Below are 57369 nucleotides of genomic sequence, written 5' to 3' on the forward strand. Positions count from 1 at the left end.
TCGGCGATCAAGGTGAACAGGCCGTTGTCGGGGCCGACGAAGTAGCGGCCTTCCTTGGTTTTTAGCACCACCGACTTGCGCGCGGTGCCGACGCCAGGATCGATCACCGAGACGAATACGCTGCCCTTGGGCCAGTAGTTGGCGGTCTGGTACAGGCGGTAGGCGCCGAGCCAGATGTCGTAGTCGGGGATGTTGTGGGTCAGGTCGGACACCTGCAGGGTCGGATCGACGCCGTAGGCGACGCCGTGCATCGCCGAGACGGCGCCGTCCGAGGTGCCGAAGTCGGTCATCAGGACCAGGGCGTTCTTGGCGTCGGCCGCGTAGGCTTGCGCGGTCAGCAAGGCGCCGAGGCAGGCGGTGGCGAGCAGTTTGGAGAGCTTCATGTTTTTCCCGGATTAATTGAGCTTAGAAAGTGTAGCGCAGGCGGCCATAGAAATAGGCGCCGTTGAGGCCGATCGGATTAATAAAATTGTACGGCAGCGCGCCGCCATAGGTGGCGTTGTTGGTCTGGCGCACGCGCTGCGGGTAGCGGTCGAGGATGTTGTCGCCGCCGATGGCCACCGTCAGCTGCCTGGTCAGCTTGTATTGCGCCTCCAGGTCCAGCGTCCAGACGGCGCCGAATCGCTGGGCGTTGACGCCGTCGATGACCTCGGCGTCCTGGTCGTACGAGAAGTCCTTGAGCGGGCCGAAACGGGTGGCCTTGGCCTGCAGGCTCCACTGCGCCGCCTGCCAGTCGGCGCTCAGCACCAGCTTGTTCTTCGGCGAGGCGTTGCGGATGCGGAACAGGCTCATGTCGGTCAACAAGGTCAGGTCCGGATCGATTTGCGACAGCGCGGCCGAGCTTTGGCGCGCCTTGTCGATGCGGGTCTTGTTGATGTTGAGCGCCGCGTTCAGGTCGAGCTTGCCGCCGGCGAACGGCAGGTCGTGGTTGACGACCGCGTCGAAGCCGGTGGTGGTGGTGTCGAGCAGGTTGGCCAGGTAGGCCACCGACTGGATGTCGCTGCGGCCGATGCCGGCCAGGTAGGCGGTGGCGGCGTCGCTTTGCAGGTCGCTGGTGCGGGTGATGCGGTCGCGGATCTTGATGCGGTAGGCGTCCAGGGTGACGCTGGTGTTGCGCTGCGGACGCCAGGCGGCGCCGACCGACAGGTTGGTCGACTTCTCGGGCTTGAGCGCCTCGGCGCCGAAGGCGCGCGCCAGCGGATCGCCGGCCGGCAGCAGCGAGGCCGTTTGCAGCGCGCTGCCGTCCTCGTTGAAGTTCAAGGTCGAGAAGCGGAAGCCGGTTTGCACCAGCGCCGGCGCGCGGAAGCTGTTCGACAGCGAGCCGCGCAGCAGGAAGCCGTCGCTCAGTTTGTAGCGCGCCGACAGCTTGCCGGTGCTGGCGGTGCCGAAGTCGCTGTAGTCCGAGTAGCGGGCGGCCGCGCCCAGCAGCAGGCGGCTGGTGACGTCGCTTTCGATGTCGGCGTAGACCGAGCGGATCGAGCGGCTGCCGTCGAAGGCGTCCTGGGGGCGCAGGCCGGGGCCGGCCTGCGCCCCCGGAGGCGCGCCGGGGACGGTGCCGGCGGCGTACGAGGCCGGGTCGCCCGGCGAGCTTCGATAGGTTTCGCGCATGTACTCGGCGCCCAGCGCCAGGTTGACCGGGGCGCCGATGCCGAGGTCCAGCTCGCGCGTGACGTCGGCGTTGACGGCGTTTTGCTTGAAGTCGAAGGTGGCCAGGTGGAAGCTGGTCGGGCTGGCGTCGCCCAGCGAGGCGTTGACCGAGTTGGACAGGTCGTACTCGAACTTGTTGCCGCCGTGGCGGGCGCTCAGGTCCCAGTTCCAGGCGCCGCTGGCCAGGCGCAGGCCGGCGACGACGCTGGTGTCGGTCATGTCGCCGTTGGTGCCGGGGCGATAGCCGTTGGGGTAGATGGCCGGCACGTTGGACGGGTCGCCCGGGTAGCGGAAGTAGGCGCTGCCGTCGGACTTGCGTTTGTTGACGGTGGCGAAGGAGTAGGCGTCGACCCCCGCGCTGGCGCTTATTGGCACCAGCGCGTTGTAGAACAGGTAGTGGTTCTTTTGCTGCGAATCGCCGGATTTGAACACCACCTGGCCGTCGAGCGCGAGGTCTTGCGGCGTGGCGTTCCACGAGGTCCAGCCGGCGTCGCTGCGGCCGGCGCGGTTGGTCGGGTTGCGGTCGCGCGTTTCGGCGCCGAAGCGCACGAAGCCGGCGTCGCCGACCGGCACGCCGTAATCGGCGCTGACGATTTTGGTCTGGCCGTCGGTCTTGGTGTCGTTGGTCGGCTTGAAGTCGGTGTGGTTGGCGCCGTAGCTGACCGAGGCCGAGCCGCCGCTGCGGGCTTTTTTGAGCACGATGTTGATGACACCGGCGACGGCGTCGCTGCCGTACTGGGCGCCGGCGCCGTCGCGCAGGATTTCGATGTGGTCGATGGCGCCCGGCGGGATGGCGTTGACGTCGACCGGGACGGTGCCGGCGAAGCTGCTTTCGGTGTCGAGCACGGCGCTGGCGTGGCGGCGTTTGCCGTTGATCAGCACCAGCACCTGGTCGGGCGCGAGGCCGCGCAGCTGGATGCCGCGCACGGAGTCGGAGGCGCCGCTCGATTCGATGCGCGGGAAGTTGATCGACGGCGACAGGTTTTGCAGGGCGGCGCCGAGGTCGCCGCTGGCGAGGGCGTTTTCCACCTCGCGCTGGCCGAAGCGGTCGATCGGGACGGCGCTGTCGAACACGGTGCGGTTGCGGGCGCGCGAGCCGACCACGGTGACCTGGTCGATGGCGGCGGTTTCGCCGGCGGCCGTTTCCTGCGCCTGGGCGGCGGGCAGCGAGGACAGCAACAGCGCGCAGGCGATGACGCTGCGGCGCAGGGGGAATTGGGGGAGGGTGTGGCGCGGCATGAGGATTCCTTGCTTGGTCTGGACCAATATCTTACGAGCAAGGAATTCCGTTTAACAACAACCGATTGCAAATATGCTTATGCGCGCTTAGTCCGGGAAGCGCTCGTTGATGGCGACCGCTTTGTCGATGTTTTGCACCAGCAGGTCGACATACACCGGGTCGAGGTGCTGGCCGGCCACCTCGCGCAGGTGCTCGACCACCTTGTCGATCGGCCAGGCGTCCTTGTAGCAGCGCTTGTGCATCAGCGCGTCGAAGACGTCGGCGACGGCGACGATGCGCGCGTACAGGTGGATGTCGTGGCCCTTCAACCCCTGCGGATAGCCGCTGCCGTCGAATTTCTCGTGGTGCTGGTGGGCGATGACGGCCGCCGCCTTGAGAATCGGCCGCTGCGAGCCGTCCAGGATCGACAGGCCCACCGTCGGGTGCTGCTTCATGATTTCCCATTCGGCGGCGTCGAGCTTGCCCGGCTTGAGCAGCACCGCGTCCGGCGTGGCGATCTTGCCGATGTCGTGCATCGGGGCGGCGTGGCGCAGCACGGCCGTCTCTTCCTCCGGCATGCCGGCGGCGGTGGCCAGCAGGTGGCACACCTCGGCCATGCGGCGCACGTGGTTGCCCGCCTCGTTCGAGCGCGATTCGACGACGTCGCCCAGGCGCAGGATCAGCTCGGCCTGGGTGTCGGTGATCTCCTGGGTCAGCAGGATGTTGTCGAAGGCGATGGCGACGCCGGAGCAGAACACCTCGAGCAGCTTGGTGTCGATCTCGGAGATTTCCTCGACGCCCTTGAGGATCAGCAGCGAGGCCTTGCCGCTGTTGTTGGGGAAGTAGCCGATATAGGTGTCGCCCTCGACGCGCGAAATCTTGTTGCTCTTGGCGGCGTCGAGCTGGGCCAGCACCGCGTCATTGAGCAGCGTGCCCTCGTCGTCGCCGATATGGGCCAGCACCTCGTATTCCTGTTCGCCGCCGAAGGCGGTGGCGCCGCGCAGGCGCAGCAGCATGCTGTGTTCGAGGCGCAACAGCGCGACCACTTGCTGCAGCAGGCCGTTGGCGAAGTCCTTGAGGTTGCGTTGCTGGAAGATGTGGGCCGAGGCGGCGATCACCCGTTCCAGGCCTTCGCGGTAGTTGGCCTGGGCGCGGCGGGCGTCCTCGACCTTCATGATGTCGCGGTAGGCGCGCAGCGCGGCGAAGGTGGTGGTGAACAGCTTGGTGCGGTCGAGCTCGGTCTTCTCTTTGTAGTCGTTGATGTCGTAGTTGACGATCACCCTTTCCTCCGGCGCCTGGCCGGGCTGGCCGGTGCGCAGCACGATGCGGGTGAACTGGTTGTCGAGGTCCTGGCGCATCCAGCGCGCCACTTCGAGGCCGCTGTCTTCCTTTTCCATCACCACGTCGAGGAACACCAGCGCGATGTCGGTTTCGCGCGCCAGCACTTCCTTGGCTTCGGCGCCGCTGTAGGCGTGCACGAAGGTCAGGGCGCGGCCGTCGAGGCGGAAGCGGCTCAAGGTGAGCTTGGTGATGTCGTGGATGTCCGGTTCGTCATCGACCAACAGAACTTTCCACGGTGCTAACTTGGGCGAAGCAGATGACAAAAAGGACATAGGGGAACGTTCCGCTAAATGACGTATGGATTAATTTTTGATTGTAGTCGTCTCCAACGCTATTAACAACAGGCAATAAAATTTCCTGCTGCTTTGCACAACACTCTGGGGCTGGAGGGGCGTAGTGTTAGTTTTACGTAACACTACGTATGGGCTGAACAATACTTTGAATTGGGCAAGATTGCTATCCCGATGTGAAATATTTTGATGGGAGAGGGGAGTTGAACCCGTGCGCGTTTGCCGCGACGCTTGTTGCGTCCCTTAAGGGTCGTACCCCAAGGGGTACGACCCTGCGTGGCCGTGCGGGTTGGGCGACGCTCAGCCCAGGGTCGGCAGGCCCGTCAGGTATCCTACCGCCGCGCCATAGCGGTCGCGGTAATTGGCGCGGATCAGCGGGTCCAAGGTGGCCCGCACCTTGCCGTGCAGCGCCGCTTCCCAGTCCCCGGGATGCTGGAAGTTGCTCATGATGTAGGCGAAACCGTTGATGTCGTCCACCGCGTGCAACCCGGTCGACTCCGCCCCCGACGGCGCCGACAACAGGCGCGTCAAGGCCTTGGTGTCGACGTTGTACGCCCACAGGAAGTTGTTGACGTGCATGCCGCTGTCCTCGCCGATGAACAGCGTGCGCAGCTTTTCCGAGAACTTGATGTTGTCCGGGTTGGCGATCTTGTCCGGATGGGCCAGGTTGCCCAGCGCGTCGGCGGCCGGCAAATCCTCGCCCACCAGCATGGCGGCCATGTCGACCGGCACCCAGGCGCTGTCGATGGCGGCGCCGGTGTCGTCGACCTGGCCGGCCTTGAGGTTGAGCGCGTAGACGGCGCCGGCGTTCGGCCCCTTGACCGCGATGCCGCCCGAGCCGTTGGTCATCGCGGCCTGGATGTAGCTCATCGCGCTGTAGGCGACCTTGTCCTTGACGTTGACGGTGGTGCCCTCTAGCTTGGTGAAGCCCAGGCTGCCGCCCTTGTACGCGGCGTAGCGGTGGGTCTCGAGGAAGGCGGCGGCCTTGTCCATGTCCGGCGCGATCTTGATCCAGTTGGTCTCGCCGCCGTACGGGATTTTGGTGTAGCCGGCGTCGGCCGGGTCGCTGGTCTTGACGGTGAGGATGTCGGCCGCCTTGAGCCTGTCGGCCAGCGCCTTGATCTCGGCGCTGCTGGCCTGGCCCAGCTTGATCCACTTGAGGTCGGCCGAGCCGCCGTTGTCGGCGGTCTTCTGCAGCCACTTGGCGACGTACAGGGTGCCGCTCGACAGATCGCGCGCGCGGTCGGCGACAAACATGAACAGGCCGCCGTTGGTGGCGTCGTCGCCCATCAGGGCGGTGCGCTCGTCCGGCATGACCTGCACCAGCTCGTGCGAGATGCGGCCCATGCAGTAGTGCTTCTTGACGCTGCCGGTGCCGTCCGGGTTGACGGTGATCTCCGGCATGTGGCCGTAGTGGTAGGGGTTGGCCCTGGTGGCGTCGCCGTACAGGTTGGTGCTGAAGTTGGCGAACTTGGCGTTGCCGGCGATGGCGGCCGCGTCCGGTTCGTATTCCTCGCTCGACAGGTGGGTGTTCCACGGCGAGCGGCTGGCGCCGCAGGTGATCCACAGGCCGTGGACGCCGCTGGTGTCGACGTTGTGGTATTTCACCAGCGTCAGCGCGCCGGTGCTCTTGTCCTGGTCGAGGGTCAGCACGGCGATCGGCGACGGCAGCATGCCGTGCATCGCGGCGCCCTTGACGTCGCGGGTGGTGTATTCGAACTGGACGACGGCGAACACGGTGTGGCCCTTGACGCCGGCGACGGTCGGCGCGTCGAGCTTGAGCAGCGAGGTGCCGTCCGGGCAATCGGAGAAGAACTGGCGCCGCGCGGCGTCGCTCTTATCGAGGATGGGCTGGTTGTCGATGTCGTAGTAGCCGCCGGCCAGCACGGTGCCGCCGCTGCCGTCGGCGACCAGGGCGCCGGTGATGAAGAAGGGTTGGTAGGCCAGTTGGTAGGTTAGCGTCTTGCCGTCCGCGTAGGTGGCGCTGAGCGAGGAGGCGACCGTGGTGGTGGCCATTTGGGCCGGATCGGCCAGGGTGGGCGCTGCCATGCCGGTGAAGGTGACGGACATCAGCGTGGGCGCGCGCGCGGCCGTCCGGTTGCCGGCGCAGGCGGTCAGCACGGTGGCGGCCAGGCTGCCGGTGGCCAGCGGCAGCAGCGGCGCGCCGGCCAGCAGTTGCACCAGGCGGCGGCGGGACGGGTCGAGGGACTCGGTCATGATCAATCCTGTTTCTTATCGGTGGCCGTTCCATGCGCCGGCGGCGGCGCGGCGGCATGCGAGGCGGTGGCGTTGCCTCGACGGGCGGAATCTTAGCGGCCGCTTGTGACCGGGGCGTGACATGCAAGCGACCAGCTCCCGGGCCGCATGTAACCCCGGCAGCGGGCATTGGTAACAAATCGATTCAGCCCGGGCGGGGGCGCCGGAAAAGGGCTATATTATTTAGCAGGAAGCGAGTATGAAACCCGCCGTATGAAACCCGCCGTATGAAACATGTGAAGGAGTAGCACCATGCGCCTGATGACCAAACCCCTGCTGGCCGCCGCCCTGGCGCTGCTGGCCAGCGGCGCCGCGTGGGCGGACGTGAGCGTGACGTTCGTCAAGCCGGAGGAGTTCACCGACATGCCGCGCAGCCCGATCGAGCGCGAGCGCCTGCAGAAGGATTTCGCGCAGTATTTCGCCTCGCTCAACAAGCAATTGCCGGCCGGCCAGAACCTCAAGATCGAGGTGCTCGACATCGACCTGGCGGGGCAGCTGTGGCCGCGCCGCAGCGGTGGCGAGGACATCCGCATCATGAAGGGCGGCGCCGACTGGCCGCAGATGCACCTGCGCTACACGCTGGAGGAGAACGGGCAAGTCCTGCGCAGCGGCGACGAGCACCTGTCGAACATGATGTACCAGCAGCGCATGGGCCGCCATTCGGACAGCGACCCGCTGCGCTACGAGAAGCAGATGATCGACGAGTGGTTCGGCAAGACCATCGTGCCGAAGGTGGCCAGCCGCTGAGCGGCCGGGCGGCGGCCCGTCAGCCGGGCTGCGCGGCCTTGGGGAAGTGCGTCAGGAAGGCCTTCGGCATCGTCGCGACCTGGCCGCTCTGGAAGTTGAAGAACACGAAGCCGTACTTGGCCATGGCGATCAGCTTGCCGTCGGCCGGGCGCGTGACGCGGAAGATCAGGTCGCCGCCGTAGCGGTTGAAATCCATCACTCCCACCTCGAACAGCAGCAGGTCGCGCGCGTGCGCCTCGGCCCGGAAGATCGTCGCCAGGTCGGTGACGATGGTGCCCAGGCCGTCGGCGTCGATCTCCGGCGCGCCGTAGTGCGCCAGGAACAGCGCGCGCGCCTCGGACAGCATCGAGACCATCGAATCGTTGCCCAGATGGTTGGCGGCGTTGATGTCGGTGCTGCGCACCGTCATCCGGGTCTCGAAGTAATACTGGTCCTCGGGAAAGTCCAGGGTCAGGCGTGCCATGGCGCCCCTTTTACAGTTGTTCGCCGAGGAACACCAGCGTGTGGCCGTGCGCTTGGGCGGCGGCGCGCTGCTGGTAGCTGTCGCGGTGGTTGCAGTTGAAGCCGTGCTCGGCGCCCTCGTAGACGTGGATCTCGACCTGGTCGTTGCTGTCGAAGCGCTCGGCGATGCTTTTGACGGCGTCGGCCGGGATGTGGCTGTCGGCGCCGCCGAAGTGCATCAGCATCGGCGCGGTGATCTGGTCGGCGCGCTCGAGCGAATTCTGGATGCCGCCGCCGTAGTAGCACACGCCGGCGTCGACCAGGCCGTTGGCGAGGGTGTGGTAGGACAACTTGCCGCCGAAACAGAAGCCGAGCGAGGCGATTTTCTGGCCGGCGGCGGCGTCGTGCCCGCGCAGCACTTTGACGGTGGCGGCGATGTCGGCCTGGGCCTTGTCGACGTCGGTGGCGTTCATCAGCTCGACGGCGCGCTTCCAGCCGTCGCCGTCGTAGGCCAGTTCGATGTGGGCGCCCTCGCGCCAGAACAGGTCCGGCGCCAGCACCACGTAACCGTCGGCGGCGTACTGGTCGGCGACGTTGCGGATGTGCTGGTTGACGCCGAAGATTTCCTGGAGCAATACGATGCCCGGGCCCTTGCCCGAACGCGGCAGCGATAGATAGGCTTCAAACTTGCCGTCGGCGGTGTCGACGTCGATCCACTTCGAATTGGTTTCCATGGCGTTCCTTGTAGGGGCAGAAAGCGGCCATCGTACCTTGTTTCGCGCGCCTTTGCAGCGCGCGCGCCGGGTCGCGCTCAGTACACCTCGCGCCGGTAGATGACCGGGCCGGAGCGGTAGATGCCGAAGGTGAGGCGGCCCTGGCCGCTCGGCAGGTAGGGGATCAGCGTGCCCAAGGACACCTCGGCCGTGCCGATCGCGGTCGGCGCGGGGTTCGGCGGCGTCACCCGGAACGTGCCCTTGCCGTTGGCGAGGTCCAGCTGGGTGGGCGGGATGGCCACCCGCATCGAGGCGCACTGGGCGGCATTGAGGCCTTTTTCGCACTTGTTGAACGTGGCGGAGGTGGCGCCGAGCGGGGCGCTCACCTTCATCTGCGGATTGAACACATAGCCGACGCTGTCGTTCATGTAATACTCGGCGGTCGCGCCGACCGGCTGGGAGGCGTTCGGCGGCCCGTAGCTGTTGCCCAGCGCCAGGCGGCCGCTGACGACGGTGAGCTGCGTTTCCAGCGATGTCGTGCCCCGGTCGGAGGTGGCGCCCTCGCTGTCGGCCGCACGCAGGTAGACGGTGACGGGCACGACTTTGGCCGGGTAGGCCGCGCCCAGGACGAGTGTCGGCAGATTGGCCGGCACATTGCCCTGGGCGGCCGGGGTGGCCGGGATGCCCACGCCCCCGGTGAAGAGATAGAGCGGGGCGGTGGCGCCGCTCCAGACCACGGTGGGCGCCGCCGCCGCGCCGCCGGGGGCCGTCGCCGCCGACAGCGTGATCGGCCTGGCCGAGGCGCCGGTGTAGTTCATGGAGAGCGCGGCCGAAGGGCCGGGACCTTTGTAGGCCAGCACTTTGACGAAGAACGGTTGCCGGGAGTTGATGAAACTGCCCGTGGCGTCGGGGCAGGGGCGATTGCCGGGCGCCAGGTTGGCGCAGCTCATGACGCGGGCGTCGGCCCGGCTGGCCGGCAGCGCGTCGATCTCCGCCTTGGTCATCAGCACCGTGTCGAAGTGGTCGGGAATGAAGCGTTTGTTTTCCAGCTCGCCGGTGGTCTGGAAGCCGACGGTGGGGTTGTTCATGTAGTTGCCGGTCTCGCGTTCGAGCCGCGCGGCCAGCTTGACGGTGCCGGTCTCGTCGAAGGTGTAGGTGTCGGTGGCCACGCCGTTGACGATGGGCTTCACGGGATCGGACAGCTTGCCGATGCCGTTTGCCGGCTCGATCACGGTCGGCACGATCTTGATGTTCTCGGCCTTGATCTCCTTGCCGAAGTTGGTGGTGACATCGCCCTTGTCGTTGACCGCTTTGACCGTCAACGTGAACTGTTCGCCGGCCTTGGCGAACACGCCGGCGGCCAGTGCCGGCGCCGTGGCGACGCGCTCGGCGGAGAGCTTGAAGCGGGCCGGGGCGGCGGTGAAGGTGACGCTGTCGGGGCTGCTCGCGCCCAGGCCGGCGGCGCTGTACGCGGCCTTCAGGGTGACGGTGCCCACCTCGGCGTACTGCAGGTTGGCGACGGCGGCGCCGTTGGCGTCGAAGGCCAGCGGCACGCCGGCGCCGGCGCCGCCGCAGGCCACTTCGACCGTGTTGGCGGCGTTCTTGTCGCGCAGCCACAGCGGCACCTTGGCGGCGCTGGCGGCGGCCGGATTGGTGTACGTGCAACTGAAGTTGACGCTCACCGTCTGGCTGGCCACCAGCGGCACGCAGCTCTTGCCGCCGTTGGTCGATTTGAGCGCCTGCACGGACACGCTGGCGTTGGTCATGGCGACATGGTCGGGCGCCGATATGCTCAGGCCGTTGTCGCTGAACAGCATCTCGCACGAGGCCGTGCCGTTGGCGGTGTTGACGCAGGTGCTGGCGTTGGCGCCGCCGCTGGCCGACAGCATGGCCGTGCCGGCCGTGGTCTGGCGCACCGAGGCGGCGTTGTTGGTGCCGCCGCTGATGGTGAACACGCCGCCGCCGGGCTGCAAGGTGACCTGGGTGGCGCCGTTGTAATGGGGCGCGGCGCAGGCGGCGTTGGCGCAGGCGGTCAAGGTGACCGGCTCGGCCTGGCAGGTCAGGGCGCTGCCGCCGTGGCTGATCTGGATGTGGTGGGCCTGCGACGCGGGCGCCGCGCCGCAGCTCGGCTTGTAGTTGGGATCGGCCTTGGTGACGCAGCTGCAGCCGACGGCGCCGGGGCCGGTGCAGGTGATGGTCTTGCTCACCGTCGCGCCCCAGTCGAGGAAGATGGCGTTGACGGCGACGTTGCCGTTGAGGCTGTCGCCCGAGGCGTGGGTGGTGACGTTGCGCGCCGCCAGGTCGCCGTTGATGGTGGCGCCCGAGCCGATGTCGACGTCGCCCTTCATCGTGACGTTGCCGTTGACGACGACGTTGGACGAGGCGATCGTCAAGGTGGTGCCGGTGATGTTGCCGTTGACGGTGTTGCCGCTGCTGATGGTGAGCGAGGTGCTGGCGTTGATGTCGCCCTTGATGGTGACGTTGGAGGCGTTGAGCTCGACCTTGGGCGAGTCGATCTTGCCGGTGACGCTGCCGCCGCTGCCGACCACCAGCGAGGTGGTGGCGGTGATGTTGCCGGTGACGGCGGCGTTGGCGGCGCTGAGCTCGACCGTGGCGGCGTTGATGTCGCCGGCCAGCGTGCCGCCCGAGGCCAGCGTGAAGGCCGAGGCGACGATGTTGCCGGTGATGGTGGAGCCTGAGCCGGTGGTGACGGCGCCGCTGCGGCCGTTGTTGACGTTGGCGATGCCGGCGATGCCGCCCTTGATGGTGGTGTTCGAGCTCAGGCTGACGGTGCCGCTGGCGGCGATGCCGCCGTCGATCCGCAGGCTGGAGCCGGCCGTCACCGTCGCCGCCGTCAAGGTGCCGGTGATGGTGGTGCTCGAGCCGAGGTCGGCCTGGCCGCTGACGGTCACGTTGCCGTTGATGCGGGTCGACGGCCCGCCGGTGGCGATGGCCGCGGCGGCGACGTTGGCGCTGACGGTCTGGTCGTTCGAGCCGAGGCGGAAGGTGCCGCTGGCCGCCAGCGTGCCGCCGCCGACCTGCGTGTTATTGGTCTGCAGGCCGCGCAGATCGAGGTCGCCGCTGGCGCGCAGCACGGCGCTGCCGCTCATCTTGAGCACCTGGAACCAGGTGAAGGAGACCGGGCTGGAAACCGCCACCGTGTAGCCGCTGGCGATGGTGATGTCGTTCGCTTGCGACAGCGTGGGGCAGGTGTAGGTGTTGCCCGCGCGGGTGCAGCCGGCGACGTCGGCGCCGTTGAAGTTGTCCGTGGCGGCGCGCGCGGCGCCGGCCGCCAGCAACAGCAAGAGGGCCAGCAGCGGCGCCATGGCGGCGCCGGCGCCGGCGCGCCGGAGCGCGGGCGTCGTGAGTAAAACGACAAGTCTGAAGAAATTGAAAGTCATACGCCACCCGAACATGCCTGTCAGCATTATAGGGCGTTTCGGGTGTTGCTCTGTGGCATATATCAGACGCCGGCCACATTGGCCGGCGCGCCGCCGCCAGCGTGGTGGCTAGCGCTTGACCTTGCCGAAGGCGTCGCCGGCCTTCCAGGTCTGCATGGCCGGGGCGTTGGCCACCGCGTAGCCCAGGTTGAGCGTGAACTGGGCTTGTTGCACCATGCCCGATAAATCCCACTCGGGGCGGTACTCGTCGCTGACCTGGTGGTAATCCTTCTTGAAAGCGACCAGCTTGGCGCGCGACGGCTCGAGGTCCTTGACGAAGGTGAAGTGGCCGTCGCCGGAGAACACGGCCGAGCCGACGTTAAAGGCCGGCACGCCGGCCTTGGCGAAATTGAAATGGTCGGCGCGGAAGAAGGCGCCCGACAGGTCGGGGATGGCCGGCGCCAGCGTCAGGCCCATTTTTTTGGCGACCGCGCCGGCGGCCTCGTACAGGCTGCTGCGCTCGGCGCCGGCGACGCCGATGTCGCTGGTCTTGCCGACGAAGTTCATGCTGTCGAGGTTGAGGTCGGCCGTGGTCTTGTCGAGCGGCCAGGCCGGGTTTTGCACGTAGGCGGCGCTGCCCAGCAGGCCCTGTTCCTCGGCCGCCGGCCACAGGAAGATTTGCGTGCGCTTGGCCGGGTGCTTGACCGCTTCGGCGGCCATCACCAGCAGCGCGGCGGTGCCCGACGCGTTGTCGATGGCGCCGTTGTAGGTGTGGTCGGTCTTGTCGTCGCGGCGCACGCCCTCGTCGATGCCCAGGTGGTCCCAGTGGGCCGAATAGATCACCGCCTGTTCCTTCAGTTTGGCGTCGGTGCCCGGGACGATGCCGGCGACGTTGAACTGTTCGATCTGGCGCACGGCGCTGCGCACCTCGGCGTGGACCTTGATCTTCAGGTCGACCGGCGTGAAGTCGCGCCGTTCGGCCTTGGCGCGCAGCGCGTCCAGATCGAAGCCGGCGGCGGCGAACAGCGCGCGCGCCGTGTCCTCCTGCAGCCAGCCCTCGACCGGGTTGCCCTTGCCGGCCAGGTGGAAGCGCTCGTGGCCGAAGCCGTTGGCCGGCACGCTCCAAGGGTAGGAGGCCGACGGCGTGGTGTGGATCAGCAGCGCCCCGGCCGCGCCGCGCCGCACCGCCTCCTCGAACTTGTAGAGCCAGCGGCCGTAGTAGGTATAGGCCTTGCCGGCGAAGCGGTTGGGCTCCTCGGCGGTCGGTTGCGGGTCGTTGACCATCATGACGAGGATCTTGCCCTTCATGTCGACGCCCTTGTAGTCGTCCCAGTTTTCCTCCGGCGCGCTGGCGCCGTAGCCGACGAACACCAGCGGGGCGTCGACGGTGACGTCCTGTTTGCCGCTCATGGTGCCGAAGACGATCTCGGTGCCGGTCTTGGGCGTGATGGCCTTGCCGCCGGCGTCGAAGCGCACCAGGCTGCCGGGCAGCAGCTTGGTGCCCTCGATCTTGACGGACTGGCGGTAGCCGCCGCCGGCCAGCGGTTTGAGGCCGATGATGGCGGCCTGCGTCTCCAGGTAGCGCACCGTCAGGTCGCCGCCGCGCTGGCCGGTGCCGCGGCCTTCGAACAGGTCGTCGGCCAGGAAGGACAGGTGGGCGCGCAGCGGCGCCTCGGCGATGACGGGTTGCTGGACTTGAGCCAGGGCAGGCGCCTGGAAGGCGATACCGGCGGCGAGGGCTAACACTGTAAGACGCATATGGATTCCTAGGTTGTGGTTCTGATGCTGACGCGGGACATCTTACTGGATTTTCGACCGTTTGTAAGCGAGTGTAAGAGTCGGTAAGAGGTTGTAAGGGCGGTCAACTCATCCGTGTCGCGGCCCGTTTTCTGCTCATGCGACACGGGATGGTCCCGCTGCCCAAACCAGAAAAAGGAAACACATCATGACCAAAATTATCGCTTCCCTGATCGCCGGCCTGTTCGCCACCGCAGCATTCGCACAGGCGCCAGCCGCCGCTCCCGCCACGCCTGAGACCAAACCAGCCGTCGCCGCCGAAGCGAAGACCACGACCAAGACCGAAGTGAAGACCGAAGTCAAAACCGACAAGCACGGCGCCCACAAGGTCAAAACGGTCAAGGAAACCAAAGAATCCAAAGTCGCAGCCCCCGCCACCGAGACGGCTACGAAGGTTGAAACGAAAGAAGTGGCAGTGAAGAAGTAAAAAGAAGGGTCAGTTTTACTAAAATAATTTAAATAATTTATACCGTTTAAGAGGATTTATATCATGAAGAAAATTACCGCTACCCTGATCGCCACCCTGTTCGCCGGCGCCGCGTTCGCCCAGGCTCCTGCAACGCCGGCAACCCCGGCGACCCCGGCAGCGCCTGCAACGGCAACCACCGCCACGCCGGCCGCGCCAGCGGCACCGCACGAGCACACCGCTGCGAAGAAAACGCATCACAAGAAGGCCAAGGCTGAAAAAGCGGCCAAGCCGGCGCCTGCGGAACCAGCAACCCCGGCGACGCCAGCGACTCCGGCAACGCCAGCCAAGTAATCAAGCCGTAGGCACCATCAGCTAGCGCATGACGTGCCGCCCCGGACCTTAGGCCTGGGCGGCGCAAGAAAAAAGAGAGACGGGATACGCCCCGGCTCTCTTTTTTTGTGGGGTTACGTTATCATTCGCGGCTCAATTCTTCCAACAGGGCGCGGTGGAACGCGGCCGGGTCTTCCATTTGCGGCGCGTGGCCCATGCCCTTGAATTCCACCAGGTGGCCATCCGGGATCTGCTTGGCCACCTGCTTGCCCAACACCTCGTACTTGCCGATTTTGGCCTTGACGGCCGGCGGCGCGATGTCGCTGCCGATGGCGGTGGTGTCTGCGTCGCCGATGATCAGCGATGTCGGCACCTTCAGCAGCGGGAATTCGTAGACCACCGGCTGCGTGTAGATCATGTCGTAGATCAGCGCCGAGTTCCACGCCACGATCTTCTTGCCCGGTCCCGCGTTCATTCCGGCCAGCATATCGACCCAGCGCTCGTACTCCGGCTTCCAGCGGCCGACGTAGTAGGTCGATTTCTCGTAGGCGCGCACGCTGTCGGCGGTCATCTTCAATTCGCGCTCGTACCATTGGTCCACGCTGCGCGCGGGCACGCCCAGCGCCTTCCAGTCTTCCAGCCCGATCGGGTTGACCATCACCAGCCGCGACACCGCCTCCGGATACATCAGCGCATAGCGCGTGGCCAGCATGCCGCCGGTCGAGTGGCCGATGATGGCGGCCTGTTTTACGCCGATGCTCTTTAACAGCGCCCCGGTGTTGGCGGCCAGCTGCTGGAAGGTGTATTGGTAGTGTTCCGGCTTGGTCGAGGCGCAGAATCCGATCTGGTCGGGCGCCACCACGCGGTAGCCGGCCGCGCTCAGGGCGGTGATGGTCTGTTCCCAGGTGGCGCCGCAGAAGTTCTTGCCGTGCATGAGGACCGCCGTCTTGCCGTTGGCGTTGGCGGTGGGCGCGACGTCCATGTAAGCCATTTGCAGGTTTTGGCCTTGCGAAGTGAAAGCGAAATACCGCAGCTTGTGCGGATAGGCGAAGCCTTCGAGCTGGGGACCGTAGGTGGCGGCGAGGGCGGGGGCGCTGGCCGCGACGGCGGCGGCGAGGACTGCGGAGCGGATGGGCATTGTGAAAGTCTCCAGGGCATGGGGCGTCGCTGAGTTTAACCCGCACCCCATGGCGGAGCGGCGGGCGTGTCGGCAAACGCTGCGGGGTTGGGCTTAAATCAACCTTAAATACGCCGATTTCACGCAAAAAAAGGCTGAAACCGGCGAGACAGAGTAAACTACGCCCAAATTTCTTTCGCAATTAGGCGATTCGAACATACTTTGTGAGTGACGCCATGTCTGACACCCCCACCTCCTCCATCACCCTTTTCACCGATCTGAATCTGAGCGCGCCGCTGATCAAGGCCCTCAAGGACGTCGGCTACGAGTCGCCATCGCCGATCCAGGCCGCCACCATCCCGCTGCTGCTCGATAACCTCGACGTGCTGGGCCAGGCGCAGACCGGCACCGGCAAAACCGCCGCCTTCGCGCTGCCGATCCTGTCGCGCATCGACATCAAGCAAACCACGCCGCAGGCGCTGGTGCTGGCGCCGACCCGCGAGCTGGCGATCCAGGTGGCCGAGGCCTTCCAGACCTACGCCGCGCACATCCCCGGCTTCCACGTGCTGCCGATCTACGGCGGCCAAAGCTACGGCCCGCAGCTGTCGGCGCTGCGCCGCGGCGTGCACGTCGTCGTCGGCACGCCGGGCCGCGTCATCGACCACCTGGACAAGGGTTCGCTCGACCTGTCCAAGCTGAAAACGCTGGTGCTCGACGAGGCCGACGAGATGCTGCGCATGGGCTTTATCGACGACGTCGAGCGCATCCTGCAGGAGACGCCCGACAGCCGCCAGACCGCGCTGTTCTCGGCGACGATGCCGTCGGCGATCCGCCGCATCGCCAACACCTATCTGCGCAGCCCCAAGGAAATCACCGTCGCCGCCAAGACCGGCACCGCCGAGAACATCCGCCAGCGCTACTGGCTGGTGTCGGGCATGCACAAGCTCGACGCGCTGACCCGCATCCTGGAAGCCGAGAACTTCGACGGCATGATCATCTTCTCGCGCACCAAGCTCGGTACCGAGGAACTGGCCAGCAAGCTGCAGGCGCGCGGCTTCTCGGCCGCCGCCATCAACGGCGACATCCAGCAGGCGCAGCGCGAGCGCACCATCCAGCAGCTCAAGGACGGCAAGATCGACATCCTGGTGGCCACCGACGTCGCCGCGCGCGGCCTGGACGTCGAGCGCATCAGCCACGTGGTCAACTACGACGTGCCGCACGATCCGGAAAGCTATACCCACCGCATCGGCCGCACCGGCCGCGCCGGCCGCAGCGGCGAGGCGATCCTGTTCATCACGCCGCGCGAGAAGAACCTGCTCAAATCGATCGAGCGCGCCACCCGCCAGCCGATCGGCATGCTCGAGCTGCCGACCATCCAGGCGGTCAACGACGTGCGCATCGCCAAATTCAAGTCGCAGATCAGCGAGACGCTGGCCCAGGGCGAGCTGGAACAGTTCCAGTCGCTGATCGAGGACTTCGAGCGCGAACAGAACATCCCGGCGATCGAGATCGCCGCCGCGCTGGCCAAGATGGCGCGCGGCGACGTGCCGCTGCTGCTCGATAAGAAGCAGCAGACCGCCGCCGCCACCTGGGACGAGCGGCCGGGCCGCCAGGTCGGCTTCGAGCGCCATGAGCGTGGCGACCGCGCCGACCGTGGCGACCGATTCGAGCGCGGCGACCGCGCCGAGCGTCCGGACCGCGCCGACCGATTCCCGAAAAAGGAGCGCGTCGTGCGCGCCGCCGATCCGGGCATGCAGACCTTCCGCATCGAAGTCGGCTACCAGCACGGCGTCAAGCCGGGCAACATCGTCGGCGCCATCGCCAACGAGGGCGGCATCGACTCCAAACACATCGGCCGCATCGAGATCTACGACGACTACAGCGTGCTCGATATGCCCGACAACTTGACCGGCGACGTGCTCGATCACCTGGCCGGCATCAAGGTGGCCGGCCAGCAGCTGCGCATCAGCCGCGACGGCGACGGCGCGCCGGCGGCGTCGGCCCCGGCTGCGGCCCGTCCGGCGCCGGCCAAAGCCGCCGCCCCGGCCAGGGCGCCGGCCGCCGACAAGCCGGCCGACAAGCCTGCCCCTTCGCCGCTGGCGCGCGCCGCCCGCGTCGACGCCGCCGAACTGGACGACGCCGCGCCGAAGAAGAAAAAGGAAAAGCCGGGCAAGGTCACGCTGCCGATGAGCGCCTTCCGTATCGAAGTGGGCAGCAACAACGCCGCCACCCCGTCCAACATCGTCGGCGCCATCGCCAACGAGGCCGGACTGGAGGCCAAGCACATCGGCCGCATCGAGATCTTCGACACCTACAGCATGGTCGAGTTGCCTGACGGCATGCCCGACGAGCTGTTCAAGCACCTGGGCAAGGTGTGGGTCGGCGGCGCGCAGCTGAAAATCAGTCATGCCGACCGCATGCCGCCGGAGTCGGGCAAGTCGACGCCGCCTAAGAAAAAGCCTGTCGGCAAGAAGTACTAACCGGGACGCGGGTGCCACACCCGCCGCCATCGCATCGACAACGGGGCCGCAAGGCCCCGTTTTTCGTTCGAGGCGCCGCTTCTTGTTGTTGCACAGACAAGGTGCGCCCATCTGTTGCGTTGCACCAAAACAAAGCTTGATCCGCCGCAAACACCACGCCCGTTAAACCCCGCATGAATCACTCTCATAGGAGAAGCTGCTTTCCGGCAAGGCTGGCCCGCTTATTGCATATGTGATAGCACATCCCTATAAAAGGCGCGCATGCCGAGGCGCCTCAACCTGGAGACAAGTCGTTTAGATCGGAGCATTGAGATGACATCATTCAGGAAGCTGTGGAACATCTTTGTCGATTCGCTCAAGCCGCAAATGCTGCGCGAGCATAATCAGGCCGGTCCGTACGCGATCATCGTCGACACCCGGCCATTCACCGTCAAGGGGCGCTAATGCTACTGCGGAACGACCTGCTGCACTATACGCATCCGTCTCCGCGCACCGTCCGCATCTTGTGGATCGCTCCCGAGCAGAGCCACGCCTATGTCTTCGACGTGGCGGCCCGCTCGGCCGATGTAGAACTCGTCCAACTGTCGGTGCTGCACGCCGACATCCGGGCCGGCCGCGCCAGCGTGCTGCCGGCCGACCCCTATCTGATGGTCGTCAGCCAGGACCTGCTGCCGCCCAAGCACCTGCAACTGCGGGCGCGCGCCTGGGAGATCATCGAGCCGCTGGTGGCGCTCGAACCGGGCATCTACGAGGCCCGCCAGCGCGGCCAGCTGATCGCCCGCGCCACCGGCGCCCACGGCGTCTCCCACCCGACCATCTACCGCTACCTGCGCCGCTACTGGCAGCGCGGCCAGACCCCCAACGCGCTGCTGCCGGACTACTGCAACTCGGGCGGCAAGGGCAAGGTGCGCCAGGCCTCGGCCGGCGTCAAGCGCGGACGCCCGCGCAAGAACGGCGCCGACGCCGGCCCGGGCCTGAACGCCGACGAGGAGATCCGCCGCACCTTCCGCGTCGCCATCGCGCGCTACGCCGCCGGCCACGCCAAATTCTCGCGCCTGGGCGCCTACGAGCAGATGCTCGACGAGTTCTTCGTCGAGCGCCGCATCGACGAAGCGTCGGGCCGCGTGCTGACCACGCCGGCCGGCCGCAGCGCCGTGCTGCCGACCTTCGGCCAGTTCAACTACTGGCTCGACCACGACGACGACCGTCCGCCCGAGGTGGCGCGCCGCGGTGACGGCGCGGCCGCGCCGTGGCAACCGGCGCAGGCGCCGACCGGCCAGCCGGCGCCGCAGGCGCTGCCGCCGGGCCGTCCCGGCGCCGGCTTTTACCTCGACGCCGTCTGCGCCGAGGTGTTGCTGGTGTCGCGCGCCGACCGCCGCCAATCGATCGGCCGCCCGCGCATCTATCTGGTCGTCGATTCGTTCAGCCGCCTGATCACCGGCGTCTACATCGGCCTGGGAACGGCCAGCTGGCCGCAGGCGATGCTGGCGCTGGCCAATTGCGGCGCCGACAAGCAGCGCTACAGCCAGCAGTTCGGCCGCCGCATCGAGGCGGCGCAGTGGCCGTGCCGCCACCTGCCCGAAACCCTGTTCGTCAACGCCGCGCTGACGGCCGGCCGCGATGGCGGCATGGACCCGGCCTTGCTCAACAACTTCAACCTGCGCTGCGTCGCCGTCGACGACGGCCCGGGCGACTGGAAGGCGGTGCTGGAAAAGCGTTTCCGCCTGTTGGCGCCGAACGAAGAGGGCGCGCCGTGCCGGCTCGACGGCGTGCTCGATCTGGAGCAGTTCACCCGCATCGTCGTCGACTGCATCCTCTATTACAACAACCGCCACCCGCTGCGCCACGCCGGCAACGCCACCCCGCGCCAGTTGTGGGACTGGGGCGTGGCCCATCGCGGCGGCAGCCTGAAAACCTATCCCGAACACCTGATCCGCTGCAGCCTGATGCCGGTGGCGTCGGCGCAGGTCGGCGCCGACGGCATCCGCCTGTTCGAAAGTACTTACACCTGCGCGCGCGCCATCAACGAACGCTGGTTCGACCGCGCGCGCCTGCGTGGACACTGGAGCGTCAAGGTCGCCTACGACCCGTCCAACCTGGACATGATCTACCTGCTCGACCCGGCCGCGCCGATGCAGTTCCACGCCTGCCACCTGGACGACGCCTGCGCCGTCCAGCGCCACCTGTCGGCCGAGGAAATCGCCCGCCTGCCGCGCGAGGCGGCGCCGGCATCGCCGGTACGCGGCGGCGCGCCCGCCATGGTCAGCTTCGCGGGCTGATTTTCCGCGCAGTCCCCGGCGGCGCGGTCCAGCGTCGTGCATCCTCCAATTTCCCGTTTCGGTGCCTGCCACTTGCTGGTGCGCGGCGCCGCCGCGCACCGCCGGCGGCCCGCCTCGTGCCCGCGCGGACGCCGCGCCGCGCCGCGAATAAAGTGCGTTCCGCGCAAATAAAGTTTGTCGCCGGCAGCTCTCGCCGGGGTGTCCGCGCAGCGCCGCCGGCACCCATGTAAAAACATTGTTCGATGGCGCGAGCCCTTGTGCCGCAAGGGTTTCTTGCGTCATGAAGCATGTTTGTTTTGGTTGCCCAGCGTGGCACGCACCTTGCTAGATTGGAACTATGGGTAAGCAAGCCACCCAAGTTATTTCAGGCAGACTGGTGAGGAAACCGATGGATAGCAAAACAGTAAAACCGTTTAAACCGTTTAGTTCGTTTACCCGCAGGGACTTTCTGTACCGGGCCGCCGCCGTCGGCGGCACCGGATTGCTGTTAAATACCATGAACGCCTGGGGCATGGGCATCGGTTCGACGGCCTCCGCGCCGCCCGCGCTGAGCGGCAGCGGCAAGGGCAAGAAGGTGGTGATCCTCGGCGCCGGCCTGGCCGGACTGACCGCCGCCTTCGAACTGGGCAAGCTTGGTTACCAGTGCCAGATCCTCGAGGCGCGCGCCTTCGCCGGCGGCCGTTGCCAGACCGCCCGCAAGGGCTTCAGCCTGACCGAGTTGGGCGGCGATAAACAGACCTGCGCCTTCGACGAGGGCCAGTACATCAACCACGGCCCTTGGCGCATTCCGCTGCACCACCAGTCGACCCTGCACTACACGCGCCTGTTCGAGGTGCCGCTGGAGGTGATGGTCAACGAGAACGACCACTCCTATGTGTACTCCGAAAACGCCGGTCCCTTCGCCGGCAAGCGCCTGCGCATCAAGGAGATCAAGGCCGACATGCGCGGCCACGTCGACGAGATGCTGGCCAAGTCGATCAAGAACAACCAGCTCGACGCCGAGCTGACGGCCGACGACAAGCGCCTGCTGCTCGACTACCTTGCGCACGAGGGCCAGCTGGCCGGCGCCGACCTGAAATACAAGGGCCGCACCGGCCGCGGTTTCGCCGTCTATCCGGGCGCCGGCATGGAGCCGGGACCGGGCAAGCAGTCCGACCCGCTGGGGTTCAAGGACCTGCTGGCGTCCAAGCTGGGCAACGTCTACAGCGCCGTGCAGGACTTCCCGATGCAGGCGACCATGTTCCAGCCGGTCGGCGGCATGGACGCGATCCCGAAGGCGTTCGAAAAACGCGTCGGCAAGACGATACGCTACCGCGCCGAGGTGCAGACCATCCGCCAGAACGACAAGGGCGTCACCATCACCTTCAAGGACACGGCCACCGGTAAGGCCTCCAGCGTGACGGCCGACTACTGCCTGTGCACCATCCCGCTGTCGGTGCTGCGCCAGATCGACACCGATTTCTCCGACGGCTTCAAGAAGGCCGTCGCCACGGTGGCCTACGCGCCGGTCGGCAAGATCGGCCTGCAGATGAAGCGCCGCTTCTGGGAAGAGGATGACAACATCTACGGCGGCCACGTGCTCACCGACCTCAAAGGCATCAACACCATCTCGATGCCGTCGTACGGCTGGCAGAAGAAGAAGGGCGTGCTGCTCGGCTACTACCAGTACCAGACGGCCGCCATCGAGGTCAGCGCGCTGACGCCGACCGAGCGCGCCGAATTCGCCGTCGCCGCCGGCCAGAAGATCTTCCCGCAGTACCGCGACGAATACGAGAACGCGTTCTCGGTGGCGTGGCACCGCGTGCAGTACAACCTGGGCGGCTGGGCCGAGTGGACCGAGAAGACCCGCGCCGCCGCCTATCCGACCCTGCTCGAAGGGGAGGGCAGGATCATGCTCGCCGGCGAGCACCTGAGCTACCTGACCGGCTGGCAGGCCGGCGCCATCGAATCGGCCTGGCAGCAGATCGCCAAGATCCACGCGAGGGCCAGCGCATGAGGGACACGTTATTGAAGGCCGCGATGGTGATCGTGGCGGGCTTCGCGGCCGCCGCCAGCGCGCCGTCGCGGGCGCAAACCACCGCGCCGGACGGCAAGGCGCTGTTCCTGAAAAACTGCGCGGCCTGCCACCAGGCCAACGGCAAGGGCATACCGGGCGCGTTCCCGGCGCTGGCCGGCAACAAGTTCGTCACCGGCGACCGCACCGAGGTGGCCACGGTGCTGCTCAAGGGGCGCGGCGGCATGCCCGACTTCAGCGAGAACATCAGCGACGCCGACATGGCCGCCATCCTGACCTATGTGCGCGCCAGCTGGGGCAACAAGGCCGACGCGCTGACCGAGGCCGAGGTGCTCAAGCTGCGCGATGCGCTGGGCGTGGCCCATTTCGGCGCCGCCGAAATGTCGAACAAACACTGATTACAACCAAAGGAAGACGAGACCATGACTAAAGCATTGACCCGAGCACTGACCGCGTTGTTGATCCCCGCCGCCCTCGGCCTGTTGTCGGCATCGCCGGCGATGGCCGCGGCCAAGGCGCCGAAGGTGGAGGAGAAGGCCGATATCGTGCGCCACAAGATTCCGGGTTCGGATTTCCCGATCGCGCTGGCCGTGACGATACCGTCCACCGCCACCATCCACTTCATCAGCGGCCAGGTGCCGGCAGTGATCGACAAGGCCGCCCCGCCGGACTCGCTGGCCGCCTTCGGCGACACCAAGGCGCAGTCCGAGACGGTGCTCAAGAAGATCAAGGAGATCCTCGAGGGCATGAAGCTGGAGATGTCGGACGTCGTCAAGATGACCGTCTACCTGGTCGGCGATCCTGCCAAGGGCGGCAAGGGCGACACCAAGGGCTTCATGGAGGCCTACACCCAGTACTTCGGCGGCGCCCAGCCCAACCTGCCGGCACGCGCCGTGGTGCAGGTGGCCGGCTTGAGCAACCCGGGCTGGCTGGTCGAGATCGAGGTGGTCGCCGCCAAAAAATAAGCGCGATCGGATGTAGATGCGGGTTTCAGGTTCGGGTTCAGGTCTTACTTTTCTTATTATTCAACTGGGGATTTAAATATGCATAAGGCCACACTCAAGATCGGCGTCGCAGCCGTTTTGTCCACCCTGGCGTTCGGCACCGCGTACGCCGCCAACCCGGCCGACGCCGACGCCGCCGAAGCGGTCGCCGCGCCGGCCGACGCCGCGTCGGCCGGGTCGGTGATCGTCACCGGCACCCGCTCGAGCGGCATGAAGGCCGAGAACAGCGCCTCGCCGATCCAGGTGCTCGACTCGGCCTCGCTGATGCGCACCGGCCAGCCGGACCTGATCCAGGCGCTGGCCCAGAACCTGCCGTCGTTCACCGCGCAGGCCTTCGGCGGCGACACCGCCAACCTGACCCTGTCGGCCCGCCTGCGCGGCCTGAGCCCGAACAACACGCTGGTGCTGATCAACGGCAAGCGCCGCCACGGCACCGCCAACCTGGCCGTGCTGGGCGGCCCGTACCAGGGCGGCGCGGCGGCCGACCTGAACTTCATCCCGGTGTCGGCGATCGACCATATCGAGGTGCTGCAGGACGGCGCGGCCGCCCAATACGGCTCCGACGCCATCGCCGGCGTGATCAACATCATCCTGAAATCGAACGACCATGGCGGCACCGCCTCGGCCACCGGCGGCGGCTACTGGGACGGCGGCGGCAAGACCGTCGGCGGCTCGGCCAACGTCGGCTTCGAACCGTTCAAGGACGCCTTCCTGAGCGTGACGGCCGAATCGAAATACCACGACTACAGCGACCGTGGCGGCATCGACCCGCGCCTGCTCGACGCCGGCAACATCGCCGCCGCGCCGGGCATGACCTCGATCCCCGGCTACCCGTACCTGAACAAGATCCAGGGCGACGCCCAGTACCACCTGCAGGTGTTGGCGGCCAACTTCGGCTGGGACGTCACCAAGGACGTCCAGATCTACAGCATCGCCACCTACGGCGAGAAGGTCGCGCGCGCCTACGAGAACTACCGCCTGCCGACCCGCATTCCGAAGATGTACCCGCAGGGCTTCTCGCCGAAAGAGAAGATCAACCAGAAGGACTTCGGCTGGACCGGCGGCGTCAAGGGCAAGCTGGCCGAGTGGAACCTGGACCTGAGCACCACCTACGGGCGCGACAAGTCCGAGATCGGCGTCGAGGATTCGGCCAACGCCTCGCTGTTCAACGACACCGGCTACTCGCCGACCACGTTCAAGGCCGGCGCCTTCATCGCCAGCCAGCTCACCACCACGCTCGAGTCGAGCCGCGAATTCGACGTCGGCTGGAGCAAGCCGCTCACCTTCGCCGCCGGCGTCGAGCACCGCATCGACAAGTACGAGATCCAGGCCGGCGACGCCGCCTCGCGCTACAAGGAGGGCTCGCAGTCGTATCCAGGCTTCTCGCTGACCGACGCCGGCCGCCACCGCCGCACCAACAAGGCCGCCTATATCGACATCGCCGGCAATCCGATCAAGGACCTGACGGTCGACCTGGCGGGGCGCTACGAGCACTTCTCCGACTTCGGCAGCGCCAGGGTCGGCAAGCTGACCTCGCGCTATGACCTGACGCCGGCGGCGGCCGTGCGCGGCACCTTCAGTAACGGCTTCCGCGCGCCGACCTTGGCCGAATCGTACTACTCGGCCACCAACGTCGGCCCGACCAGCGCCTTCGTGCAGCTGGCGCCCAACTCGCCGGGCGCGCGACTGGTCGGCGTCGACGGCCTCAAACCGGAGGCGTCCACCAACCTCAGTCTGGGCATGGTGCTCAACCCGGCCAGCAATCTGAATATCACGTTCGACGTCTACCAGATCAAGATCCGCGACCGCATCGTCGGTTCGGGCGCCTTGTACGGTTCCGGCGGCGCGGTCAACTCGCCGGCCGTCACGGCGGCGATCCTGGCCAACGGCAATGTCCTGGATAGCACCGTCAGCCAGACCGGCATCAACATCTTCTCGAACGCGGTCAACACCCGCAGCCGGGGACTGGAGTTCGTCACCACGTTGAACGAGAACTACGGCGCCTACGGCCGTGTTGACTGGTCGATCGCGGCCAACTACAACAAGGTCGAGGTCACCAAGATCAACCAGGCGCCGACGCAGCTGCTGCCGCAAACGCTGCTCGACAAGACCGCCATCTCGAACCTGGAAACGGCCTCGCCGAAGATGCGCGTGAACCTGGGCGCGCTGTGGAAGATCGGCGACTGGACCATCAACCTGCGCGAGGCGATCTACGGCAAGTCGAACGACTACGGCAGCGAGGACGGTTCGGTCTATCACAAGACCGAGATCAAGGCCAAGGCGATCACCGATCTGGAGGTGGGATACAAGGTCAATCCGGCATGGTCGGTGGCGGTGGGAGCCAACAATCTGTTCAACACCTACCCGAACGGCGTCAATCCGGCGCTGCTGGCCGACCAGCGCGCCGCGCTGGACAACGCGGCGGTGACGGTGCTGCCATCGTTCTCGCCGTTCGGCATCAACGGTGGTTACTACTACGTGCGGGCCAACTACAAGTGGTAAGACGTTGACGCGGTAACCCGCACCCCCGCCAGAGGGGTCGTACCCAACGGGGTACGACCCCGGTGGTGCGCGCCGTGCGGGTCTGGCTTTCGCATGTTGGTGTAGCATGACGGCTTCACACCACGGAGCGACGCATGTTGAAAACAATGGGCAGGACCCTGCTGGCCGCCGCCATCGCCGGCCACGCAGGCGGCGCCGCCGCCGCGCCGATGACCCTGCGGGACTACCTGGCGCTGACCGGCCCCGCCCCCAGCCTGCACGTGGCCTACGGCGCCGCGCCATCCCAGTTCGCCGAGCTGTTCGCGCCGAGCGGCGACGGCCCGTTCCCGGTCGCGGTGGTCATCCACGGCGGCTGCTGGACCAGGGAATTCGGCGGCATCACGCAAATGCGAAACATCGCCGGCGACCTGCTGCGCCAGGGCGTGGCGGTGTGGAACGTCGAATACCGCCGCTTCGACGAAGACGGCGGCGGCTACCCCGGCATGTACCACGACGTCGCCACCGCGATGGACCGCCTGCGCGCGCTGGCGCCGGCCCACCGGCTAGACCTGTCGCGCATCGTGCTGGTCGGGCACTCGGCCGGCGGCCACCTGGCGCAATGGGCCGGCGCGCGCGCGCGCCTGCCGCGCACCAGCCCCCTGTACGTGGCCGACCCGCTGCCGGTGCCCACCGTGATCAGCCTGGGCGGCCTGGCCGACCTACGCAACGAGGCGGCCCTGATCAAAACCAGCTGCGAGCGCGACACCGCGCAACTGGCCGGCACGCCGAGCGCCGTGCGGCCGGACGTCTTCGCCGACACTTCGCCGGCCGAGATGCTGCCGTCCGGCGTGCGCACGGTGCTGATCCACGGCGAGTTCGACACTGTGTCGCCTATCAGGGCGGGACACGATTACGCGCGCCGCGCCATCGCCGCCGGCGACGCGGCGGAGGTGATCGTGCTTCCGGGGGGCAGCCACTACGACGAGGTGGCGGCAACGTCGCCGTCGTGGTCCATCGTCTCGGCGCAGATCCGCAAGGCGCTCGGCATCGGCGGTCCGCCGGCGGGGCGCTAGTATTCGGTCGACTTGCGGGCGTCGCCGCGCACCCGGTCGGCCGGATACTTGGCCGCGTTGAGCGCCATTTTCTCCAGCGCCGCCGCGCGCAGGTCGACGCCGGTCTTGTCGGCCAGCTGGACCAGGTAGAGCAGCACGTCGGCCAGCTCGTGGCGGATGCCGGCGCGTTTGGCGTCATCGAGTTCGGCGTCGGCGCCGGTGTGCAGCCACTGGAAATGCTCGGCCAGCTCCGCCACCTCGACCGACAGCGCCATCGCCAGGTTTTTCGGGGTGTGGAACTGTTCCCAGTCGCGTTCACGGGCGAAGGCGCGGGTCAGGTCGCGCAGGGCGGTCAGGGTATCCGGGGAATGGGGGGAGGTGGTTGTATCCATGACCTCCATGGTAGCACCATCCGTTTTTACGCTTCACTCCCCGTTTTCGACGTTTTGTCGCATAACGCGGGCGGGGACCGGGGGCGCTGGCTATAGTGACAACACTATATAACTTCACGGATACCCGATCATGCGCCGCTCCGCCATCGCCTTCGCCACCATCGCCGCCTTCTCCACCCTGGCCATCCTCGCCGGCTGCGCCGTCATCGTCATCCCGGAAGACGGCAACATGCAGTACAAATCGTCCTTCGGCGGCAGCGCGGTCGAGGGCAACGGCCAGGGCGCCGTCGAACGGCGCGACGCGGCCGTCGCCGCCAATGTCGACGGCATCGATATCAACGGCCCCCTGCAGGTCGAGGTGCGCGTCGGCGAGGCGGCCTCGCTGCAGGTCGAAGGCGACAGCAACCTGCTGCCGCTGCTGCGCACCGACGCCAGCGGCGGCACCCTGCGCATCTGGGTCGAGGGCAGCGTACGCCCCTCCAGCCCGCTGCGGGTGGTCTACACCACCGCCCAGCTGCGCCGCATCCATTCGAACGGCTCCGGGCGCCTGTCGGTCGTCGGCCTGAATGGCGGCATGCTCAATCTGAGCCAGAACGGTTCGCGCGCGGTGCAGTTGGCCGGCCATGTCGACCGGTTGGAGGTGCGTTTGAACGGCTCCGGCAGCGTCGACGCTGCCGGGCTGCAAAGCGGCTCCACGCTGGCCAGCCTGAATGGCTCCGGGCGGCTCAACCTGGGCAACCTGCAGGGTGAGTCGCTCAGCCTGGACTTGCACGGCTCCGGCGGCGTCAACGCCAGCGGCAACGTGCGCAGCATGACCGTGCGCCTGTACGGCTCAGGCAGCGCCGACCTGGCCGGCCTGACCAGCCAGAGCGCGGAACTGAGCGCGCACGGCTCGGGCAGCATCTCGGCCGCCGTCAGCCAATCGCTGGTGGCCGACGCCAACGGCTCCGGAAGGGTCACCGTGTATGGCAATCCGGCGCAGCGCAGCGTCAGCGGCAAGCGCGTGAGCGTGCTGCAGTAAAAGATGCCCACGGAATCAGCCGCCCTATGTGCCTCCCGGGTTTATGGGGTTGCCGTGGCCGGGCTTTTCGTCAGCCGCTCGATCATCTCCGCCAGCGGCATCGGCCGCCCATAGAGATAACCCTGCAAACACGGGCAATCGTGGCCGATCAGGAAATCGGCCTGCGCCCGCGTCTCCACGCCCTCGGCCACCACGTGCAGCCCCAGATGGCCGGCCATCGCCAGGATCGACTGCACCAGCGCCGCGCTGCTCCGGTCATCCGGCGCGTCGACGATGAAGCCGCGGTCTATCTTGAGCTCATACAGCGGCATTCTCTTGAGGTACGCCAGGCTCGAATAGCCGGTGCCGAAATCGTCGATCGAAAAGCGCAGTCCCAGCGCCGCCAGTTGATGCATGCGCGCGACGGTGTCGTCCAGTTTGTCGATCAACAGCCCCTCGGTCACCTCCAGTATCAGCCGGCCGGCGGGCGCGCCGGTGTCGGCCAGGGTGCTCTGCACCAGGGAGACGAAATCGGGCTGGCGGAACTGGCTGGGACTGACGTTGACCGACAGCGGCATCGACAGGCCGGCGCGCTCCAGCAGCAGCACCGCCTCGCAGGCTTGGCGTAGCGCCCAGGCGCCCAGCGCCAGGATCAGCCCCGACTCCTCGGCCACCGGAATGAATACGGACGGCGGCACCATCGCGCCGTCGGCCAGCGGCCAGCGCATCAGCAGCTCGCCGCCGATGGCGCGGCCGTCGCGGTCGACCTGCGGTTGCACGTGCATTTGTAGTTCACCACGTGCCAGCGCCGTGGCCAGATCGCGCTCCATCGACAGGCGCCGTTCGACCGCGGTCTGCATCGCCATTTCGAAGAAGGCCATGCCGTTGCGGCCCTCGGCCTTGGCGCGGTACATCGCGGTATCGGCCTCGCGCAACAGGTCGTGCGCGGTCTGTTCCTGCCCGCCATGGAGGGGTTTGGGCAGCATCGTCACGCCGATGCTGGCGGTGGACGTGTACAGCTGGCCGTCGATCTCGAACTCCTGGCCGATGGTGACGCGGACTTTTTCGGCCACCGTGCGCGCCGCGCGCGTGGCGCTCTCCAGATCGTCGGCCAGATGCGCCAGCACCACCACGAATTCGTCGCCGCCGATGCGCGCCACGGTGTCGGCCTTGCGCACCAGTTGGCTCAAGCGTTCGGCCGCCTTGCACAGCAGCGCGTCGCCGATCGCGTGGCCGCGCGCGTCGTTGATGGTTTTGAACCGATCGAGATCGACGAACATCACCGCGCTGAAGGTGGCGCTGCGCGCGGAGCTGGCCAGCAGCGTGTCGATGCGGTCCATCAGCAGGCGGCGGTTGGGCAGGCCGGTGAGCACGTCGAAGAACGCCAGCCGCTCCAGCGAATCGGCGCCGTCGCGCAGCTCGTCGAACGAGCGCGCCAGCTGCTGCAGCAGCACCGCGCATGACAACGTCAGCACCGCCGCGATGAACATGAAATTGATCGAGATGATGGCCGACTTGATGAGCGCGTGGTCGGGGATGCCTTCCATTTGCATCTTGGCGTTTTCCTCGAAGCCGAGCACCATTACCGCCAGCCCGGCCAGCAGCAGCGTCCACAGCGCCGGACGCAGTCCGAGCAGCAGCGCGGCGAGCACCGGTATGGCCATCAGGTAGATCTGGCTGACCGGTCCGATCTTGAGCAGCAGGCAGACGCCAACCACGAAGGCGATGGCCAGGAAGTTGAACACGCGGATGGTGTAGGCGACGCGCCGCAGCAGCAGGATGGCGCCGATCCACGACAGCGCGATGATGTCGATGACGACGATGGACCACATGCCCTCGCCGGCGGCGAGCAGCATGCTGGGAACGGCGGTGGCCAGTCCGAGCAGGAAGACGATCAGCAGCAGCTTGGCGAAAATCCGTGCGCGCCAGTGCGCGATGTCGTTCGGCGCAGCCACGTTTGCCGTCTCCCCGGTGCGATGGATCTATTGTGATTCGCTATTGTGATCCTGATGGTACGCGCAATCGCAACGCCTGTCACCGGGCCGGCGGCCCCGGTCTAGTCCCTGGCGTTGACGCTGCCGATGCCCGATACCGACTTGTTGACCGTTTTCGGCTTGCCGTAGTAGCTCAGGGAGCCCATGCCCTTGGCCACTGCGTTGAGCAGGTCGCTGGCGTAGACGCTGACGCTGCCCACGCCCTCGAAGTTGACGTCGACCCGCTCGGCGTGCAGCGCCTTGGTGTCGACCTGGCCCACGCCCTTGGCGTTCAGCCGCAGGTACTTGACCTTGCCGCTGGCGACCAGCTGGCCGGCGCCCAGGTAGCCGATGTCCAGGCGGTCGGTATTGACCTTGCTGATGATGGTTTCGCCGGCGCCTTCGACCTTCACCCGGCTCAGGGTGGGCACGGTGATGACGATGCGCGGATCGCCCTTGGCGCCGTCGTAGCTCCTATCGGGCATGGTGATCTGCAGTTCGTTGTCGACCACCGTGGTTTTGAGGTCGGCGACGAACTTGTCGTCGCCGCGCACCACCACCGACTGCGCCTTGCCCGCTTCGACCGTCATCGCGAACGCGCCCTTGGCGTTGACGGCGATGAACGGCGGCAGCGCGCGGGTCGATTCGGCCGCCAGCGCCGGGGCGCTCACCGCGTACAGGGTGGAGGTCAGGGCGCCGACGAGGGCGGTGGTCAGGACGGCGGAAGCGGTGCGGCGCATGGTGAATCCTTGTTGGTTTATTCAATGGTTACTTATTTTGATAACGTTGATTTTACTGAACTTCGCCACCCGGGCCGACAACTTTGCGACGAACTGCAAAAAAGCGGCGATGTGTTGCGCTGCGGCTACGTTCTTGTCGCGCGACGCCGTCCGGACGAAGCTCGCTAGCGTCGAGCAAGTCATGTCCAAAGCGCGTATGATCCCCAGGAAAACGCACCGCACGAGGACCACATGACAGCCACCGCTTTACAAAAAAACGCGCAATCCCGCCCCGGCACCGTTTTCCGCGTCGTCAGCGGAAATTTCATGGAGATGTTCGACTTCTTCCTGTTCGGGTTCTACGCCACCGCCATCGCCAACGCCTTCTTCCCGGCCGGCGACGAATTGGCATCGCTGATGATGACCTTCATGACCTTCGGCGCCGGCTTCCTGATGCGGCCACTGGGCGCCATCTTCCTGGGCGCCTATGTCGACCGCGTCGGCCGCCGCAAGGGCCTGATCGTCACGCTGGCGCTGATGGCCATGGGCACGCTGCTGATCGCCTGCGTGCCGGGCTACGCCACTATCGGTTATGCGGCACCGCTGCTGGTGCTCACCGGCCGCCTGCTGCAGGGTTTTTCGGCCGGCGTGGAACTGGGTGGCGTGTCGGTCTACCTGGCCGAGATGGCGACGCCGGGCCGCAAGGGCTTCTATGTCAGCTGGCAGTCCGCCAGCCAGCAGGTCGCCGTGGTGGCCGCCGCCGCGCTGGGCTACGGCTTGAACCAGTGGCTCACGCCAGCGCAGGTGGGCGAGTGGGGCTGGCGCATTCCCTTCTTCATCGGTTGCATGATCGTGCCGGTGCTGTTCGCTATCCGTCGCTCGTTGCAGGAAACCGAGGAATTCAAGGCCCGCAAGCACCGCCCAGAGGTCAGGGAGATTTTCCGCTCGATGATTAACAACTGGGCGCTGGTCATCTCCGGCATGATGCTGGTGGCGATGACCACCGTGTCGTTCTACCTGATCACCGTCTACACGCCGACCTTCGGCAAGAGCGTGCTGCATCTGACCACCAGCGCCGCGCTGATCGTCACCTTGTGCGTCGGCGTGTCCAACTTCATCTGGCTGCCGGTGATGGGCGCCTTGTCGGACCGCGTCGGCCGCCGCCCGCTGCTGCTGTGCTTCTCGGCGCTGGCGATACTGACCGCGTATCCGGCGCTGCACTGGCTGGTGAATTCCCCGAGCTTCGCCCACATGCTGGAGGTGGAATTGTGGCTGTCCTTCCTGTACGCCAGCTACAACGGCGCGATGGTGGTGGCCCTGACTGAGGTAATGCCGGTCGAGGTGCGCACGGTCGGCTTCTCGCTGGCCTACAGCCTGGCGACGGCGGTGTTCGGCGGCTTCACGCCGGCGATCGCCACGGGCCTGATCGAGTACACGGGCGACAAGAGCGCGCCGGGTTGGTGGATGACGTTCGCCGCCGCCTGCGGCCTGTGCGCCACCTTGATCCTGTACCGTCGCCAGCGCCTGCAGGACGCCGATACCCCGGCCGGACGCTTGGCCGCGTAAGGCGTTGTAAGAGCGCGCGGCGTGCCGACGTCAGGTGCGCAGGCGCGCGAACAGTCGCTCGATATCGATCTCCTGTATCAGCAGATTGCCCTGGTTGGCCTTGATCAGGCGCGGCGCCAGCGCGGATTGGTCCGATCCCAGGGGGGATTCGGTCATGTCGGCGACATCGAACTGCTGTACCGAATGCAGATCGTCGACCAGCAGTCCGATGGTGCTGTCGCCCAGGTGCACCAGCATCACCTGGCTGTTGTCGGTCACGACACCGGCTTTGCCGGTCGCCAGCAACGCCAGGTCGAACACCCACACAAAATGTTTTTTACCGCCGGCCAGCGGCACGTCCAGCATGCCGACACGCGCCGGATTGCCGCCGGCCGCCTTTTGCACTTTTGCGAACGGCACCGCCTCCTGTATGCGCGCCGCCTTCAGCGCCATCAAGGTGCGGCCGGCGTAGAAGATGGCGAAATCCGGACCGGTGTCGCTGCGGCGCTCGATCTGCGCCGACGGCACCGGCATCGCCGATTTGTCGCGCACGGGGCCGAACGACTCGATCAGCACCGACAGCACCGGTTGCTCGATGTCCGCATTCGCCCCGGCGCGGAATTCGCGATAGCCGGAGGCCCGCGTGCACGCCGCGATCACATATTGGCCGCCATGCAGCATGATGCGCGAGACGCTGGCGCCGTCGCCGTTTTCGGCCGCCGCCAGCAGGCCGGCGTCCAGCGCCAAGGTGTCGCCGGGCGCACAGGCCGGGTCGGTGGACGACAGGATGCGGCGTTCCGGCGTGATGAAGAAGGCGTGCATGTTGCGGCGTCCGGCGACGCCGCTATGCAGCATGTTGAGCAGCTCCGGACGCGAATCGAATACGACGCCGATGCCGCCGACCACGGTGGACGTCTGCTCCGGGTGGCGGATCGCCGCGTGATAGATGAAGGTAGGCTCGCCGCCGTACAAGGCCGAGGGCGCGAACGGCTCGGGATAGTGATCCAGTTCGCTGCGCAGCGCGCAAACGCGGCCCAGCGTGGCGCCATCGATATGGGTGCCGATGCTGGTCGGCAGATCGTCGCTTTCGCCGGTGCTGGCGACGATGCGGCCGGCGCGATCGTAGACGAACAGGCGCGCGTACACGGTGTACAGGCTGTTGATGTAGGCGAGGACCTCGCTCATCGCGGCGGCCTGTTCGGCGGACGGATGGGCCAGGCCGCGCCGCAGCTGGGCCGTCAGCGCCCACCAGCGGCAATCGTTGGCGCGCTCGTACAGATTGCGGTCCAGCATATCGACCAACAGCCGCGAGGTCAGTTCGGCCTCGCTGATGCTGGCGGTGAGCACGGTCTGGTACAGATCCTGGATGGAGCGCGAAAAGATCGCGTCGCTGCGGCCACCGGTCTCGGTGATCTGATCGAGCACGGTATTGAGCTTGTTGACGTTGCCGCTGTGTTGTCCGTGCCCGTGGCCGTCCACCTGGTCGTTGGCGGCGCTGGTGACCTTGCCGTTCCAGACGATGCGTTCGATGGTGCGGGTTGTGCGCGTCACCGCGCTCATTAACTCATGCAGGGTAGGGCTGAAGGTCTGCGCGTGCGACAGCAGGCCCTCGATCAAATGCGGATCGACGCCGCCCAGCGCATCGGCGCCGGCGTTGCGGAAGGCCAGATCGACGGGCATCATCAACTGTCCCTTCCAGCCGGGTGGGCCGGGATAGCCCTGATAGCCCTCGGAGCGGAAGGTGCGCACCAGGTATTCGCGGCCGCCGAACATCAGCAGCTGCGGCAGGCCGTCGACGTTGGTCGGCACCTTGACGCCGGCCGGTATCCACAGCGGATCGGCGCTGCTGATGACGCGGTCCTGCGCGTCGAGCAGCAGCATGTTGGCGCGGTGCGAAGGATCGCGGTAGGACGCGAAGATGGCATCCATCTCCTGGTCGAAATTGAAGCACAGGCACAGCACACCGGCCAGCGCGCCGCTGTCCGGGTGCAGCATGCGGTGCGAATACACCAGCGCGCGCGGTTTGCCGGGCCGTAGGTCGGTGGCGCGGAAGGTCTCGACATAGCCGGAAGCGGCCAGCGTTTCGGCCAGCAGCGGATCGCGGCTGTGGGATACCGGCGCGGCGGGATCGGCCTGCACCAGCACGCGCCCGTCCAGGTCCAGCAGCAGGATCTCGTCGTAGACCGTGTATTTGTCGCGGTAGTCGGACAGGCGGCGGCGGGCCGCTTCGAGGCCGCCGTCTCCATCGTCATCGGCGCCCGCGACAAAGCGGCACAGATCGACGTCGGTGGCCAGGAAGCCGACATCGGCGGTGCGCTCGAACAGGTTGCGGACCAGGATATCGATCGCGTAGCGCGCCTGGGTGCCCAGGTCCGCCAGCACGTGGCGCACCTTTTCCTGCACCAGATTGGCGATCAGCGCCCGTTCCAGTTGCGCGAAGCCGGTGCGCGTGGCCACCATCGCCGGCAGCAGCAAGCGCGCCTCGGCCGGGCAATTCATCTTGGCCGACGATTCGATCAACTGCCACATTTGATTCAGTTCGCGCAGCGACAACTCGCAGCGGGCGACGTCGGGCATATAGGGTAAAAAGGTGTCGGAGCTGGCGGCTAATGGCGTTTTCATATCTTGGGTTCGACACAAAAAAAGTATTTCTGCAGCAATTTTTATGCCAGATAGGCAAGAGTCGAAGCAAAAAAAACGCCACCCGGTGCGGATGGCGTTTTGATGTGACTATCAGCCCTTGTTACTGAGGCATGTTTTCATGAACGCCTTGCGTTCGTCGCCTTTTTTCCCGGTGGCATCGGCATTACATTTTTTCATCTTGTCTTGCTGGGTGAGTTTGGCTTCCGGCGCCGCAGGCTTTGCGCTCAGGCATTCCTTCATGAAGGCCTTACGCTCATCGCCTTTTTTTCCGGCCGCATCGGCGTTACAGGTTTTCATCTTGCTTTGCTGGGCTGTCGGCTCGGCGGCGAACACCGCGCCGCTCAGTGACAGGATCAGGCTGGCAACGAACAGTTTTTTCATCATGGTTTCCTCTGCGGTCGAAATGCGAATGGTCGGGCCCGTGGCCCCATGAAGACTATAACTGAAGTTGCTGCCGCCAGGATAGTTTCCTGGCACCAGGCACATTACGGCCCGGTAATTTTAATCCGGGGTCAGGTCCACCAATTCTACACAGGCACAGCCCTAGGCAGCGCCAGGGCCGGGTTCGTGTAGAAATGGTGGACCTGACCTTGGAGTTATCTCTCGACAAATACTGCGGTTGAGCGAGGGGCGATGGTGAAGCTGCCGCCGGCGCTGTCGTAGTCGCCGATGCCGGCCTTGCGCAGCACGTGGTGGAGCGCCAGCTTGCGGCCGGCCAGTTCGGGCACGGCGATCGTTTTGGCGACCTTGTCGACGTTGAACAGCACGACCACCGATTTGTATTTGGCGTCGCCGCTGCGCAGCGGGACGCGGCCGTCGAGGCTCATGACGATCAGGCCGGGAATCTGCCGCGGGCCGGTGTTGTGGAAGCGCAGGCGCTTCGATACCTCGTCCCCCGTGCGCAGCCGGAACAGGGCGCTGTCCTGGCGGATCGCCAGCATGTCGTTGACGTAGTCGCGCGCGGCGACGATCGCTCCGGTGTCCGGCTTGATCAGCGGATTGGCGAGGATGGGCGACATCAACGGCCAGTTGTCCTGGTTGACACCAGCCATCGGCAGGCCGACGCCGAAGCCGTTCGATTGGTAGCTGTAATCGAGCTTGTTGAACCAGTCGCCGGCGTCGTAGCTGTCGCGGTCCATCGATTTCGAGCGCAGGATTTCCTGCCCCGCGTGCAGGAACGGGATGCCCTGCGACAGGATGTTGATCGCCGCGCCGAGGTTCTGCACCCGCACGCGGTCGGCCATGCTGGTCGCTTGCGGCAGCTTGTAGGCGTTCAGGTCGAACAGCGTCTGGTTGTCGTGCGCTTCGATGTAGTTGATGGTTTCGGCCGGGTTGGCGGCGAAGCCGGCCTGCTGGCCGAAGTAGTCGATCTGCGAATTCCTGCGCACGGCGCCGGTGCGGTCGACGAAACTGTAGTCGCGCAGGGTGCCGGACAGGCCGACCTTCACCAGATCGCCCAGTCGCAGCAAATCGTCCTTGGTTTGCGTGGACTGCGCGTTGGGGTCGTAGAAGGCGCCGTTGATGAAGCCTTGCTGGTTGATCAGGCTCGCGCCGCTGTCGCAGCAGCCGCCGCCGCGCACCGCGTCGCGCAGCCGGTCGTTGAAGGAGCCGATGCCCGAGCCGTACATATTGGCCTGGCGCGCTTGCACGAAGCGCGCGTCGTTGCCGACGCTGCCGAAGTTCCACGCTTCGCCGTAGATGTAGATGTCGCGCTGGGCGGCGGCGTTGACGGCGGCCTGCAGGCGCTTCATCACCGGCAGCGGCGTGAAGCCCATGATGTCGAAGCGGAAGCTGTCGACCTTGTAGTCGCGCGCCCAGGTGGCGACGGAGTCGATCATCAGCTTGGCCATCATGGCGTTCTCCGACGCGGTGTCGGCGCAGCAGCTGTCGTTGGTGATGCCGCCGCCGGCGTTGAGGCGGTAATAGTAGGTCGGTACGATCTTGTCGAGCACCGACAGCGGCCCTTGCTGCGAGGCGCTGGTGTGGTTGTAGACGACGTCCATCACCACGCGCAGGCCTTGCTCGTGCAGGCCTTGCACCATGGCGCGGAATTCGCGCACGCGCACCGCGCCGTCGCTGGCGTTGGTCGCGTAGCTGCCTTCGGGCGCCGTGTAGTGCACCGGATCGTAGCCCCAGTTGAAGCAGTCGGCGCCGCGCGTGGCTTCCACCGCCGCTTGCTGGTCGGGCGCGTTGGGCGCGGCGTTCGGGATCGACGGCGTGGTGCAGCCGGTTTCGTTGACGCTGGCGTAGTCGAACGACGGCAGCAGGTGGATGTGTGTCAGGCCGGCCTTGCGAAGTTCGCGCAGGTGGCGCATGCCGTTGGAGCCATCGTCGGTGAAGGCCAGGTATTTGCCGCGATGGGCGGCGGGCACGCTGGCGTCGCTGGCGCTGAAGTCGCGGATGTGCAGTTCGTACAGCGCGATGTCGGTCGGCTGGTCGAGGCGTGGAATGCGGTGGTGGTCCCAGCCGTCCGGCTTGAGTGCGCGGCTGTCCAGGTTGGCGACGAAGCTGCGCTGGCTGTTGGCGCTGACGCTGAGCGAGTACGGATCGGTCACGGTGTTGTCGACGATCGTGTTGCCGGCCCAGCGCGAGAGCACCTGCACGTTGTAGGTGTAGTAGTAGCGGTTGACCCAGCTGGCGTCGGGCGCGGTGTAGCTCCACACGCCGCTGGCGCTGTCGCGCACCATCGCGCGGGTGGCGGTGCTGGCCCCGTTTGCATCGGGGTAGAGATTCAGGCTGACCGCCTTGGCGGTCGGCGCCCACACGCGGAAGGTGGGGGCGCCGTTGCGGTTGTAGCTCAGGCCCAGCGTGGCGTTGGCGGCGGCGCCGGCGAAGACGTCGTCCAGCATGCCGCTGGTTTGCAGCGAGGTCACTTGTATCAGTTTGCCGCTGGCGTCGAATTGCGCGATCGCGAACTGGTTGCTGGCGCGGGCGGCGATGCCCGCCGCGTCGGTGGCGGACATGGTGAGCGCGGTGGCGCCGGCCAGGTGCGGGTATTTTTCCCGCAGCGCGGCCGGCAGGGTGCCGACGGCGTTCAGGGCGATGCTGCCGTCGGCGCCCGTGACGCCGCCGGGGCTGGAGCCCAGGCCGCCGTTGGCCGCGTAATACAGTTTGTAGCCGCCGCCGGCGGGCACGCCGGGCCAGGCGAAGGTGGTGGCGGTCAGCCAGTGCGCGCTGGCGCCGTTCAGGTTGCCGAGGCTGATGGGCGGTTCGGTGCTGTAGACGGTGCAGTCGCCTTCCAGCATCCAGACTTGCTGGCCGACGGTGGCGATGTTGGCGTTGAACGTGGCCGATTGGTCGTTGCCGCAGTTTTTGTTGCCGCTGCCGTCGGTGAGCAGGAAGGAGATCGCGGCTTTCGCGGTGTCGACGGGGATGTCGACGTAGCGGCCGAAGGCGTCGCTTTGGGTGAGCATGAAGCGGCCGGTGATCCAGGCCGGGCTGGGATTCGTCGGGCCTTCCCAGGAGTAGACGCCCCATAGCGCTTCGTCGCCCTGGGCGCGGTGGTAGTGCATGCGGATGGTGCCGGCGGCCTGCGGACTGGCGGCGCTGATGACGGTGTTGGCCAGGGTTTTGGTGGTGGGTGTGGCGGCGGTGTCGGTGGCTCCGCCGCCGCAGGCGGTTAGCGCCGTCACTATGGCTAGGGTGGGGATATGTTTCAGTCGTGAAAGTAAACTACATGGCGTTGTCATGCGCGTCTCCATTGTTTTTATGGTGTGGTGGCCTCCGATCATCTTTGGAACGGATGGTTGTGTAATATTACTACGGTAAAATTGGGGTTGTGATAAATATTTTTGAGTAAAAAAAAGCCGCTTGTTTTAGCGGCGTTCGGCGTGGGGCTTGGTTTTTTTATGCGGCTTTGACCGATTCGGCGCGGCCGCAGTAGCGTTGAACGTAGGCCTGGTGCGCCGGCAGCTGCACCACCGTGCGGTCGACGTTGGACTTGATGTTGCCGAGGAATTGCTTGAGCTCTTCGTCGCCCATCAGGTCGGCCGTCTGGTGGTGGGACTGCGGCATGATGCCCTGGCCCAGCATCACCTGTATCCACGAGTTTTCGGCGAACAGTTCGTTCGGGATGCGGAACACGCGGCCCGTTTCGCGGAACAGGTCGATGCGGTGTTTGAGCGTGTCCGGAATGCTCATCTCGCGGCAGTCGATCCAGAACTGCGAGTCGGTGCGGTTGTTGACGTGGTAGTGCAGGATGATGAAGTCGCGTATGTGCTCGATCTCGCGGTTGCACTGGGCGTTGTATTCCTCGATGTCGGTTTGGCGCACGCCATCCGACGGGAACATCTGCATCAGCCGTACCACGCTGCGCTGGATCAGGTGGATGCTGGTCGATTCGATCGGTTCGAGGAAGCCGCTCGACAAGCCGATGGCGACCACGTTGCCCTTCCAGGTTTGCTTGCGCTGGCACGGCTTGAACTTGATCACGCGCGGCTCGATCAGGGTGCGGCCTTCGACGTTGGCCAGCAGCTGTTTGCGCGCGGTGTCGTCGTCCAGATAGCGGCTCGAGTAGACGATGCCGTTGCCGACGCGGTGCTGCAGCGGGATGCGCCACTGCCAGCCCGCCTGGTGGGCCATGGAGCGCGTCAGCGGAATGGCGTCGGCCACCGCTTCGGTCTGGACGGCGATGGCGCGGTCGCAAAACAGCCACTGCGACCAGTCCTCCATCGGTTCCTCCATCGCGTCGCCGATCAGCAGGCCGCGGAAGCCGGTGCAGTCGATGAACAAGTCGCCTTCGATCTCCTGTCCCGATTCGAGCACGATCGAGCGCACGTCGCCACGCCCGTCGCCTTCTTCATGCTTGGTGTAGCGGACGATTTTGCCCTCGATGCGCTGCACGCCGCGCGGTTCGCTCAAGCGGCGCAGATATTTGGCGTAGCGGCTCGCGTCCAGGTGGTAGGCGTAGTTCATGCCGTTGTTGGGCAGGTGCGCGAAGCGGTGCTCCAGCGAGGCTTTGAGCTCCAGGCAGTAGTCGCCGTAGTCGCTGGCCAGCCCGCGCTCGACGCCCTTGTGCCAGAAGTGCTGGAAACCCGCCGTCCAGTGGTCCACGCCGGTGAAGCCGAAGGAGTGGATGTAGTTCTCCTTGACGTTGCGCCACTGCTCGAACGAGATTCCCAGCTTGAACGTGGCCTGGGTCTCGGCCATGAATTCCTGCTCGTTGATCTCGAGCAGATTGTGGAAGTTCATCAGGGTCGGGATGGTCGCTTCGCCCACGCCGACCGTGCCGATTTCATCGGACTCGATCAACTTGATGTCGAGGCGCTTGCCCAGCACCTTGGCGATGCCGGCGGCGACCATCCAGCCGGCGGTGCCGCCGCCGCAGATGACGACGCGGCGTACCGGTTGTCGGTTGGTGGAATCTTTGTTTTGGTCTTGCATTTGCCGGTCTCCTTAGCGGTTCAGCTTTTTTAATATTTGGGCGCGCAACGCGCGCGCGCCATCGGCCGTCAGCGGCGCCAGCACGTGGCGCGCCGCCTCGGGTATATGTTGCGCCGTTTCTTCGTCGGCTTCGAATATGTAGTGGCGGAAGACTTCCTGCCATGCCTTGCGTTGTTCCGGCGGCAGCCCGCGCATCGTCAGGAAGGCCGTCATCAAGGCGTTGGTCGGCGTGTCCATGAATTCCGGCGTGCGCTGCCACCAGTAGTTGACCAGCACATTGAAGGCGTCCAGCGCTTCGATATGGTGCCACCACATGCTGGGGATGAAGATGGCGTCGCCCGGCCCGAGCACCGCGCTTTGCGCATGTTCCAGCGCCTCGGCGTAGCGTGGGAATTTGCCGAAGTCCGGCTTCAGCATGTCCACCAGGCTGATGGCCTGGCCGGCCGGCGTGAAGTCGAGCGGGCCGATATACAGGTTTTTCAGCTGCTCCGGCGGGAACAGCATGAAGTGCCGGTGGCCCGCCACCACCACCGCCAGATTATCCGGCACGTCGTAGTGGGCGGCGATGCGGGTGCGGTTGCCGATCCAGATGCTCATCAAGGCGTCGCGGCCGCCCAGATCGAGGTCGTTGTGTTCGCGGAAGCCGGGCAGGCAGGTCTCGACGCTGGTCGAGCCCACGTACACGGTCGGCGGCCGTTCCATGTCGCGCTTGACGCGGATTTCATCGAGCACGCCGGTCAGCTTGGCGTGCACCGGGTAGAAATTGAAGCCGCTCATGTCTTCGTTGTAGAAGAAGCGGCCCTCGGCCTCCGGTGGCCCGAGCATGGCGCCGACCGTCGCGCCGGTGGTGGCGTCGCCGTAGAAGCGGCGCAGGTAGGCGTCGCCCCGCTCGTGCGATTCGAGCGCCGCCCGCACCATCGGCCAGCCGGCGGCCACGCCGCGCAGCACGATCGGCTGCGTGGCGGTGAGGATGTCGTCGGTCAGCTGGTGAGGTCCAACGCCGGCGATCTCGCGTATCGCTTTAGGCATGGAGCGCGTTCTTGCGGTCGATCAGCGCGCGGAAGTTCGACAGCGACGCGAGCACCATGTAGATGGGATGCAGGTGGCCGCCCGCGTGCAGCTTCGCGATGACGTCGCCGCTCAAGCCGGCCAGGCGGTCCTCGTTGATCGTGTAGAAGCCGGCCAGGCGGTTTTGCGAACCGTCGTCCAGGCCCACATCGAGCACGAAACTTTCCAGCAGTTCGTGCTCCACCAGGGTGGCCAGGAACAGCGGCATGTCCTGCATGCCGTTGTGGATCGCCGCCAGCAGCGAGTTGACACGCTCCAGGTAATCGGTGGTGCCGCCATGCGGCTTGAAGACTTCCTCGCCCTCGCTGTCGCTCACGCGCGGGTTCTCGATATCGATATGCACCGTCAGGTCCTGGCCATCGGGGCCGCCCATGCCGATCAGGAAGGGCTGGCGCTCGACCAGCATCGGGATGTAGACCGCGTCCCAGCGCTCGCCCTGGAGGAACAGGTTCTCGCCCTCCTGGAAGCCGAGCAGCGCGATCGGCTCGAAGCCCACGCCGTCGGTGGTCTGGCGGAAGACGATCGGATAGCATGCCTGGATGTTGCGGAATTCGGCGGGGAAGGTGGGCGCCGCCATCTGCGCGTCGCCGTAGCGGGCGCCGCGCCGGGTGATCACGCGCAGGTTCTTGTGTTCTACGTTGTTGAGCAATACTGGTTTGGGCATGACTTGTCTCTTATATTTGTTAACTGGGTAGTTATGTGCGCAGGCCGTGGCGTTTGATGTGCTCTATCAGCTCGCGGTTGGTGGGAAGTGCGTCCAGCATCTTCTGTGTCAGGTTGGCCGCTTCGCGGAAATAGCCGTCGGCCATCGCCGCTTCGTGCGGATGTTGCTTGGTGAATTCGGTGGTGCGCCCCATGCCGTACAGGATGTACTGGTAACTGGCCGACGGGAACACTTCCTCGATGCGGTTGAAGTCGCTGCGCGACGGCGCGCGGTGGCGCCACAAGGTCAGCAGCTCGCCCAGCCGCTCCGGCACGGCTGCCGTGTTATCGCGCCAGTAGGCGCTATCGCGGCGCTGGCTCAGCACGTAGTGCAGCTTGAGGAAGTCGATCACCCGCTCCCAGCGGTAGGTGAAGTGCTCGTTGAAGCGCCTGGCGACGATGTCCATCGCCGCGCGCGTGGCGGGCATGTCGTCGCTGACCATGGCGGCCGACATTTCCACCAGCGCCAGGGCCGACGCCTCCAGCGGCTCGATGAAGCCGGCCGACAAGCCGATGGCGACGCAGTTGCGATGCCAGAACTTGGCGCGGTAGCCGGGATCGAAGGTCAGCTTGCGCGGCGCCGGAATGTCCGCCGGTCCGCCGGTCGCCACGATGTAGGCGCGCAATTCCGCCTCGGCCTGGTCGTCGCCGATGTGCGCGCCGGAGTAGACGTGGCCGACGCCGCGCCGGGTCGGCAGGCCGATGTCCCAGATCCAGCCGGCGCTTTGCGCCGTCGACGAGGTCTGCGAGGCGATCGGATAGTTGTCGGCGGGGTAGGGGATCTGCACCGCCAGCGCCGAGTCGTTGTACAGCACGTGCTTTTGCGAGACGAAGTCGATGTCGTAGTGCTTGCCGAGCAGCAGCGATTGCATGCCGGTGCAGTCGATGAACAGGTCGCCTTCGACCGCGCCGTGGCGCTGCGTTTGCAACGAGGCGATGTCGCCGTCGGCGGTGGAATTGACCGCGAGTACGTGGTCCGGCACGTAGCGCACGCCCAGGTTCTCCAGGCAATGCTTGCGCAGGAACAGGCCGAACTTGCCGGCGTCCAGGTGGTAGCCATAGTTGGCCACGGCGGCGAATTCCGGCGTGGCGACCTGCTTGGGCGCCTTGCCGTGCGCACACAGGTGCGGCTGATAGCTGACCAGGTCGGCGAACGGCACGTCGGGATGCTGGGCCAGCCAGTGTTCCGGCATGTTCACTTCGCCGTAGCCCTGCGGCAACACAAACGGATGGAAGTAATAGTCGTCGCCGGCGCCGGTGCACCAGCGGTTGAAACGCGAGCCCTGCTTGAAGGAGGCGTCGCATTCGCGGAAAAAGTCGGATTCGGACACGCCGATGCGGCGCAAGGTGTCGCGCATGCTCGGCCAGGTGCCTTCGCCGACGCCGATCGGGGCGACATCGGGCGATTCGATCAGGGTCACCTGCAGTCCCTCAGGGGAGGTGGCGCGGTGCTCGGCCGCGATCAGGCCGGCGGTCAGCCAGCCGGCCGATCCGCCACCCACTATCACTATCCGTCGGATCAGCTCATTGGCCATTCGATGTCCCAGATTATTGCGGAAAGTATAACCGACAAGGCCGCTGTCGGGCAGCGGCCTTATCCTTCCATGGTTGTAATTACACTACATCAGAACTTGTAGCGCGCCCCCAGCATGTAGCGCGGTCCGGCCTGGGTGACCGACTCCACCGCCTGTTTGGTGCGGCCGTGCACCCGCTGGATCGAGTTGCCGGCGTTGATCACCTCGAATTGCAGGCTGATGTTTTTGTTGTAGTTATAACCAACGCTCAGGTCGATCTGGCCGTACGACTCCGTGTACTGCGGATTCGGACCGTAGGAGTCGAAGGTCGACGACAGGAACTCGCCGCGCCAGTTGTACGCCAGCCGCGCCGTCCACTTGTCGTTCTCGAAGATGCCGACGACGTTGGACGAGTTGCTCAGCCCCACCAGCGCGAACTGCTCGCCCAGCCTGGCGTTGTCGTACTTCAGGCCCGAGTTCACGTACGTGTAGTTGGTCGAGATACCGAAGCCGCTGCTGCCGAACATGTGCTGCAGGTTCACCTCGATGCCGTCCAGGCTGGCCTTCTTCTGGTTGGCGAACGAGTTGATCTTGAAGTTGGCGATCGGATCGTTCGGCTGGCCGACGATGGTGCCGGTGGCGTTGCCGGTGCCGTTGTCGTCCGGCCCGCGCGTCACGCCCGGCGCGGTCGGGTGGTTGCGGAAAATGTAGTTGCGGATGCAGGTGGTGTCGGCCGTCGCGCAACCGTTGGCCAGCGCCTCGTTCCACAGCGCGCCGCCGACCGGCGTGTGCAGGTTGAACGGCGTGGCGTTGAAGGTCGATTGCCCCGCGTAGTTGGTCAAATCCTTGCGGAAGTAGCCCAGCGAGAAGAAGTTCTGCTGGCCGTAGTACCACTCGTAGGACAGGTCCAGGTTCTTGGACTTGACCGGTTTCAGCGCCGGATTGCCCTGGTTGCCGGTGCCGCCGTCGACCCGCGCCAGCGAGTTCAGGGTGGTGCCGCCCTGGATCTGGTCGTAGCGCGGGCGGCCGATGCTGTGGCCGTAGCTCAGGCGCAGTTTCTGCGTCGGCGTCAGCTCGATGTCGGAATCCAGGCTCGGCAGGATGTTGTGGTACTTGCCGGTCAGCGTGGTGAAGGTCGGCGCGCCGAAGGCGACCGGCAACTCGTTCTGCGACACCCAGCTGATGCTGGTGGCGGCCGGCACCAGCGCGGTCGAGACGACGTCGGTCTTCTCGTAGCGCACGCCGAGCGCGGTGCGGATCGGCATCGCCGTGTCCCAGTCCGTGTTGAACTGGACGTAGGCCGACTTCGATTTTTCCTCCACGCGCGAGTCGTTGTCGAAGGTGGTCTTCGGCAGGTACAGCGCCGGCAGGCCGGAGGCGGTGGCCGCCAGCTGGCGCACCTGGCCGAAGTTGAAGGTGTAGAACTGGTTGAACAACGCCGGGTTGTCGCTGCCGTCGATCTTGTCGAAGTACTGGCGGATGGTGTCCTTGTGCCAGACGTTGCTCGGATAGTCGGCAGCCTTGGTGGCGCCGCCCCAGGTGTCGCGCTGGTTGTTGGAGAAGGCCGAGCGGTTGTCGACCTTGGTGGCGCCGGCGCCGAATTTCAGCTCGGACGCCTCGAACACCTTCCACGCGCCCTTGACCTGGGTCTGCTCGACCTCGCCGCGCATGTACGAGTTGTTGAAGTTCGAGCCGGTGACCTGCTGGCCGGCCTTGGTGAAGTCCACGCCTTCCATGCTCAGCACGGGGAAGTCCTGGCTGAAGTCGGCCGTGGTGTTGCCGCGGCTGAAGCTGGCCGTGCCGAGCGTATTGCTCGATCCGAATGGGCTGTCGGCGCCCGAGGTGGCCGACGAGCGGTGCGCGTCGAGCTCGAGGCGCAGGTCGTTGGTCGGCTTCCAGACGGCGTTGAAGCCGAGCGATTTGTTCTGCGTCTTGGTGGCGAAGTCGGCGCCGCCCATGGCCACGTCGGAGGTGCCGATGGTCGGGTCGTTGGCGTTGCGCGGGATGATCTCGGTGTAGCTCAGCGGGCTCGACACCGGACCCTTGGTCCACGAGCTGGCCGACGGGCCGAAGTTGAACCAGGCGCTGATGTCGTTGCGCTTGGTCTGTATCTTGTTTTCCGAGTAAGTGTAGTCCAGGGTCGTGACCAGTTCCTTGACCGGCTTGAATTGCAGGGTCAACTGGCCGTTGGTGCGCTGGCGTTTGACGCCGTTGAAATTGTAGTTCAGGTTCTGCGGCACCATGTAGACGTCGTTGGGGCCGGGACGGTTGGTGATGTTTTCCGAGCCGGCGGCGCCGGGCTGCGGGATCGAACCCCAGCTGTTCTCGTCGCCGCGCACCGGGCCGTGCCAGCCGCTGGAGACGGCGGCGGTGTTGTAGCCCAGGTTGCGTTCCTGGTAGCTGCCGGTGATGGCGATGCCGAACTTGCCGTCGGCGAAGGTGTTGCTGTAGAGGCCGGACAATTCCGGCGTGGTCGAGTTGCTGGCCTTGACGTCGCCCGGCAGGTTGTCGTTCGAGGTGTCGTAGACGCCCTTGGCGCCGAAGCTGGCGTGCAGGCCGGGACGGTCGAGCGGACGCGCCGTCATCACGTTGACGGTGGCGCCGATGCCGCCGGTCGGGGTGTCGGCGCGGCTGGTTTTATACACCTGCAGCTGCGAGATCGCCTCCGACGCCAGGTTGGCGAAGTCGAAGGCGCGCCCGTTCAAGTCGCCCAGGTTGGAGGTCGGCATCTGGCGGCCGTTGAGCAACACCATGTTGAAGTCGGGGCCGACGCCGCGCACGGTGATCTTCGAGCCCTCGCCGATCGAGCGGTCGATCGACACGCCGGAGATGCGCTGCAGCGACTCGGCCAGGTTGGTGTCGGGGAACTTGCCGATGTCCTCGGCGACGATGCCGTCGACCACGCCGTCGGAATTGCGCTTGAGGTTCATCGACGAAATCAGGCTCTGGCGCAGACCGGTCACCACCACGCTTTGCACCACCGGCGCCTCGCCGGCCATCTCGACCGGCGCGGCTTGGCCGGCCACCGGGGTTTGCGCGAACGCCGGCAGGGCCGTGGCCGTTGCCACGAACGCGCTGGCCACGGCCAGGCTCATTAATTTCTGTCGTGTCTTTGGATAATGCATGTTGTCTCCTCTGTTTTTATAAACCGCTTTCGCGCTGCCCTGCCGCCCACCATCGCTACCATTTCAATTTTTGAAATATCTTGGAAAGGTTTCCATTCTATACTGGCAAATATAGCATCGTTCGTTTTTTAAAGTCAATTTGCGATCGTGCGAAAACGCCGGAGGTTTTCATTGACAGGGGAAATCAAGGCGTGCACCATATGGGAACGTTTCCAAAATGAGACACTTGGGATGCCCATCCAGATATTTTTCAACAAAAAGTGACGCGCACGTGGCCACCATCAAAGACGTAGCCCGCCTCGCCGGCGTGGGACTGGGGACCGCTTCGCGGGTGGTCAGCGGCAAGGGCTCGGTGTCGCCGGCGACTGTGGCCAAGGTGCGGGCGGCGATCGAGGAGCTGGGTTTCCGGCCGTCGCACGCGGCGCGCTCGCTGCTGTCCGGCAGCAGCCGCATGATCGGCGTCTACATTCCCGTGCTGAGCGGAACGTTCTACACGCCCATCCTGCAGATCATCGATACCGAGCTGCGCACGGCCGGCCTGCACATGGTGGTGGCGTTCGGCGTCGGGCTGGGCGGGGCGCGCCAGCAGGCCATCGAAGGCATCGAGTTTCTCATCGAGCGTGGCTGCGACGGGCTGATCCTGATGACCAATGTGCTGCTGGAGGAGGACATCGCCGCGCTGGGCGCCAAGCAGCACCAAGTGGTGCTGCTTAACCATTACTTCGACAGCATCGCCGGGCAGTGCTTCACCGTCGACCATCGGCTGGGCGGCAAGATGGCGGCGCGCGCCTTGCTCGAGCATGGGCACCGGCGGATCGCGGTGGTGTCCGGGCCGGCCAGTTTGCCGGATAACGTGGTGCGTATCGACAGTTTCATGTATGAGCTGGCGGACAACGGTATCGATACCAGCAAGGTGTGGCTGGTCGAGCGCGATTTTTCGCCGGCCGGCGGCTGGTCGGCGGCCAAGGAGTTGATGGAGTCGGGCTACGCCTGCACCGCGCTGTTCTGCGCCAATGACGAGATGGCGGTCGGGGCGTTGTCGTATTTCCAGGAGGCCGGGATTCATGTGCCGAGCGAATTGTCGGTGATCGGTTATGACGATACGCCGAGCGCGGAGTTTTCGGCGCCGCGCCTGACGACGGTGCACATGCCGTGGCGCGAAATGACGCAGAACGGGTTGAATGCGCTGCTCAACGGTTGCTATGATCTGGAGCGTCCGGTGACGCATCGGTATCCGGTGACGATGACCTTGCGGGCTTCGCTGGCGAAGGCGGTCGGCTAGTATTGATCTGGAGCCACGTAGGGCGGATCAGGCGGAACGCCGTAATCCGCCATCTTTGAGCCGCCAACGGAGCATGCACGGCGGATTACGCTTCGCTAATCCGCCCCTACGTGTCTCCGCGAGGGAGCCTAGTTCGTCGAAGATTCATTGGCCGCCGAGCCGCTGGCCGAACCGCTGGCGCTCGCCGTTGGCTTTGCCGCCATGGCCGCCGCGCCGCTGTGGCCGGCGCCTTCGGCCGCCGCCTGCCGGCTGCCGTTGACGGCGCCCGAAACATTCGCCGCGCTCGACTGCGCGTAGCCACGTGTGTTCTCCGCCTGCGTCCCGGCCGCGTCGCGCAACGGACCCGCCGCGCCGCGCGCGCCTTGCACCGCGCTGCCGGCGATCATGCCCATACCGCCACTATCGGCGCCAATCGCTCCCTGCGCGCCGCCGCTGGCGTTGCCGCCGCCCTGGCTGCCCACATTGCTGGCTTTACCGGCATTGCCGGTCTCGCCCGCGCCATTGCGCGTCTGCCGCAACTGGTCGGCATTGATCGTCCCCGCCGCCGGGCGCGTGAACGACCCCATGCCGCTGATCTGGCCGCCAATGCTGCCGGCGCCTCCGACCATGCCGCCGACGCCCCCGCGTCCCAGCAATTGCGCGTGCGCCGAGCAGGCGACGCCGATGGACAGGGCGATGATCAGTTGTTTTGCGATGGTGACGTTTTTCATGATGTTCTCCTTGTTAGCGCCACGGACTATCCGCGGCTTTCATAAGGAAAACGTCCGGTCTCGACGGTTTAATCCATCGCGATGAAAATATTTTTGAAAATTATCGAAACGCCGATGGATCGGTCCGAAACGCCGCGCCGACCACGCCGTGGCCGGTCTCGTTGCTGATGGTGCCGGCGGCGACGCCGGACGCGGTTTTGGCGACGGCGGCCAGCGCCCGTCCGGCCGCCTCCACGCCGGGCCGGTCCAGCGCGCCGGCCAGCAGCGCGGCGACGATGGGCGACGCGAACGATGTGCCGCGCACGGCGCGGTAGGGCGGGGCGCCGATGGCGGCGCTCACCATTTGATTGCCGGGCGCGGCGAACATCACCTGAGGCCCGCGCGCGGCCTCCGGCAGCGGCCGGCCTTTGACGTCGACGCCGCTCACGCCGACCACGCCCGGATAACTGGCCGGATACAGCGGCGGCGCGGCGGGACCGTCGTTGCCGACCGCCGCCACCAGCAGATGGCCGCGCTGCACCATGCGCTTGACGACCTGTTCGAGTATCCGGTTGGGCGGTCCGACCAGGCTGATGTTCACCACCGGGACTTGCTCCCTGGCCAGCCAGGCCAGCGCGCCGGCGATGCGCGAGGCCGAGCCGCCGGTGGCGCTGTCGCAGTAGATGTCGGCCGCGTACAGGGAGGCGCCGGGCGCGCCTTTGAAGCGGGATGAACGGCCGATCATCAGCGCGGCCACCGCCGTGCCGTGCGGATCCGGATGGCTGGCGCCATCGCACCCCCAGGGAACGATGGCGGCGTCGCGAAACACCTCGTGGTCGCGGGCGATGCCGCCATCGACGAGGCCGACCCGGACGGCGCCGGGCTTGCCGGCCGGCGCGGCGCTCCGTGCCTCCGACGGCGCCGCTTGCGCCCGGGTTTCCGGCGCGCTGGCGCTGCCGGTGTATATGTGATTGAAGTCGTAGACACCGTCGGGATCGGCCGCGCGCAGGCGCTCCAGCATGGCGGCCGTGTCGGCGCCGTCGGGGACGCGCAGCACGGTGACGGCTTCGTCGCCGCCAGTGTTGATGACGATCAAGCCGGCGGACGTGGCGGCCGCTATGCCGGCCGGACTGGGCGACCAAGCCAGGATTTCGTGCCGCACCACCGGTTCGCCGCGCGGGTCGGCCTCCAGCGCGTCGCGGTGCCGCTTGAGCAGGTCGCCGATCTGGTTCAGCCGCAACGCCCGCAGATCGACAACGTCGACGCGCTGCAGCAGGCGCCGGCCGGGCTCTCGCACCACGTTGGCGTCAAGGCCATCCTGCAGCGGAACCTGCGGCAATTGCGGCAGCTGCACCTGCGGCAGGCGCAGCTGCGCTCCGGCGGTGCCGGCGGCAAGCGAACACGCCAGCGCGACAACCAATCGCAGCCGTCGCACGTTTAGTAGCGGTCTGTTTAGCATAATGGACGATGATAGTATAAGCATTCGGCTTCTGATGAATAAACGAACGGGACTGGGATTAAAATCCCTCGCCCCGACGTTTACCTGATATCCATGACCGCAAACGCCACCATCGACAACGACATCGCCGCCTTGCTGCCGCGCTTGCGCCGGTTCGCCCGCACCATCGTCTACAACCGCGAGGACGCCGACGACCTGGTGCAGATCGCGGTCGAGCGGGCGCTGGCCCGCAGCGCGCAATGGCAGCCGGACACGCGCCTGGACAGCTGGATCTTCAGGATCATGAAAAACGCCTGGATCGACGAGGTGCGCTCGCGCATCCGGCGCGACAACCTGTTCGCGCCGGAAGAGGCGGGCGAGCACGTCGGCGACCAGGCGGCCGAAGCGCAGCAGCAAAGGATGGCGATCGAGAAGGCGGTCGGCATGCTGTCCGAGGAGCACCGCATGGTGGTGGCGCTGGTGCTGGTCGACGGCATGCCGTACAAGGAGGCGTCCGAGGTGCTGGAGATTCCGATGGGCACCCTGACCAGCCGCCTGGTGCGCGCCCGCGCCGCATTGCAGGAAATATTATCCGATCAAAAGAGGACCGCGACATGAGCTTTTCCGATGAAACCCTGATGGCCTACGCCGACGGCGAACTGGCCGAGCCGGCGTTCAGCGAGGTCGAACGCGCGGTGCGCAGCGATCCGGCCGTCGCCGCCAGGGTGGCGCAGCACCAAGCGCTGCGGGCCGACGTGTTCGCCGCCTTCGCGCCCATCGCCGACGAGCCGGTTCCGCCGAGATTGGTGGCGGCGGCGTTGCCCGGCAAGGTGGCCGACTTGAGCGCGGTGCGCGCCGCCCGCGCCGGCGGGGCGCATCACGCGGCGTCGTCGGCGTCCCACGCGGCCGAGCATGGGGAGCGTCGCTGGTCGTGGCGGGAGTGGGGCGGTGTGGCCGCCTCGCTGGTGGTCGGGGTGTTGGTGGGGAGCCTGGTGTTGGGCGGCGCCGCGCGCGAAGGAGCGGGCGGGGCGGCCATCGTCGTCGCCGGCGCCGATGGCGCGCTGGTGGCGCGGGGGGAGCTGGCGAACGCGCTGTCGCAGCAATTGGCTGGTACGAGCGGTGAGGCGGTCGATATCGGTGTCAGCTTCGCGGCCAAGGATGGCGCGCTGTGCCGCAGCTTTACGGTGCGCCAGTCGGCCGGCCTTGCCTGCCGCAGCGGCGAACAGTGGAAGCTGGTGATGATGACCGAGGCGGGCGAGGGCGAAGCGGGCGAGTACCGTCAGGCCGGCAGCGCGATGCCTTCCGCCGTGCTGGAGGCGATTGACGCCCGCATCGCCGGCACGACCTTGGATGCGCAAGCCGAGCAGGCGGCCAAACAACGCGGCTGGAAGCGCTGATCCGGCGGGCCACCGGCCTGGCCGGTTACTTCAACAGCTTGAGCAACTCCTCGGCGGCGACTTCCGATGACGCCGGATTTTGGCCGGTGACCAGCAGGCCGTCGGCGACCGCGTACGGCTGCCAGTCGGCCAGCTTGGAATACATGCCGCCGCGTTCCCGCAGCATGTCCTCGACCAGGAACGGCACCACCTTGGTCAGGCCGACCGCCTCTTCCTCGGTGTTGGTGAAGCCCGTCACCTTCTTGCTGTTGACCAGCGGCTTGCCGTCCGGGCCGTTCACGTGGCGCAGCACGCCCGGCGCGTGGCAGACGGCGGCAACCGGCTTGCCGGCGGCGATCATCGCTTCGATCAGCGCGATCGAGTCGCGGTCCTCGGCCAGGTCCCACAGCGGACCATGCCCACCAGGATAGAAGACGGCGTCGAAGTCGGCGGCCGACACACCGGCCAATTTGCCGGTGTTGACCAGCGCCGCCTGCGCCTCCGGATCGGCCTTGAAGCGTTTGGTCGCTTCGGTTTGCGCGTCGGCCTCGTCGCTCTTCGGATCGAGCGGCGGCTGGCCGCCCTTCGGCGACACCAGGGTCAGCTTCGCCCCGGCTTCCTTCAGCTTGTAGTACGGCGCGGCGAATTCCTCCAGCCAGAAGCCGGTTTTCTTGCCGGTGTCGCCCAGTTGGTCGTGCGAGGTCAGTACCATAAGAATGTTCATGTGTTTCCTTTGCGTAAATTTAGAAGTCCAGCTTGTCGCCGGGATTGATGGCCATGACCTTGATCTTGCTGTGGCCCAGCGCGGCGCTATATTCGGCCGGCGTGCCTTTCAGCTGGGGCGTGGTGCCGTAGTGCATGGGGATCACGAAACGCGGATGCAGCCATTCGCGCGTGGCCATCGCGGCGTCCTTCGGGCTCATGACGAAGTGGCCGCCGATCGGCATCAGCGCCAGGTCCGGCTTGTAGTAGTCGCCGATGAATTTCATGTCGCCGAACAGGCCGGTGTCGCCCATGTGATAGATCTTGAAGCCGTTCTCCAGCTCGATGATGTAGCCGACCGGCTCGCCGCCGACGTGCACCTCGTCCTTGCCGGTGGCCGGGTTCTTCCAGCCCAGCTCCGAGCTGTGCTCGGCGTGCACGGCGGTGATCTTGATGTCCGCGCCGAGCGGCGTGACGGTGCCGCTCTTGCCGAAGCGCACCGCCTGGGTGGCCGGCAGAATTTCCAGCGCCGCCACCGATTGCATCAGTCCGGCCGGTCCGTAGACGGGCACGTTGTTCAGCTTGGCCAGCGCGGGGGCGTCGGCGAAGTGGTCGTTGTGGCCGTGCGTGACCAGGATCAGGTCGACCTTGCCCAGCGCCTCCAGGTTTTTGTAGGCCGGCGGCGTTTTCGGGTTGGACGTCAGCCAGGGATCGACGACGATGACCTTGCCGCCCGGCGTGGTGATCTTGAAGGTCGCCTGCCCCAGCCACTGCACTTCCGTCTTGTTGCCCGTCTTGTCCTGGGCCGGGACGGCGACGGCGGTGGCGAGCATCACGGTTGCGGCAATGGCGCGCAGCGTCTTCGATGGGCGTGGCATGGAGTGCTCCTCGAGTGCGTTGGGTGAATGTTTAGCATACGCCACATGCGAAGAGCGCGTCACACGGTCGAGCTGTGCCGGACACCGTCCCACCGAGTTCATTCCCGGGACGGCCGCGGCTGCCCAAATGCAAAAAGCCGCCGCCGCTTTTCGGCGGTGGCGGCTGGTGTGGTGCGGTCGGTTCAGCTTAGCGGATCGCCAGCTGCCTGACTTCCTCCTTGACGAAGTGCGACTCCGCCGACCACACGGCGCAGGCCCGGGACAGCAGCTTGGCCTCGGCGTCGGCCAGCACGCCGTCGGCGTCGGCGATGTTCCACATGGCCCGCAGCAGCTGGCGGCGCAGCGCCGGGTCCTGGATCTCGCCGAGCAGGGCGTCGATGGTTGCCTCGTCCAGCACCACGTGCTCGTGCTTGACGGAGGTGCTCAGCATGTCCTGGCACAGGTCGTCGACCAGGTCGTGGAAGTTGTCGATGTCGATGTCGATGTATTCCAGCAGCCGCGAACGTTGCAGCGCCTGCAGCTCGGACGGCGCCATGTTGCCGTCCACCACCATGCACAGGGCCACGAGTCGGCCAGCGGCGCTGGCGCTATCGGTTTCGTAATGTCTCATTGCGTTACTCCTTCAAAAATTTAGTTTATTTCTTACGCGTCACATACAAGCTGGCGACGACGCTACCTGCGATCAGCACGGCCACCACCGACAGCGAGATGTGGACCGGGATGTGTATCCACGGCAGCAACAGCATCTTCAAGCCGATGAAGCACAGCACCAGCGCGAGGCCATATTTGAGCAGGTGGAACCGGTCTGCGATATCGGCCAGCAGGAAGTACAGCGCCCGCAAACCAAGGATCGCGAACATGTTCGACGTGAACACGATGAACGGGTCCGACGTGATGGCGAAGATGGCCGGGATCGAATCGACCGCGAACACCAGGTCGGTCACCTCGATCAGGATCAGCACCAGCAGCAGCGGCGTCACATAGCGCTTGCCGTCTTTCCACACGAAGAACTTCTCGCCGTGATCGCCTTCGGACACCGGCAGGTGGCGGCGGGCGAAGCGCAGCACCGGATTGTTCTTGACGTCCGGTTCCTCGTCGACCGCCTTGAGCATCTTCACGCCGGTGTACAGCAGGAATGCGCCGAACAGGTACAGCACCCAGCTGAATTCACTCACCACCCACGCGCCGGCCAAAATCATGATGGCACGCATGACGATCGCGCCCAGCACGCCGTAGATCAGCACGCGCCGCTGGTATTCAGGCTTGACCTGGAACGCCGTGAAGATCAACAGGAAGATGAAGATGTTGTCGACCGACAGGGCTTTCTCGATCAGGTAGCCGGACAGGAACTCCAGCGATTTCTGTTCCGCGATCTCCGCGCCGACGGTGCCGTTCAAATACCACCACAGGCCGCCGTTAAACGCCAACGCCAGGCTGAACCAGCCCAGCGACCATGCGCCCGCCTCGCGCGCCGTCACCTTGTGAGCCTTGTTGCCGCCGAAGACCCACAGGTCGACGGCCAGCATCAGCAGCACGAAGGCCACGAAGCCCGCCCACATGGGGGCGGTGGCGATGTTCTCGATTCCAGTCATTTGCCGCTCTCCGCTTGGTTGTTACGTTTTAACGATCGTCTTTGCCGTCGGACTCCTCGTCCGCCGGCGCCAGGGTGGCCACCTTGTCGTGGGTGAAGGCGCGGCTGCGGGACAACTGGCGTGCCAGCGCGCGGTCGGCGCGGTCGGCGGCGCGGTCGATCGCCGCATACATGTCTTCCTCGGTATCCTCGATGACGACGGTCTTGCCGTTGTCCAAGCTGATCTGAATCTTGCAGCGCTTGTCGCGGCCGCCGCGCGGACCGTTGATGTCCGACAGCCACACGGCCAGGCGGCGCGTCAACGCCCAGCCGAGCGATGTTTGCAGGCGACGATACACGTAGGCGCGCAGGCTCTCGGTCAGGACCAGGCCGTTCGATTGGATTGCGATGTTCATGATCATTTCCTTTCTTGGTGGATGACAAGACCATGATAGGGGCGCGCAATCGTTCGTACAATTCGAATATACTTGGTTAATTCATCGAATAAAACGATGTGTTGAAGGATAGCTAATGGCCACTCTGAACTACAAACACCTGCGTTACTTCTGGATGGTGGCGCGCAGCGGCAGCATCGCCAAGGCCGCCGAGCAACTGCATTTGACGCCGCAGTCGATCTCCGGCCAGCTCACCGAATTCGCCGACACGCTGGGCGTCGAGCTGCTCCGGCGGGTGGGGCGGCGCCTGGAACTGACCGAGACCGGCAACCGGGTATTGCGCCACGCCGAGGACATCTTCAGCGCCGGCGACGCCTTGCTGGAGGTCGTCAAGGACCAGTCCGCCACGCAAGCCACCACGTTCCGCGTGGGGGTTTCCGATTCGGTGTCCAAGGCGGTAGCTTGCCGCCTGGTGGCGCCGGCGCTGTCGCTGGCAGAGCCGACCCGGTTGATTTGCCGCGAGGGAAGGCTGGCCGCGCTGCTGGCCGACATGGCGGTGCACAAGCTCGACCTGATCATCACCGACCGTACCATGCCCAGCCACCTGAGCGTGCGGGGCTATAACCATTTGCTGGGCGAAAGCGAGCTTGGCGTGTTCGGGGCGCCGACCCTGGTGGAGACGTTGAGCGGCCCGTTCCCGGAATGCCTGAACAATGCGCCGCTGCTGTTGCCCGGGGAGGATTTCGCCGTGCACGCCAGGCTGATGCAGTGGCTGCACACGCATGTGCCGCGTTTGCGCGTGATCGGCGAGTTCGACGACAGCGCCATGATCAAGGCCTTCGGGCAGTCGGGCGCCGGGCTGTTCTTCGCGCCGGCGGCGATCGCCGACGCCATCTGCGCGCAGTACGGCGTGGTGATGGTCGGCACCATCCCTTCGCTGCGCGAACAGGTCTATGCGATCACGACCGAACGGCGCATCAGCCACCCGGCCACGCAGGCGATCCGGCAGGCGGCGCGGGAGACGCTGTCGGCGTGACGCGCAACGGAAAAGGGCTGGATTCCGCCTCCGCAAAACCCAGCCCGTCGCCATCGGCGAGATTTTAGAACTTACTTAGGCATCACCACCGTGTCGATCACATGGATCACGCCGTTGTCGGCGGCGATGTCGGTCTTGGTGACGTGGGCCTTGTCGACCATGACCTTGCCGTCTTTGGCGGTCACGGTCAGCGATTCGCCCTGAACGGTCTTGACCTTGCCCGGCTTGACGTCGGCGGCCATGACTTTGCCCGGCACCACGTGGTAGGTCAGTACCTTGGTCAGCGCGGCTTTGTCCTTCAGCAGGGCGTCGAGCTTGGCTTTCGGAATTTTCGCGAATGCTTCGTCGGTCGGCGCGAACACGGTGAACGGGCCCGGACCTTTCAGCGTATCGACCAGCCCGGCCGCCTGCACCGCCGTCACCAGCGTGTTGAACGAACCGGCCGATTTGGCGGTGTCGACGATGTCCGCCGCGCTGGCCGCGCCGAAAGCCATGGTGAAAGCTGCTGCCATCAAGATCTTCTTCATGTACATCTCCTTTGAGTGAACCGTTTTTCGAATCGGCATGCGCGTAATTTATAGGTTGAAGTCGGATTTGTCCCGTAAATTGCGTACTGTGCGACGATTTGTGCGGTTCATTGGCGGTTCACTTCAATGGAAACGGTCAATGCCCGTAGCTCAGCACGCGCAGCAACTTCCATGTGCCTGCTTCTTTCTCCCAGACCATCGAGAAGCGGTAGACGCCGCAGCCTTCCTTCGCGCCTGGCGCCTCCGATGAACAGAAGCGGTGGCTGCCGATGTGCATCGCCCGGTCCGGGCCGGCTGGAAAGACCTCGGCCGTGTCGTTCATTGCCTCACGGCGCAACGTGCCCGGTTCCTTGAATTTGTTTTCGAAGATGCGGATGTTGTCGGCGTAGTCCGTCAAGCCGCTGCGGTCGTGGTAA

The 57369-nt window shown here is 65.9% G+C and carries 46 protein-coding genes (2 of these 46 only partly in view); 17 read left to right on the top strand and 29 right to left on the bottom strand.

Annotated elements, in window-relative coordinates; all coding sequences use genetic code 11:
- The 4 genes from MRBLMU1_RS32005 to MRBLMU1_RS32020 form a co-directional block, all read right to left on the bottom strand.
- Positions 1 to 383: the beginning of an SAM hydrolase/SAM-dependent halogenase family protein gene (locus MRBLMU1_RS32005; protein ID WP_363510603.1), read on the bottom strand. 538 nt of this gene lie to the left of the window's left edge; 383 of the gene's 921 nt are visible here — the first part of the coding sequence; the start codon lies at positions 381 to 383; the stop codon falls past the left edge of the window.
- 22 nt (positions 384 to 405) lie between these two features.
- Positions 406 to 2886 (bottom strand): TonB-dependent receptor plug domain-containing protein, encoded by a 2481-nt coding sequence (locus MRBLMU1_RS32010; protein WP_363510605.1) that lies wholly within the window; start codon positions 2884 to 2886, stop codon positions 406 to 408.
- An 87-nt stretch (positions 2887 to 2973) separates the two neighbouring features.
- Positions 2974 to 4479: an HD domain-containing phosphohydrolase gene (locus MRBLMU1_RS32015; RefSeq protein ID WP_363510608.1), complete on the bottom strand. Its 1506-nt coding sequence runs from the start codon at positions 4477 to 4479 to the stop codon at positions 2974 to 2976.
- Between the two features lie 318 nt (positions 4480 to 4797).
- Entirely contained in the window at positions 4798 to 6714 is a 1917-nt protein-coding gene (locus tag MRBLMU1_RS32020; protein WP_363510611.1) for a PhoX family protein, read from the bottom strand.
- A 291-nt stretch (positions 6715 to 7005) separates the two neighbouring features.
- Between MRBLMU1_RS32020 and MRBLMU1_RS32025 the strand changes: the two genes are divergently transcribed.
- Positions 7006 to 7500: a DUF3016 domain-containing protein gene (locus MRBLMU1_RS32025; RefSeq protein WP_363510614.1), complete on the top strand. Its 495-nt coding sequence runs from the start codon at positions 7006 to 7008 to the stop codon at positions 7498 to 7500.
- A gap of 19 nt (positions 7501 to 7519) precedes the next feature.
- Here the strand turns inward: MRBLMU1_RS32025 and MRBLMU1_RS32030 are convergent, their stop codons facing one another.
- The 4 genes from MRBLMU1_RS32030 to MRBLMU1_RS32045 all read right to left on the bottom strand — a co-directional run bounded on the left by MRBLMU1_RS32030 (position 7520) and on the right by MRBLMU1_RS32045 (position 13792).
- Positions 7520 to 7963 carry a thioesterase family protein gene (locus tag MRBLMU1_RS32030; RefSeq protein ID WP_363510617.1) on the bottom strand — a complete coding sequence of 148 codons (444 nt, stop codon included), beginning with the start codon at positions 7961 to 7963 and terminating at the stop codon, positions 7520 to 7522.
- A gap of 10 nt (positions 7964 to 7973) precedes the next feature.
- Complete coding sequence (locus MRBLMU1_RS32035) at positions 7974 to 8675, bottom strand: dienelactone hydrolase family protein (RefSeq protein ID WP_363510620.1); 702 nt, start codon at positions 8673 to 8675, stop codon at positions 7974 to 7976.
- Between the two features lie 77 nt (positions 8676 to 8752).
- Positions 8753 to 12055, bottom strand: coding sequence for a DUF6701 domain-containing protein (locus tag MRBLMU1_RS32040; RefSeq protein ID WP_363510623.1), 3303 nt, complete (start codon positions 12053 to 12055; stop codon positions 8753 to 8755).
- 108 nt (positions 12056 to 12163) lie between these two features.
- The gene (locus MRBLMU1_RS32045) at positions 12164 to 13792 is read right to left on the bottom strand and encodes a M28 family peptidase (protein WP_363510626.1); all 1629 of its coding nucleotides are present in this window, start codon (positions 13790 to 13792) and stop codon (positions 12164 to 12166) included.
- 187 nt (positions 13793 to 13979) lie between these two features.
- Here MRBLMU1_RS32045 and MRBLMU1_RS32050 point away from each other — a divergent pair, with 187 nt between their 5' ends.
- Positions 13980 to 14258, top strand: a complete 279-nt coding sequence (locus tag MRBLMU1_RS32050; protein WP_363510628.1) for a hypothetical protein — start codon at positions 13980 to 13982, stop codon at positions 14256 to 14258.
- 63 nt (positions 14259 to 14321) lie between these two features.
- The gene (locus MRBLMU1_RS32055) at positions 14322 to 14591 is read left to right on the top strand and encodes a hypothetical protein (protein WP_363510631.1); all 270 of its coding nucleotides are present in this window, start codon (positions 14322 to 14324) and stop codon (positions 14589 to 14591) included.
- Between the two features lie 121 nt (positions 14592 to 14712).
- Here MRBLMU1_RS32055 and MRBLMU1_RS32060 read toward each other — a convergent pair whose 3' ends face one another.
- Complete coding sequence (locus tag MRBLMU1_RS32060) at positions 14713 to 15708, bottom strand: alpha/beta fold hydrolase (protein WP_363510634.1); 996 nt, start codon at positions 15706 to 15708, stop codon at positions 14713 to 14715.
- Between the two features lie 215 nt (positions 15709 to 15923).
- On the opposite strand from MRBLMU1_RS32060, the gene MRBLMU1_RS32065 reads away from it, so the two are divergent.
- The 8 genes from MRBLMU1_RS32065 to MRBLMU1_RS32100 all read left to right on the top strand — a co-directional run bounded on the left by MRBLMU1_RS32065 (position 15924) and on the right by MRBLMU1_RS32100 (position 27018).
- Positions 15924 to 18167, top strand: a complete 2244-nt coding sequence (locus MRBLMU1_RS32065; protein ID WP_363510637.1) for a DEAD/DEAH box helicase — start codon at positions 15924 to 15926, stop codon at positions 18165 to 18167.
- A 312-nt stretch (positions 18168 to 18479) separates the two neighbouring features.
- A complete protein-coding gene (locus MRBLMU1_RS32070) occupies positions 18480 to 18611 on the top strand; it encodes a hypothetical protein (protein WP_363510640.1) in 132 nt (43 codons plus the stop codon).
- The gene (locus MRBLMU1_RS32075) at positions 18611 to 20446 is read left to right on the top strand and encodes a Mu transposase C-terminal domain-containing protein (protein ID WP_363510643.1); all 1836 of its coding nucleotides are present in this window, start codon (positions 18611 to 18613) and stop codon (positions 20444 to 20446) included. Before MRBLMU1_RS32070 ends, MRBLMU1_RS32075 begins: the two co-directional genes overlap by 1 nt.
- A 388-nt stretch (positions 20447 to 20834) precedes the next feature.
- Positions 20835 to 22442, top strand: a complete 1608-nt coding sequence (locus MRBLMU1_RS32080; protein WP_363510646.1) for a flavin monoamine oxidase family protein — start codon at positions 20835 to 20837, stop codon at positions 22440 to 22442.
- Complete coding sequence (locus tag MRBLMU1_RS32085; RefSeq protein WP_363510649.1) at positions 22439 to 22858, top strand: c-type cytochrome; 420 nt, start codon at positions 22439 to 22441, stop codon at positions 22856 to 22858. Before MRBLMU1_RS32080 ends, MRBLMU1_RS32085 begins: the two co-directional genes overlap by 4 nt.
- 24 nt (positions 22859 to 22882) lie before the next feature.
- Complete coding sequence (locus tag MRBLMU1_RS32090; RefSeq protein WP_363510652.1) at positions 22883 to 23425, top strand: RidA family protein; 543 nt, start codon at positions 22883 to 22885, stop codon at positions 23423 to 23425.
- Between the two features lie 78 nt (positions 23426 to 23503).
- Positions 23504 to 25966, top strand: coding sequence for a TonB-dependent receptor plug domain-containing protein (locus tag MRBLMU1_RS32095; RefSeq protein ID WP_363510654.1), 2463 nt, complete (start codon positions 23504 to 23506; stop codon positions 25964 to 25966).
- 134 nt (positions 25967 to 26100) lie between these two features.
- The gene (locus tag MRBLMU1_RS32100; RefSeq protein ID WP_363510657.1) at positions 26101 to 27018 is read left to right on the top strand and encodes an alpha/beta hydrolase; all 918 of its coding nucleotides are present in this window, start codon (positions 26101 to 26103) and stop codon (positions 27016 to 27018) included.
- Here MRBLMU1_RS32100 and MRBLMU1_RS32105 read toward each other — a convergent pair.
- Entirely contained in the window at positions 27015 to 27389 is a 375-nt protein-coding gene (locus MRBLMU1_RS32105; RefSeq protein ID WP_363510660.1) for a nucleotide pyrophosphohydrolase, read from the bottom strand. The genes MRBLMU1_RS32100 and MRBLMU1_RS32105 overlap by 4 nt on opposite strands.
- Before the next feature lie 130 nt (positions 27390 to 27519).
- On the opposite strand from MRBLMU1_RS32105, the gene MRBLMU1_RS32110 reads away from it, so the two are divergent.
- Positions 27520 to 28410, top strand: coding sequence for a head GIN domain-containing protein (locus MRBLMU1_RS32110; protein WP_363510662.1), 891 nt, complete (start codon positions 27520 to 27522; stop codon positions 28408 to 28410).
- A gap of 41 nt (positions 28411 to 28451) precedes the next feature.
- Here the strand turns inward: MRBLMU1_RS32110 and MRBLMU1_RS32115 are convergent, their stop codons facing one another.
- Both MRBLMU1_RS32115 and MRBLMU1_RS32120 read right to left on the bottom strand, forming a co-directional pair.
- Positions 28452 to 30344 (bottom strand): putative bifunctional diguanylate cyclase/phosphodiesterase, encoded by a 1893-nt coding sequence (locus tag MRBLMU1_RS32115; RefSeq protein ID WP_363510665.1) that lies wholly within the window; start codon positions 30342 to 30344, stop codon positions 28452 to 28454.
- Positions 30345 to 30445: 101 nt separating this feature from the next.
- On the bottom strand, positions 30446 to 31102 hold the full coding sequence (locus MRBLMU1_RS32120; RefSeq protein WP_363510668.1) for a GIN domain-containing protein: 657 nt from the start codon (positions 31100 to 31102) through the stop codon (positions 30446 to 30448).
- A gap of 231 nt (positions 31103 to 31333) precedes the next feature.
- Between MRBLMU1_RS32120 and MRBLMU1_RS32125 the strand changes: the two genes are divergently transcribed.
- On the top strand, positions 31334 to 32647 hold the full coding sequence (locus tag MRBLMU1_RS32125; RefSeq protein ID WP_363510671.1) for an MFS transporter: 1314 nt from the start codon (positions 31334 to 31336) through the stop codon (positions 32645 to 32647).
- 30 nt (positions 32648 to 32677) lie between these two features.
- Here MRBLMU1_RS32125 and MRBLMU1_RS32130 read toward each other — a convergent pair whose 3' ends face one another.
- The 8 genes from MRBLMU1_RS32130 to MRBLMU1_RS32165 all read right to left on the bottom strand — a co-directional run bounded on the left by MRBLMU1_RS32130 (position 32678) and on the right by MRBLMU1_RS32165 (position 47060).
- Entirely contained in the window at positions 32678 to 35248 is a 2571-nt protein-coding gene (locus tag MRBLMU1_RS32130; protein WP_363510674.1) for a chemotaxis protein CheW, read from the bottom strand.
- A gap of 111 nt (positions 35249 to 35359) precedes the next feature.
- A complete protein-coding gene (locus MRBLMU1_RS32135) occupies positions 35360 to 35650 on the bottom strand; it encodes a PsiF family protein (protein ID WP_363510968.1) in 291 nt (96 codons plus the stop codon).
- Between the two features lie 215 nt (positions 35651 to 35865).
- Positions 35866 to 38901 carry a pullulanase-type alpha-1,6-glucosidase gene (gene pulA, locus MRBLMU1_RS32140; RefSeq protein WP_363510677.1) on the bottom strand — a complete coding sequence of 1012 codons (3036 nt, stop codon included), beginning with the start codon at positions 38899 to 38901 and terminating at the stop codon, positions 35866 to 35868.
- 214 nt (positions 38902 to 39115) lie between these two features.
- Positions 39116 to 40651, bottom strand: coding sequence for a tryptophan halogenase family protein (locus MRBLMU1_RS32145; RefSeq protein ID WP_363510680.1), 1536 nt, complete (start codon positions 40649 to 40651; stop codon positions 39116 to 39118).
- A gap of 12 nt (positions 40652 to 40663) precedes the next feature.
- Positions 40664 to 41680 (bottom strand): cupin-like domain-containing protein, encoded by a 1017-nt coding sequence (locus tag MRBLMU1_RS32150; RefSeq protein WP_363510683.1) that lies wholly within the window; start codon positions 41678 to 41680, stop codon positions 40664 to 40666.
- Positions 41673 to 42383, bottom strand: a complete 711-nt coding sequence (locus MRBLMU1_RS32155) for a SapC family protein (RefSeq protein ID WP_363510686.1) — start codon at positions 42381 to 42383, stop codon at positions 41673 to 41675. The genes MRBLMU1_RS32150 and MRBLMU1_RS32155 overlap by 8 nt, the downstream gene beginning before the upstream one ends.
- Positions 42384 to 42414: 31 nt before the next feature.
- The gene (locus tag MRBLMU1_RS32160; RefSeq protein ID WP_363510689.1) at positions 42415 to 43923 is read right to left on the bottom strand and encodes a tryptophan halogenase family protein; all 1509 of its coding nucleotides are present in this window, start codon (positions 43921 to 43923) and stop codon (positions 42415 to 42417) included.
- A 122-nt stretch (positions 43924 to 44045) separates the two neighbouring features.
- Positions 44046 to 47060, bottom strand: coding sequence for a TonB-dependent receptor (locus tag MRBLMU1_RS32165; protein ID WP_363510692.1), 3015 nt, complete (start codon positions 47058 to 47060; stop codon positions 44046 to 44048).
- 271 nt (positions 47061 to 47331) lie between these two features.
- Here MRBLMU1_RS32165 and MRBLMU1_RS32170 point away from each other — a divergent pair, with 271 nt between their 5' ends.
- Entirely contained in the window at positions 47332 to 48342 is a 1011-nt protein-coding gene (locus MRBLMU1_RS32170) for a LacI family DNA-binding transcriptional regulator (RefSeq protein ID WP_363510694.1), read from the top strand.
- A gap of 128 nt (positions 48343 to 48470) precedes the next feature.
- Here the strand turns inward: MRBLMU1_RS32170 and MRBLMU1_RS32175 are convergent, their stop codons facing one another.
- Positions 48471 to 49052 (bottom strand): hypothetical protein, encoded by a 582-nt coding sequence (locus MRBLMU1_RS32175; protein WP_363510697.1) that lies wholly within the window; start codon positions 49050 to 49052, stop codon positions 48471 to 48473.
- Between the two features lie 100 nt (positions 49053 to 49152).
- Complete coding sequence (locus tag MRBLMU1_RS32180) at positions 49153 to 50466, bottom strand: S8 family serine peptidase (RefSeq protein WP_363510700.1); 1314 nt, start codon at positions 50464 to 50466, stop codon at positions 49153 to 49155.
- Positions 50467 to 50583: 117 nt separating this feature from the next.
- Here MRBLMU1_RS32180 and MRBLMU1_RS32185 point away from each other — a divergent pair, with 117 nt between their 5' ends.
- Together MRBLMU1_RS32185 and MRBLMU1_RS32190 are read left to right on the top strand one after the other, a co-directional pair.
- Complete coding sequence (locus MRBLMU1_RS32185) at positions 50584 to 51087, top strand: RNA polymerase sigma factor (RefSeq protein WP_363510703.1); 504 nt, start codon at positions 50584 to 50586, stop codon at positions 51085 to 51087.
- Entirely contained in the window at positions 51084 to 51866 is a 783-nt protein-coding gene (locus tag MRBLMU1_RS32190; protein WP_363510706.1) for an anti-sigma factor family protein, read from the top strand. The genes MRBLMU1_RS32185 and MRBLMU1_RS32190 overlap by 4 nt, the downstream gene beginning before the upstream one ends.
- Before the next feature lie 25 nt (positions 51867 to 51891).
- On the opposite strand, the gene MRBLMU1_RS32195 is transcribed toward MRBLMU1_RS32190, so the two are convergent.
- The 5 genes from MRBLMU1_RS32195 to MRBLMU1_RS32215 form a co-directional block, all read right to left on the bottom strand.
- On the bottom strand, positions 51892 to 52569 hold the full coding sequence (locus tag MRBLMU1_RS32195; RefSeq protein ID WP_363510709.1) for a type 1 glutamine amidotransferase domain-containing protein: 678 nt from the start codon (positions 52567 to 52569) through the stop codon (positions 51892 to 51894).
- Positions 52570 to 52588: 19 nt separating this feature from the next.
- Positions 52589 to 53425 (bottom strand): metal-dependent hydrolase, encoded by an 837-nt coding sequence (locus tag MRBLMU1_RS32200; protein WP_414646141.1) that lies wholly within the window; start codon positions 53423 to 53425, stop codon positions 52589 to 52591.
- 187 nt (positions 53426 to 53612) lie between these two features.
- Entirely contained in the window at positions 53613 to 54035 is a 423-nt protein-coding gene (locus MRBLMU1_RS32205; RefSeq protein ID WP_363510712.1) for a TerB family tellurite resistance protein, read from the bottom strand.
- 25 nt (positions 54036 to 54060) lie between these two features.
- The gene (locus tag MRBLMU1_RS32210; protein WP_363510715.1) at positions 54061 to 55017 is read right to left on the bottom strand and encodes a TerC family protein; all 957 of its coding nucleotides are present in this window, start codon (positions 55015 to 55017) and stop codon (positions 54061 to 54063) included.
- A gap of 28 nt (positions 55018 to 55045) precedes the next feature.
- A complete protein-coding gene (locus tag MRBLMU1_RS32215) occupies positions 55046 to 55411 on the bottom strand; it encodes an HPF/RaiA family ribosome-associated protein (protein ID WP_363510718.1) in 366 nt (121 codons plus the stop codon).
- A 115-nt stretch (positions 55412 to 55526) separates the two neighbouring features.
- Between MRBLMU1_RS32215 and nhaR the strand changes: the two genes are divergently transcribed.
- Entirely contained in the window at positions 55527 to 56426 is a 900-nt protein-coding gene (gene nhaR, locus MRBLMU1_RS32220; protein WP_363510721.1) for a transcriptional activator NhaR, read from the top strand.
- A 71-nt stretch (positions 56427 to 56497) separates the two neighbouring features.
- On the opposite strand, the gene MRBLMU1_RS32225 is transcribed toward nhaR, so the two are convergent.
- Together MRBLMU1_RS32225 and MRBLMU1_RS32230 are read right to left on the bottom strand one after the other, a co-directional pair.
- Entirely contained in the window at positions 56498 to 56953 is a 456-nt protein-coding gene (locus tag MRBLMU1_RS32225) for a fasciclin domain-containing protein (protein ID WP_315215361.1), read from the bottom strand.
- Between the two features lie 136 nt (positions 56954 to 57089).
- Positions 57090 to 57369: the 3' portion of a nuclear transport factor 2 family protein gene (locus tag MRBLMU1_RS32230; protein ID WP_363510724.1), read on the bottom strand. It continues 179 nt past the right edge of the window; 280 of the gene's 459 nt are visible here — the last part of the coding sequence; its start codon lies beyond the right edge, outside the window; it ends in the stop codon at positions 57090 to 57092.

Source organism: Burkholderia sp. LMU1-1-1.1 (genome assembly GCF_040675865.1).
Taxonomy (GTDB): Bacteria; Pseudomonadota; Gammaproteobacteria; order Burkholderiales; family Burkholderiaceae_D; genus Rugamonas.

Bases quoted from the DNA above. Each gene is read 5' to 3' on its own strand.
- MRBLMU1_RS32010 (WP_363510605.1), bottom strand. From the start codon at position 2,886: ATGCCGCGCCACACCCTCCCCCAATTCCCCCTGCGCCGCAGCGTCATC.
- MRBLMU1_RS32015 (WP_363510608.1), bottom strand. From the start codon at position 4,479: ATGTCCTTTTTGTCATCTGCTTCGCCCAAGTTAGCACCGTGGAAAGTT.
- MRBLMU1_RS32020 (WP_363510611.1), bottom strand. From the start codon at position 6,714: ATGACCGAGTCCCTCGACCCGTCCCGCCGCCGCCTGGTGCAACTGCTG.
- MRBLMU1_RS32025 (WP_363510614.1), top strand. From the start codon at position 7,006: ATGCGCCTGATGACCAAACCCCTGCTGGCCGCCGCCCTGGCGCTGCTG.
- MRBLMU1_RS32030 (WP_363510617.1), bottom strand. From the start codon at position 7,963: ATGGCACGCCTGACCCTGGACTTTCCCGAGGACCAGTATTACTTCGAG.
- MRBLMU1_RS32035 (WP_363510620.1), bottom strand. From the start codon at position 8,675: ATGGAAACCAATTCGAAGTGGATCGACGTCGACACCGCCGACGGCAAG.
- MRBLMU1_RS32040 (WP_363510623.1), bottom strand. From the start codon at position 12,055: ATGACTTTCAATTTCTTCAGACTTGTCGTTTTACTCACGACGCCCGCG.
- MRBLMU1_RS32045 (WP_363510626.1), bottom strand. From the start codon at position 13,792: ATGCGTCTTACAGTGTTAGCCCTCGCCGCCGGTATCGCCTTCCAGGCG.
- MRBLMU1_RS32050 (WP_363510628.1), top strand. From the start codon at position 13,980: ATGACCAAAATTATCGCTTCCCTGATCGCCGGCCTGTTCGCCACCGCA.
- MRBLMU1_RS32055 (WP_363510631.1), top strand. From the start codon at position 14,322: ATGAAGAAAATTACCGCTACCCTGATCGCCACCCTGTTCGCCGGCGCC.
- MRBLMU1_RS32060 (WP_363510634.1), bottom strand. From the start codon at position 15,708: ATGCCCATCCGCTCCGCAGTCCTCGCCGCCGCCGTCGCGGCCAGCGCC.
- MRBLMU1_RS32065 (WP_363510637.1), top strand. From the start codon at position 15,924: ATGTCTGACACCCCCACCTCCTCCATCACCCTTTTCACCGATCTGAAT.
- MRBLMU1_RS32070 (WP_363510640.1), top strand. From the start codon at position 18,480: ATGACATCATTCAGGAAGCTGTGGAACATCTTTGTCGATTCGCTCAAG.
- MRBLMU1_RS32075 (WP_363510643.1), top strand. From the start codon at position 18,611: ATGCTACTGCGGAACGACCTGCTGCACTATACGCATCCGTCTCCGCGC.
- MRBLMU1_RS32080 (WP_363510646.1), top strand. From the start codon at position 20,835: ATGGATAGCAAAACAGTAAAACCGTTTAAACCGTTTAGTTCGTTTACC.
- MRBLMU1_RS32085 (WP_363510649.1), top strand. From the start codon at position 22,439: ATGAGGGACACGTTATTGAAGGCCGCGATGGTGATCGTGGCGGGCTTC.
- MRBLMU1_RS32090 (WP_363510652.1), top strand. From the start codon at position 22,883: ATGACTAAAGCATTGACCCGAGCACTGACCGCGTTGTTGATCCCCGCC.
- MRBLMU1_RS32095 (WP_363510654.1), top strand. From the start codon at position 23,504: ATGCATAAGGCCACACTCAAGATCGGCGTCGCAGCCGTTTTGTCCACC.
- MRBLMU1_RS32100 (WP_363510657.1), top strand. From the start codon at position 26,101: ATGTTGAAAACAATGGGCAGGACCCTGCTGGCCGCCGCCATCGCCGGC.
- MRBLMU1_RS32105 (WP_363510660.1), bottom strand. From the start codon at position 27,389: ATGGATACAACCACCTCCCCCCATTCCCCGGATACCCTGACCGCCCTG.
- MRBLMU1_RS32110 (WP_363510662.1), top strand. From the start codon at position 27,520: ATGCGCCGCTCCGCCATCGCCTTCGCCACCATCGCCGCCTTCTCCACC.
- MRBLMU1_RS32120 (WP_363510668.1), bottom strand. From the start codon at position 31,102: ATGCGCCGCACCGCTTCCGCCGTCCTGACCACCGCCCTCGTCGGCGCC.
- MRBLMU1_RS32125 (WP_363510671.1), top strand. From the start codon at position 31,334: ATGACAGCCACCGCTTTACAAAAAAACGCGCAATCCCGCCCCGGCACC.
- MRBLMU1_RS32130 (WP_363510674.1), bottom strand. From the start codon at position 35,248: ATGAAAACGCCATTAGCCGCCAGCTCCGACACCTTTTTACCCTATATG.
- MRBLMU1_RS32135 (WP_363510968.1), bottom strand. From the start codon at position 35,650: ATGAAAAAACTGTTCGTTGCCAGCCTGATCCTGTCACTGAGCGGCGCG.
- MRBLMU1_RS32145 (WP_363510680.1), bottom strand. From the start codon at position 40,651: ATGCAAGACCAAAACAAAGATTCCACCAACCGACAACCGGTACGCCGC.
- MRBLMU1_RS32150 (WP_363510683.1), bottom strand. From the start codon at position 41,680: ATGCCTAAAGCGATACGCGAGATCGCCGGCGTTGGACCTCACCAGCTG.
- MRBLMU1_RS32155 (WP_363510686.1), bottom strand. From the start codon at position 42,383: ATGCCCAAACCAGTATTGCTCAACAACGTAGAACACAAGAACCTGCGC.
- MRBLMU1_RS32165 (WP_363510692.1), bottom strand. From the start codon at position 47,060: ATGCATTATCCAAAGACACGACAGAAATTAATGAGCCTGGCCGTGGCC.
- MRBLMU1_RS32175 (WP_363510697.1), bottom strand. From the start codon at position 49,052: ATGAAAAACGTCACCATCGCAAAACAACTGATCATCGCCCTGTCCATC.
- MRBLMU1_RS32185 (WP_363510703.1), top strand. From the start codon at position 50,584: ATGACCGCAAACGCCACCATCGACAACGACATCGCCGCCTTGCTGCCG.
- MRBLMU1_RS32190 (WP_363510706.1), top strand. From the start codon at position 51,084: ATGAGCTTTTCCGATGAAACCCTGATGGCCTACGCCGACGGCGAACTG.
- MRBLMU1_RS32195 (WP_363510709.1), bottom strand. From the start codon at position 52,569: ATGAACATTCTTATGGTACTGACCTCGCACGACCAACTGGGCGACACC.
- MRBLMU1_RS32200 (WP_414646141.1), bottom strand. From the start codon at position 53,425: ATGCCACGCCCATCGAAGACGCTGCGCGCCATTGCCGCAACCGTGATG.
- MRBLMU1_RS32205 (WP_363510712.1), bottom strand. From the start codon at position 54,035: ATGAGACATTACGAAACCGATAGCGCCAGCGCCGCTGGCCGACTCGTG.
- MRBLMU1_RS32210 (WP_363510715.1), bottom strand. From the start codon at position 55,017: ATGACTGGAATCGAGAACATCGCCACCGCCCCCATGTGGGCGGGCTTC.
- MRBLMU1_RS32215 (WP_363510718.1), bottom strand. From the start codon at position 55,411: ATGAACATCGCAATCCAATCGAACGGCCTGGTCCTGACCGAGAGCCTG.
- nhaR (WP_363510721.1), top strand. From the start codon at position 55,527: ATGGCCACTCTGAACTACAAACACCTGCGTTACTTCTGGATGGTGGCG.
- MRBLMU1_RS32225 (WP_315215361.1), bottom strand. From the start codon at position 56,953: ATGAAGAAGATCTTGATGGCAGCAGCTTTCACCATGGCTTTCGGCGCG.